Source organism: Corynebacterium sp., assembly GCF_022712275.1.
GTDB lineage: Bacteria > Actinomycetota > Actinomycetes > Mycobacteriales > Mycobacteriaceae > Corynebacterium.
The window spans coordinates 1-45,523 of sequence record NZ_JALAGU010000031.1; the positions used below are offsets into that span (position 1 = coordinate 1).

Sequence of the window (45,523 nt, forward strand, 5' to 3'; positions counted from 1 at the left end):
CCCCGCGCGAAGCACCCACCCCCCTCCCGGACCGTACGGTTTCGGGTGTGGCCACTACGCTGTGCTCATGGAACTGAACTGGGCGCAGCAGGCGATCCCCATCGAAGTGACCGAGCTACCGTCGACGGGGTGGTCGTCCGAGGCGGTCATCACACTCGTTATCTCAGGCGTGGCTATTGTGCTCTCCGCTTTCGCGCTTGTGTGGCAAGTAGTCTCCTGGAGGCGGAGTGGACCGCGAATCACCGTCCAAGCCGATTCAGGAATTTCTATTGGCCCTATGGGAACATTCGAGATCCTAACTTTCACTGTTTCCAACGAAGGGCGAGCTTCGACACAGGTCCGCACTGTGGACTTTGTACGTTCTGACGGCGAGGGCATGATAGCCATTTTCCCGGAGGCGTTTCTCGATAAGAAGCCACCACTGGACCTACAGCCGGGGTTTCAGGAGACATTGGTCCTCCGCCTCGACGCTATCGCGAAGACTCTCTCTGAGAAGGGGATTAGCCCACAGTCCCTGGTGCCGCGTGCGCGTTCGGGGCATGGCGATGTGACGGGGAAAAGCACGCCTCTCCTAGTGAAACAACTCGAGAAGCTCGTTGGAGATACAAAGTGATCGGGGCGGATGTGCTTAAGAGTTGTGCCTGTGCCCCATCTGTGCCCCATCGGACCACAACCGGGGTACATCACCAGCGATTATCCGCTATCGTGCGCAAACGACTGACCAGCATCGTTCCTGCTGAGCAGGGGCTTTCCAACGGTTTACACCCAGCAGGTCGGCGGTTCGAACCCGTCAGTGCGCACCATCGGTGACCAGCAGTTCCGTCCTCGCAGGAGGCTTCGGGCTGCTGGTCTTTCTGATACCTGGCTACATCTTGACTGCTGGTCGGGGTGGGTGAGTGCCTGTCGCCGCCCGCCGCCCGCCGCCACCGTGCGCTCTGCGCCCACTTGAACGCTGAATAACCCGTCCGGGGGTAGCGGAAAGGTTGATCATGGCCGACGAGGTGTGCGAAGTGTCACCGGAGCTTTGGGGTTTTCCGGATGCTCGACTAGCCTTGCCTAACTGAAGAATGCTGTTTCAGTAGAAGTTTTGCGCGTCCAGGAGAGTCACACATATGCCGTCCACCCGTTCACTCCGCCTGGCTTCGGCAGCGGCACTGACCGCCGCCCTGCCCCTCGTCGGTGTCGCCACCGTCCCCGCGACGGTTCTTCCCGCGGCCGTCGCCGACGACAACTCGCAGTGCCAGGCCGTCTCCTCCGCCACGATGGACTGGGGCATCAAACAGTCCTTCCGCAACTACCTCACCGGCCCGATCGCGGCCGGCGGCTGGGACCTCAACGGTGTGACCTACAACGGTTCCTCGGAGAACGCCGAGGACGGCGCCTTCCACTTCACCGCCGACGCGGCAAAGGCCGCTGTCCAGGGTGACGACGCCGACCTGCCACTCAAGGGCACCATGAAGCTGACCGGTCACGGCGGCATCATCAACGTCACCCTCTCCAACTTCACCCTCCAGGTCCGCGGCGACCGGGCCCAGCTGCTGGCCGATGCCAGCTACATCGGCGCCGATCCGGAAGCCATCGTCGGCTCCATCAGCGGCAAGCCGGCCTTCACGCAGAAGCCGGTCGCCACCTTCTCCCTGGAGAACACCCTGACCCAGGCCGGTTCCGGCGACGGTTCGGCCACGCTCACCGGTCAGAGCTGGATCCACGAGAACCTCAACAAGGCGCTCCTCGGCTCCTACGGGGAGGGAAAGAACGACGGCGACCCGGTGCGCATCACCGTCAAGACCTCCGGTGCCGGCGACTGTGCCGTCGACTCCTCCGCCGTCATGGCCACTTCCGCCGGTCAGACCGACGCGAAGCCCGCCGAGTCAACCCCGGCGTCCACCCCGGCGTCCCCGGCGCAGCGGACCACGCAGCCCAACACCCAGCAGGCCGCCCCTGCCGCCGGTGACGTGACCGACGGCACCACCTGTGACGCGGTCACCGGCGCCTCGGTCGGCTGGGGCCTGAAGCAGTCCTTCCGCAACTACCTCACCGGCCCGATCGCCATGGGCTCGTGGAATCTTGACGGGGTCGGTTTCTCCGGCTCCGAGGGCGGGGCAGACGGCCAGTTCCAGTTCACGGCCGACCCGTCCGCCATCAAGGTCTCCGGCACCGACGCCGACATCCCGCTGCGAGGCTCCATGAACCTCACCGGTCACTTCGGTGCTCTGGACATCACCTACTCCAACATGAAGGTGAAGGTCCGCGGCACCACCGCCCAGTTCATCGCCGACTACCGGTCGACCACGGTCTCCAGCTTCACCCCGGGCGCCACGGTCACCGGCGCGGACACCGGCACCCAGGTACCGATCGCCCAGTTCGAGCTCTCGTCGCCGATCACCGAGGACGCCGCGAACTCCGGCACCGTCAATCTCTCCGGCCCCGGTTACATCACCGAGGACGGAAACCAGTCCCTCGGTGGCAACTACGGCGAGGGCAACAACGAGGCCGACCCGATCAACGTCACCCTGAACACCTCCGGTGAGGGCTGCGGCATCGGCACCGGCGGCGGGCTCGAGGGCATCACCTCCGCCGGTCAGGCCACCTCCGGTGGCTCGGGCGCTGTCGCCGAGAGTACCGGCACCCCGGATCTCGGCGTCAGCCCGCGTGTCTCCAGCACCGCGTCCACCTCCGGTGCGAATTCCGCCGGCGAGTCCGACACCACCTGTACCGCCGAGGACGGTGACCGCAAGGTCGCCGAGACCCGCATGGGCTGGGGTATCAAGGACTCCTTCCGCTCCTACATCAAGGGCTCCATCGCCAAGGGGGACTGGACCACCACCGGTGGCGCAGTCTACAGCGAGGGCAACTTCGTCTTCAGCGGTTCCGAGGGCACGGTCACGACCGCCGACGGTGGTGTCTCCGAGGGCACCCTGAAGTTCGGTGGCTCGGTGCTCTTCACCGGTCACGAGGGTGTGCTGCGCACCGTCATCTCTGATCCGGAGATCCGGATCAACGGCTCCACCGGCACCCTGGTCGCCAACATCGAGTCCAATGACACTTCCGGCAACCCGAACGACTTCGGGCGTGTCGTCATCGCCGATCTGGCGATCACCGAGGCCTCCGTCGCCGACGGCATCCTCGACGGCAGTGCTTCCGCCACTCTGAGTGCCGAGGGGTCCGAAGCACTTGCAGGCTACTACGCCGCGGGCGAGTCCCTGGACCCGGTGAGCTTCCGTGCCGCCCTGTCCGACGACTGTGACAGCGACTCCGCCGCCACCCTCGGCGACAAGCCCGAGGACGAGTCCGACACCGACGACGACAAGGACGACGATCGTGGAAACGGCAAGGTGAACGTCACCGACGCCGCCGCCGGGTCTGACTCGGACGACGATGAGGACACCGGTCTGATGGCCTTCATCAAGGATCCGTCCTCCATGGTGCCGAGCGTTATCGCCATCATCGCCGCCGCTGTCGCCGGCGTCATGGCCGTGCGTCTCCGTCGGACCAACAAGCGGATCGACGAAGTCGCTGCCGCTGCCGGCGTCGAAGGTGGAAACCCCGGCTCTGACGACTAGACTGACAGCGTGTCCGACCGCGCTGACAGTACAACCTCATCCACCCCCGACCGCCGTCCCCGGCGTCGGGGGTGGCGTGCTTTCCTGACCCCCGGGTGGGTCATCACCACCGTGATCGCCGTCGTCTTCGCGTACTTCGCGTTCACGGTGCTGGCCCCGTGGCAGCTGGGGAAGAACTCGGACACCCGGGAATTCAACGGTCGGCTCGAGGACGCGATGGAGCACGATCCGGTGCCGGTCTCCTCGGTGCTGCCCGCCGACGGCACACCGGCCGATGAGAGTGAGTGGACCCGCGTGGAGTTGCAGGGCCGGTTCCTGCCGGAGTCCGAGGTGCTGCTGCGTAACCGTCCGGTGTCCGGCAGTCCCGCGTTCCAGGTGCTCACGCCGTTCCAGACCGATGACGGTCTGACGGTGCTGGTCAACCGCGGCTGGATCAAACCGACCGGTGGTGGCGCCGGAGTGCCGGAGATCACGGAGGCCCCTGAGACGGAGACGACGGTCACCGGTTATGTGCGCAAGTCCGAGACTGTGCCGGATTCGGCCCCTATCACCGACCAGGGGCGCCTGCAGGTCTACGGGATGAACACCACGCAGATATCCCGTATCACGGACCTCGACCTGGCGGGCAACTACGTCCAGCTCGACGAAGACTCCGTGGCCGGTCGCGCGGGTGAGGGGCTGACCGCCATCCCGCTGCCGAAGCTGGACTCGGGTCCGTACCTGTCCTACGGCATCCAGTGGATCGCCTTCGGCATCATGGTGCCGCTGGGGCTGGGCTACTTCCTGTGGGCCGAGATCCGTGAACGGCGTCGGCAGCGCGAGGAGGTCGCGGCGTCCGAGGCCGGGACATCAGATGCTGTGGAAGACACCCCGGAACCCGACGCGACTCCGGAGTCGGAGCGGGAGCCGGAGCCCACTCCCGGGAAGGACGCCGCCACGGTCACCCGGGAGCGCAAACTCGCCGAGCGTTACGGCCACAGCAGGAACAGCAGGGCCTGGTCAGACCGTAATTCCCGCGACGATGAACGGTTCTGACTGGCGCCTGAACACTGTTCAAGTTAGAGTATGTTCCATGACGGACATACTCACAACTGCGCGTACCCGCGTCCTGGACGGGGGACGCGGCCTCGACTACGCCGACCTCATCAGGGTCCTCGACCTTCCCGATGACCGGATCCCCGACCTGCTCGCCCTCGCCCACGAGGTGCGGGTGAAGTGGTGCGGCGAGGAGGTCGAGATGGAGGGCATCGTCAGCCTCAAGACCGGCGGCTGCCCCGAGGACTGCCACTTCTGCTCCCAGTCAGGACTCTTCGAATCCCCGGTGCGCTCCACGAAACTGGACATCGGCCAGCTCATTGAGCAGGCCCGCCAGACCGCCAAGACCGGTGCCAGCGAATTCTGCATCGTCGCCGCCGTCAAGGGCCCGGACGAAGCCCTCATGTCCCAGCTGGAGGACGCCGTCCAGCAGATCTACGCCAACGTCGAGGGGATCGATGTCGCCGTCTCCGTCGGCATCCTCACTCCGGAACAGGTCGCCCGGCTCAAGGCCGTGGGCGTCCACCGCTACAACCACAATCTCGAGACCGCCCGAAGCTACTTCCCGAAGGTCGTCACCACCCACACCTGGGAGGAGCGACGCGAGACCATGCTCATGATCAAGGACGCCGGCATCGAGGTCTGCTGTGGCGGCATCATCGGCATGGGGGAGACCCCGGAACAGCGTGCCGAGTTCGCCGTCCAGCTCGCCGAGCTCGACCCCCACGAGGTTCCGCTGAACTTCCTCGACCCCCGCCCGGGCACCCCGTTCGGCCACATGGAGGTCATGGACGGCAAGGACGCGCTGCGTGCCATCGGCATGTTCCGGCTCGCCATGCCCGCCACCACACTGCGTTTCGCCGGCGGCCGCGAACTCACCCTCGGTGACATGGGTGTGGAGCAGGGCCTGACCGGTGGCATCAACGGCATCATCGTCGGCAACTACCTCACCACGCTCGGCCGCCCGGCCGAGCAGGACATGGACATGATGGACCGAATGCGGCTGCCCATCAAGGTCCTCTCCCGGAGCGTGTGACGGTGGCCCGCAACAGAGGCACCGGCCCCTGGGACCCCTACACCGGAGCGGACCTGGGGGAAGGGGAGTGGATCGAGTACTCACCGGCCCAGAAGGCCGGGCTCGACACCCCCCGCTTCTGCCCGGAGTGCGGACGACGCCGCATCGTCCAGGTTACCCCGCACGGCTGGACCGCGGTCTGCTCCCGCCACGGAGAGACGGATTCCACGGTCGCCGACCTGCGCTAGAGCCGGTTCAGAAGTCGAGCACCCTCGCCCGGGCCCACTCGACGATCCCCGGCAGCGCCTCGGCGAGCTGGTGCTCGGCACGATCGAAGTCGGCATCCTCCCCGTAGTAGGGGTCGGCGACCTCTTTGTCACCGGCCACGCCGAAGGACCGGAACAACCGGATCTTCTCCGGATCGACCCCCGCCTTCTCCAGGGCCCTGCGGTTCGCCTCGTCCATGACGAGGAAGAGATCGGCGTCCCGGTGCTCGGGGCCGAACTCGGCCGCCGCATGTCCCGAGGCGTTGTAGCCGGCCTTCTCCAGGCAGGCCGCCGCCCGCGGATCGGCGGCTTCACCGACATGCCAGCCTGTGGTGCCGCAGGAGTTCAGTTTCACCTCGTCGAGGAGGCCGTCCTCCGCCAGTGCGTCCCGCAGCATGATCTCACCCATCGGGGACCGGCAGATGTTGCCGGTGCACACCACGCAGATCTGCGGGCGGGAGTCCGCCCAGTCCGCCACGACGCGGGCCAGCTCGTCGACGTCGGCCACCGACCAGTCCGAAGCATTGTGCTCGGCGCGGTCGCCGTAGCCCCAGTCCACCAGGACACTGCGCACACCGTAGGCGTGGGCGCCCTCGACGTCGTGGATACGGTCACCGATCATGAGGATGTTGCCGCGGTGCTCCGGGCCACCCTCGGCCACCGGGGTGGTGTCCAGGCTGAGCTGCTCCAGCGCGTATCCGATGACGTCGGCCTTCGCCCGACGCCCGCCACGCTCGGTGGAGGCTGTCGCCACCACATCGAAGAGATCCAGCAGGTCGAAGCGCTCCAGCATGAGCCGTGCGGTGGTCTCCACCTTCGAGGTCGCGGTGGCGAGCACATACCCGGCGTCCTTCCAGGTCCGGATGAGGTCACGCATCCCCGGGATGACCTCGACGGTGCGCCAGCTTCCACCGGAGTAGTTCTCGCGGTAGGCCCGGTAGGTGCGGTCCAGGATGTCTCCCTCCAGGCCCAGACCCCGGAGCGTGTCCTCCATCGGCGGGCCCGAGATCCGCGCCACCTGGTCATCCGGGGGTGCGGGGACCCCGTTGGCCGCCAGGGCGTGCAGGAAACTGTCCCGGATCCCGGGGAACGAATCCACCAGTGTCCCGTCGACGTCGACGAGAAGGATCCGAGTCTCCGGCCCCGGGGCCGACATGCTGTCCGATGAATCTGCCACAGGTCCTACAGTGCCAGAAACCGGGGCTCTCTGCCGCAGGACGCTATCGTTGACCACGTGAACAACTCCGCTCCCACCACCGCGCCGGCGACTGTCGGAGATGTCGTCGCGCTCATCGAACAGGCCTATCCGCCGGACCTTGCGGAATCCTGGGACGCCTGCGGACTCGTCTGCGGTGACCCCGTGGACACCGTCCGCACGGTCCGCGTCGCCCTCGACTGCACCGATGCCGTGGCGGACGCCGCGATCACAGACGGTGCCGACTTCCTGCTGGTCCACCACCCGCCTCTGCTGCGCGGGGTGACCGGCGTGCCCGTGACCCACCCCAAGGGCCGCATCATCCACCGGCTGATCAGGGCAGGGGTCGCCCTCTACGCCGCCCACACCAGCGCCGACGCCGCCCGCCCCGGCGTCAACGACCGGCTCGCCGAACTCCTCGGTGTCACCCCGGGTGCCCCGTTGACCCCGGTGGCCGACGGTGTCGACCCGCGCACCGCCACCGGCATCGGCCGGGTCGGGGAGCTCGACACCCCGATGACGCTGCGGGAGTTCACCGCCCGTGTCGCCGACCGGCTGCCCGCCACCGAGTGGGGGGTGCGCGCCGCCGGCGACCCCGACCGGATGATCCGACGCGTCGCCGTGGCGTCCGGGTCCGGCGACAGCTTCCTCGGCACCGTTCTCGGTCTCGACGTGGACTGCTTCGTCACCTCGGACCTGCGCCACCATCCCGTCGACGAGCACCTGCGTGCCGGCGGCTGTGCGGTGGTGGACACCGCGCACTGGGCCAGTGAGTTCCCCTGGTGCTCCCAGGCCGCCGACCTGCTCTGCGCCGACCCGCGGTTGAGTGCCTCGGTCATCGACCTGCGCACCGACCCCTGGACGCTGCACAGTCCCGCCACCACTGAGGGATCCGAGGGAAAGGACCACCCATGACTCTCTCACTCACCGGCACCGACCGGACGACCCTCACCGAACTCGTCGGAGTCGACGACCGGATCCGGCTGCTCACCGCCCGACTGGACGCCCTGCCCGAGACGGCCACCGTCGAACGCCTCGAGCAACAGGCCGAGGAAGTCCGACGCCACGCGCTGAGTACCCGGCGCATCACCCACGACATGACCGGCACCGTGCACCGGCTGCAGGCCGACGCCGCCCGGCTGCGGGCGCGCCGACGTGACGACCTCGCCGGACTGCGCGCCGACACTGACCGGGACCGGCGCCGAGACCTCCATCACGACCTCCGGGTCGCCGAGCGTCGGCTCGCCGAGATCGAATCCGACATCGACCGGGAGGAACGCACCCTGGCCACGTTCGGACGGATCGGGGAGGAGGAGACCCCCCACGGTGAGATCAACGAGGCACTCCACCGCGCCCGCGAGGAGGCGGCGGCGGTGTCCGGCGAGATCCGCGTCCAGCTCGACGGGCTGCACGAACGCTCCACGGCACTGCGGGACGCCCTCTCCCCGGAACTGCGGAAGATCTACGAGGAGGGCGAGGCGGAGCACGGCATGGGCGCCGCCGAACTCGCCGGTGCGACCTGCCGGTGCTGCTGCATCGAACTCGACCACTCCGCGGCACGACGCATCGCCAACACACCGCTGTCCCGGCCGGTCACCTGCCCGGAGTGCGGCGTCCTGCTGCTACGGACGGGGGAGTGACCCGTGGCTGGAACGGAAACCGGAAGCGCACGTCCGGACTGGTTCGGCTCCGGACAGGCGCCGCTGCGGCTGCTCCTGCTGCGCCACGGCCAGACACCCATGTCCGCCGCGGGCGTCTTCTCGGGACGCAGCGACCCCGCACTGACCGACCTGGGCAACGCCCAGGTGGTGCGGGCAGCGTCCTGGCTGCGGACCCGGCAGGACCAGGGGGAGGGGATCGACACGATCTACAGTTCCCCGTTGCTGCGGGCACGGCAGACCGCCGAGTCCGCGGCCGAGGCCCTCGACCTGGACGTCACCGCGGCCGAGGACCTCATCGAGACAGACTTCGGTGCCTGGGAGGGCCTCGGGTTCGACGAGGTCCACCGTCGTTGGCCGACCGAGCATGCCGAGTGGGTCGCCGATTCCTCGGTGCCGACCGTCGGCGGGGAGTCGATGGACGCCGTGGCGTCCCGGTGCGACCGTCTGGTCGGTGACCTGCTGGCAGACGGCGGAGGACGCACCGTCCTGCTCGTCAGTCACGTCTCACCGATCAAGGCGATCCTGCGCTCGGCGATGAAGGCACCGGCGACGGTGTACTCGACGCTGCACCTGGATCTCGCCGGTCTGTCCGTCGCCGAATTCTACCCGGAACGCTCCGTGGTCAGGGAGTTCAATGACACCCACTATCTGCGGGGGCTGTGAGGGCTTCGGGGCCGCGCACTGCTATCGTGAACGGCGTCGAGAGGGTCGGGTGATCGCGGCTCCCGGAACCGTTCCTGTCCCAGGAGCAGGCCGGGGTCGAGGAAAGTCCGGACTCCCCAGAGCACGGTGGTTGTTAACGGCAACCCGGGGTGACCCGCGGGCCAGTGCCACAGAAAATGACCGCCCGGTGTATGCCGGGTAAGGGTGAAAAGGTGCGGTAAGAGCGCACCAGTGCCCCGGGTGACCGGGGCAGCTGGGTAAACCCCACCGGGAGCAAGGTCACGTGCTCGCACCGTAACCCTCCGGGGCCGGTGGTGCGATGTGCCCCGACGGCTGCTCGTCGGACAAGGGGCAGGTAGACCGCTGCAGGCGGCCGGCAACGGTCGTCGTAGATGGATGATCACCACCTCCGGTGGCGCCTCCGGGTGTCACCGGGTGGAACAGAATCCGGCTCACAGACCCTCTCGACCCTTCTTTTCTCTCTGACCCATAGACTGGACACCGTGACTGCACAGCGTGACACGGACAGGGAGTCCGACAACAGGTCGGTCATGTCGCGGTGGTTCTTCCCCGACGGTGAGGAACCTGACCCGCGTTTCACACTCGCCAATGAGCGGACCTTCCTGGCCTGGATGCGCACCGCTCTCTCTTTCGTCGCCGGCGGCGTGGGCATCGAGGCCCTGCCGGCCTCGGTCCTGGAACCCGGGATCCGGACGGCGGCGGCACTGTGCGCCATCGGGGTGGGGATCCTCCTCGCGGCGGGGTCCGCGGTCCGCTGGCTGCGCATCGAGCGGGCCATGCGTCACGATGAACCGCTGCCCGCCCCCTCGATCGTCCCGGTGCTGTCCGCCGGTGCCATTCTCGCTGCGGTACTGCTGGGACTGATGGTCCTCACATGAGACCGTCACGGGACCCCGGGCTGCAGCCGGAGCGGACCAGCCTGTCCTGGAGCAGGACGGCCATGCGTCTGATTCTCACGGCGACCGCCATGCTCGGCTGGGTCTCCTCCTACGGTCGCCCGGTGATCCTGGTGACCGGACTGCTCGGATTCGCCGGACTCTGGATCTACTCCACCCAGCGCACCCGCTACGACAAGGATGTCGACGGAGTGGCTCGCGGCGGTCTGGATCCGGCGACCGGCGCGGTGGCGGGGATTGCGGTGTGTGCGGTGATCCTCGGGGTGGTCGCCGTAGGCGTCATCCTCGGCGACCTCCTGTGACCGCTGCACGGGTTACACTCGGCCACATGAGGGACAGCAGTGACAGCGACCAGAAGTGGTACTTCGACACCTCCACCGGTGAGGTCACCCGCGGCAAGAAGCACGGGTGGGACACCCGTATGGGCCCCTACGACACCGAGGACGCCGCCCGCCGTGCCCTGGAGACCGCCAGAGCACGCTCCCAGGCCGCCGACGAGTGGGACGAGGACTGACCCCCCGGCTCAGAAGCAGTGCTCGGTGGCGGGGAAGGTGCCTTCGGCGACCTCACGCTTGTAGGACGCCGCGGCGGCGGTGAGGTCTGCGCCGACCTGCGCCCACTGCTTGGCGAACTTCGGCCGGTGACCGTCCGCCGGGAAGGCGGCCATGTCGTGCCACACCAGCACCTGGGCGTCCGTGTCCGGGCCGGCACCGATACCGATCGTGGAGATCTCCACCTCGGCGGTGGCTTTAGCGGCGACATCGGCCGGGACCATCTCGAGCACGACCATCTCGGCACCGGCTTCGGCGACGGCGCGGACATCGGCCAGGAGCTGCTCGGCGGAATCGCCACGGCCCTGGACCTTGAAGCCGGACAGGGCGTTGACCGACTGCGGCGTGAAACCGACGTGGGCGCACACCGGGATGCCCGCGTTGACCAGGGCACGGATGCGCGGGGCGATGCGCACGCCGCCCTCGATCTTCACCATCGCGGTACCGGAGCGGCGCATCATCTCCGAGGCGGAGAGCACCGCCTGCTCGTCGGAGGCCTCGTAGGTGCCGAAGGGGAGGTCGGCGACGACGAGGGCGTTGCCCGCACCGCGGACGACGGCCGCGGCGATGTAGATCATCTCGTCGAGGCTGATCTGCTGTGTCTGGTTGTACCCGAAGACCACGTTCGCGGCGGAGTCACCGACGAGCAGGCACTCCACGCCACCGTCGGCCAGGGCGCGGGCGGTGGAGTAGTCGTAGGCGGTGAGCATGGCCCACTTCTCGCCGGCGGCCTTCTTCTTGCGGAGATCCCCGATACGGACCTGGCGGGTGGGGGCGAGGTAACCGACGGAGGGTGCAGTTGTGGAGTCAGACATGTGACAGCATTGTGCCACTATCGGCGGTGCAGTGTTAACGACTTGTAACATCACGTGCGCGGAAAGGGGGACCCCGACACCGGGGGTCGATCCGTGGATACGATGGGCGCCATGAGTCGTCAACAGGAATTCGTTCTCCGGACCCTTGAGGAACGGGACATCCGCTTCGTCCGCCTCTGGTTCACGGACATCCAGGGATATCTCAAGTCCGTGGCTGTCGCGCCGGCTGAACTCGAGGGCGCTTTCGAGGAGGGCATCGGCTTCGACGGCTCCTCGATCGAGGGCTTCTCCCGTGTGGTGGAGTCCGACACGATCGCCCGTCCCGACCCGTCCACCTTCCAGATCCTGCCGCTGGACAATTCCGACGGGTCCACGAATCTCACCGCCCGCATGTTCTGCGATATCGCGATGCCTGACGGCGAGCCCAGCTGGGCCGACCCGCGCCAGGTACTGCGTCGTCAGATGAACATCGCCGCGGACCAGGGGTTCAACTGCTACATCCACCCCGAGGTCGAGTTCTTCCTCCTCAAGGAGCAGGACGGTCCCGACGGGCGTCCCGTGCCCGCCGACACCGGCGGGTACTTCGACCAGGCTGTCACCGATGCCGCCCCGCAGTTCCGGCAGGACGCCATCACCGCCCTGGAGTCAATGGGTATCTCCGTGGAGTTCTCCCACCACGAAGCGTCCCCGGGGCAGCAGGAGATCGACCTGCGCTTCGCCGACGCCCTGTCGATGGCGGACAACATCATGAGCTTCCGCTACATCATCAAGCAGATCGCCAAGCGCAACGGTGTGCGTGCGACCTTCATGCCGAAGCCCTTCCACGATCTCACCGGCTCGGCGATGCACACCCACATGTCCCTGTTCGAGGGTGAGACCAACGCCTTCCACGACCCGGACGACGAGTACTTCCTCTCCGGGACGGCGAAGTCCTTCATCGCCGGCATCCTGGAGCACGCCCCGGAGATCTCCGCGGTGACCAACCAGTGGGTCAACTCCTACAAGCGGGTCACCAGCGGCGCCGAGGCCCCGACCGCCGCCACCTGGGGTGCGGCGAACCGTTCGGCGATGATCCGTGTCCCGATGTACACGGTGAACAAACCGGCCTCCCGTCGTGTCGAGGTGCGCAGCCCCGATTCCGCGGCGAACCCGTACCTCACCTACGCGGTGCTGCTCGCCGCAGGCCTCAAGGGTATCCGCGAGGGCTACGAGCTGATGCCTCCGGCCGAGGAGGACATCGCCCACATGACCCGTCGCGAGCGGATGGCGATGGGCTACAAGGACCTTCCGACCGACCTCGATCTCGCCCTGCACGAGATGGAGAAGTCCGAGTTGGTCGCCGATGCACTCGGCGAGCACGTCTTCGAGTTCTTCCTGCGCAACAAGTGGCGTGAGTGGAAGTCCTACCAGTCCCAGGTGACTCCCTGGGAGCTGAAGCACAACCTGGAGTTCTAGGACAGGTTCCAGGACCGCTGCGTCCCGCCGGTGGGCGGCGTTCACTACGATGGTGGGGGAGATCATCGACGTCGCCGACCTGACACCCAGGATCCGGCGGGACTAGGACGGAACCCGGTGAACCAACCACGCACCTCTCGATCGCGTATCCCTTCGGCAGCGTCACTGGGGCTGAGCCGCCCACATGCCGCCGCTGACCTCGCGGCCCTGGGGTGGGACACCGAGAAGCGTCTCGATCTGCTCTGGACGCTGGCCGCGACCGGTGACCCGGACCAGGCGCTGAACAATATCGTCCGCCTCATGCAGGCCACCGACGATCCCGGGGGGCTGCAGGACCGGCTGGACACCGACCATGTGTTCCGGGTCCGGCTGCTCGGCCTGTTCGGGGCGTCCACCCTGCTCGGCGACCATGTCGTCGCGAACCCGGAGATCTGGCCGTTGTTCGGCGAGGACCTGCCCGGTGGTCGCTCGATGCTCGCGACCATGTTGGACTCGGTCGGTGCCGAGGAGGTCGAGGGCGTCGACGAGGACGGTAACCCGCTGCACGCCGACGACTCGCTGCTGCGGCGCGCCACGGTCACCGGGGCAGAGGCCGACCGCGCGATGCGTACCGCCTACCGCACCATCCTCGCCCGCGTCGCCGCCATCGACCTGGCGGGCACTTTCGTGCCCCGGCGTGGTGAGGCGCCCACGCCGAAGGGGAGGGCCGGGTACCCCGACTTCGTCCCCTTCGAGGTCATCGCCGACCGCCTGGCGGACGCCGCGGACGCCGCCCTCACCGCCGCCCTGTCCGTCGCCGTCGCCAAGGTCTTCCCGACCGGGCCCGTCCCGGTGAAGATCGCCGTGCTGGCGATGGGCAAGTGCGGGGCGCTGGAACTGAACTACATCTCTGACGTGGACGTCATCTTCGTCGCCGAACCCGCCGACGCCAGCACCACCCGGCTGGCCGGTGAGTTCATCAACATCGGTTGCCGGTGTTTCTTCGAGGTGGACGCCGCGCTGCGTCCCGAGGGCAAGCACGGCGCCCTGGTCCGTACCCTGGATTCCCACCTGACCTACTACCGCAGGTGGGCATCCACCTGGGAGTTCCAGGCGTTGCTCAAAGCGCGTCCCATGACCGGCGATCTCGACCTGGGGCGGGCCTACGTCGACGAGCTCGCGCCGATGGTGTGGACCGCCTCGCAGCGTGAGGACTTCGTCCCGGACGTCCAGGCGATGCGTCGCCGCGTCATCGAGAACGTGCCTGAGGAGCTGAAGTCCCGTGAGCTCAAACTGGGGTCCGGCGGGCTGCGGGACGTGGAGTTCGCGGTCCAGCTACTGCAGCTGGTCCACGGCCGCGCCGATGAGTCACTGCGCGTCCTGTCCACTGTCGAGGCGCTCAACGCGCTCGTCGCCGGCGGCTACGTCGGACGCGAGGACGGCCGGACGCTCATCGCCTGCTACAGCTTCATGCGCCTGCTGGAGCACCGGATGCAGCTCAGTCACCTCAAGCGCACCCATCTGCTGCCCGAGGTGTCCGACCGGGCCTCACGGACCCGGCTGGCGCGTACCTCGGGCCTGGTCGCCGAAGGCACCCGGACCCTCGCCGAGGAACTGGAGGCGAGGGTCCGCGCCACCGGCCGGCAGATCCGCCAGCTGCACAACAAGCTCTTCTACCGTCCGCTGCTGACATCCGTGGTCGAGATGAGCGTCGACGAGCTGCGGCTCACCCCGGAGGCCGCACAACGTCAGCTCGCTGCGCTGGGTTACCGCTACCCGGACCGGGCGATGGACCACCTCGCCGCGCTGGCGTCCGGCGGCACCCGCCGCGCGCGGGTCCAGGCGGTCATCCTGCCGTCGCTCATGGAGTGGCTCTCGGAGACCGTCGACCCGGACGCCGGCCTGCTGGCGTACCGGAAGCTGTCGGAGGCGGCGTCCGACCGGTCGTGGTTCCTGCGGCTGCTGCGCGACGAGAACATCGTCGGTCAACGCCTCATGAAGATCCTCGGCACCTCGCCGTACGTCTCCGATCTCTTCCTCGCTGCCCCGGATGCGGTGAAGCTGCTGTCCGACGGTGCGACGAAGCCGAAGCTCATGGAGAAGGACGCCTCGGTCATCAGCCATTCGTTGGTCGCCGCGGCCGGCCGCTACACCGACCCCGACAAGGCCATTGCCGTGGCCCGTTCGCTGCGCCGCACTGAACTGGCCCGGGTCGCCGCCGCCGACCTGCTCGGCATGATGGAACTGCCGGAGGTGGCGCGCTCCCTGTCGTGGGTGTGGGACGCGGTGCTAGAGGCCGCCCTGTCGGCGGAGATCCGGGCCTGGGAGGACGCCAACCACCGCAACGCCCCGGCGGTCATCTCGGTGATCGGCATGGGGCGTCTCGGTGGTGCCGAGCTGAGCTACCGCTCCGACGCCGACGTGCTCTTCGTCTGCGAACCGGCCGGGAACGCCGGGGACGCTGCAGGCCATGACGAGGACGGTGACGGCGAGGCCGGCACCACCAATGATGCCGTGACCTGGTCGATCGGTATCGTCGACCGGCTGCGCGCCCGGCTGGCCAAGCCGTCGCTCGACCCGCCGCTGGAGGTCGACCTGGACCTGCGTCCGGAGGGACGCAGCGGTGCCTCGGTCCGCACCCTGGAGTCATACCGTGCCTACTACGAGCGCTGGGGTGAGACCTGGGAATACCAGGCGTTGCTGCGTGCGACGTGGGTCGCCGGCGACAAGGACCTGGGTATCCGGTTCCTGCGCACCATCGACCCCTTCCGCTACCCGGAGGGCGGCGCCGACCAGAAGACCGTCCAGGAGGTCCGTCGGATGAAGGCGCGGGTCGACGGTGAACGCCTGCCGCGTGGGGCGAACCGGGCGACCCACACCAAGCTGGGCCGTGGTGGCCTCGCCGACGTCGAATGGACGGTGCAGCTGCTCACCCTGCAGCACTGCCACCGGATCCCTACGCTGCACAACACATCCACCCTGGAGGTGCTCGAGGAGATCCGCATCGCCGGGCTGCTCTCCGAGTTCGATGTCGTGACACTGCAGGACGCGTGGATCACCGCCAGTCACGCCCGCAACGCCCTGGTGCTGTCCAAGGCGAAGATCCCCGATCAGCTGCCGCCGCCCGGTGCCCAGCTGGTGCACGTCGCAGCCGCGGCGGGGTGGGATCCGGCGGACTCGCAGGGGTTCCTCGACAATTACCTCAAGAAGACCCGCCGGGCCCGCCGCGTCGTAGACCGCGTGTTCTGGGGCGAGGAAGTCGTGGACGCCCAGTACGACGAATGATTTCGGGCAGGGCCCGGGTGCTGGGGTAGGCTCACCTTCCGTGAAAATGCTTGCGGACCACCGGGCGATACTCGAACACCGGAAGGCGGTGCGGTGGACCACCCTGGGCATCCTCGTCGCTCTTCTGGTGGTCGCTGTGGTGGTGAATCTCGTTCTAGGCCAGTACACACTGTCACCCGGTGAGGTGGTCAAGGCACTGGCTGCCGGACCGGACGACAATTCGGTGACGGGGGCGAACGTACTGTGGCACATCCGGCTGCCACGTATCGTCCTGTGTCTGCTCGTCGGGGCGGCCCTGGCCGTGGCCGGCACCCTGCTGCAGGGACTCTTCGGCAATCCGCTGACCGAGCCCAGCGTCATCGGTGTGACCTCCGGTGCCGGGGTGGGTGCCGCGGTGGGCATCGTGTTCAACCTGGCCTTCCTCGGCTCGGCGACGACGCCGCTGCTGGCCTTCATCGCCGGTGTGCTGACCACCGTGGTGATCTACAAGCTGTCCTCGATGAACGGCGAGGTCAAGGTCCTCACCCTCGTGCTCACCGGTATCGCGGTGAACGCGGTGGCCGGCGCGATCATCTCCTTCATGGTCTTCCTCGCCCCGACGTCCTCGCGTGAGCAGATCATCTTCTGGCAGATGGGGTCGCTCAACGGTGCGATGTGGAACCAGGTCGGCGTGGTCGTCGTGCCGCTGGTGCTCTGCATCATCGCGTCCTGCGTCATCGCCGGGAAGATGGACCTGCTGAGCCTGGGGGAGCGGGCCGCCGGTCACGCCGGTGTGAACGTCGCCGCCATGCGCGTGGCGATCATCGGACTGTCGACCGCCTTGGCGGCTCTGGCGGTGAGCTACGCCGGCATCATCGGCTTCGTCGGTCTCATCGTCCCGCACATCCTGCGTCAGGTCATCGGTGCGTCCAACCGCTGGCTGGTCCCGCTCAGCGCGGTCGGCGGTGCGGTCCTGCTGCTCATCGCCGATGTCGCGGCGCGCACCCTCATCGCCTACGCAGACCTGCCGATCGGCATCTTCACCGCGCTGGTCGGTGGCCCGACGTTCTTCATTCTCCTGCGGCGCATGCTGAAGAAAGGTGGTGTCGCATGACCGGCACTCAGGACACGGCACTTCTCGTCGCCGACTCGGTGACCGCGGAACTCGGTGGACGTGAGATCCTGCACGGACTCGACCTCACCCTGCACTCCGGGGAGGTCCTCGGACTCATCGGCCCGAACGGTGCCGGCAAGTCGACTCTGCTCGCCGTGTTGGCGGGGGACACCCACCCCACCACCGGTACCGTGACACTGCTCGACCGTGACTACCACGACTACACACCGCGTGACGCCGCCCGCGCCCGCGCGGTCATGCTGCAGGACTCGACGGTCTCCTTCGCCCATCTGGTCCGCGATGTCGTGGAGATGGGCCGGGCGGCCTGGCCGAAGGACCCGGGCCGGGACGCCGGGATCGTGGACGCCTGCCTCGCCGAGGTCGGTATGGACCACATGCAGCACCGGGAGATCACCACCCTGTCCGGTGGTGAGCGGGCCCGCGTCGCCCTGGCCCGGGTGATGGCGCAGCAGGCCCGCTGCGTCATGCTCGACGAACCGACCGCGGCGATGGACATCGGCCACCAGGAGCGCACCATGCACAGTGCGCGCCGGGTGGCGGAGCGTCCCGGCGACGACGGCGAGAGCAGGGGAGTGATCGTGGTACTCCACGACCTCAACCTCGCCGCCCGCTACTGCGACCGGCTCGCCCTGCTGTGTGACGGCCGGATCGTCGTCGCGGGGACGCCGCGGGAGGTGTGCACCTCCGAGCGGCTCTCAGAGGTCTACCAGTGGCCGGTCAGCGTCAGTGAGGTGGACGGCCAGCTGTGGATCCGTCCGACCCCGGGAGCAGGGCTTCCGGGTGGTCAACCGGACAATCAACCTTTCGGATGATGTGAGGTCAGGTCACCCTTGGTTACCCTCGTGGAGCACGATGCACGAGGACCGTACATGACCGTACATACGGAGGAACCGATCATGACCACTGCTCTCCCCGCTCTGAGCCTGTCGGAGCGTCTGCGTGGGGAAACCCGCCAGGCGCACGACAAGGCCGAGCACTCGTCCTTCATGGAGGAGCTGCTCGGCGGAGAGCTGGATGCCGCCGCTTTCATCGCCCTGCAGGAACAGGCTCTCCTGTTCTACACGGCGCTGGAAGAGGCGGTCGAGGCCTGCGCGGGTGACTCCCGCCTGGCCGATATCGCCGACCGGCAGCTCGACCGCCGGTCCGCGTTGGTCGCCGATCTCACCGTCCTCGGTGGCACCGTGAATGCAGAGCCGCTCCCTGAAACGGCCGCGTATGTCGCCGAACTGCAGCGCATCGGCCGGGACGGCGACGTCCCGGCACTGATCGCCCACCACTACACCCGCTACCTGGGTGACCTGGCGGGTGGCCAGGTGATCGGCCGTCTGATGGGACGCCACTACGGCGTCGCCTCCGAGGGCCTCACCTTCTATGATTTCCCGCACATCCCGAAGCCGAAGGTCTACCGGGACGGCTACCGCGCCGCCCTGGACGCCCTGCAGCTCACCGAGGAGGAGCAGCAGCACCTCCTCGACGCCTCCTCGGACGCGTTCGCGTTCAACTCGGGCGTCTTCGAGGGACTGGAGCGGGCCCGGGGGTGACTCCCCACCCAAGATAGGCTAGGCTCACGGAAGAAAGGTGGTGGACGTGAACGCACAGCATGCATTCCCGGCAGACTCCGGGGACAGAACAGATGTGGTTGCGTCCGCCGCTGAGCTGGTGGACACCGTCACCGGGGCCGTGACGGAGTGCCTCGGCCGGTCGGCCGTGGTCCGGCGGCTGTCCGAAGGCTCGTTGCCTTTCGCCGGGCGTGTCGCCTGGCTGGAGCAGCACTGGGAGGGACTGCGCATCCTGGGGGACTGCGCCCTCCTTCCCGCTGGCGTGCGGACGGAACTCACCGCCACGACCGGTTCCCTCAACCGGGCCCTTGACCGGGCCCACGCGAGCGCCCGGTGGCGCGACCGGCACGTGACGATGCCGTCGATGTTCACCTTCCGCCGCCACGTCACCGACCTCAGGGACAACGGTGACCTGCTCGGGCTGACCGCCCAGGCGTACGTGCGTCTCCTGGCGGCCGGGGTCGGCTCCGGTCTGACCAGTGCCGTGGACGGCGTCGGCTCCGGTGAGGGGCTCAACCGGCTGCTGTGCCCGATGGTCTCCGGGGACGAAGACCTCGAGCGGCTGTCCGAGGAACTCAGTGCCGGCCTGCTCATGGTCATGCAGCACGGATCGGACGTGTGCCGTGCCTACCAGGGGGCGGTCACCGACGCCTCCTGTGCGGTGACCGTCTCGACGATCCGTCACGCCCTGCGGTGAGCGCGGAGATCCGCGTCAGTGCCGTCGCTTTCCTGCGTCCCGACGCTGAGCACCGCACCGAAGTCCTGACCGTGCGCAAGCGCGGCACGGACCTGTACCAGTTCCCCGGAGGCAAGCCTGAACCGGGGGAGAGCCCGGTTCAGGCAGCCGTCCGTGAGGTCCACGAGGAGACCGGCGTCCTGTTGTCCGCCGCGTCCCTCCGTCCGGTGGGTCGCTACCGCGCGCCGGCCGCGAACGAGGACGGACACACCGTCGTCGCCGACGTCTTCACCACGGTGTGGACCGGTGGCACGCCCACGCCGGCCGCAGAGATCGCCGAGAACCGGTGGGCACCGTTGGGAACACCGGAGGACACCCCGGAGGACCCCGCGCACCCGCTGGCCCCGCTGATGTTCCGGGTGTTCCCGGCTATCGCGGCAGGGCTTCCCGACGCGCGGTGAGTGCCCACCAGGCTGTGGTGCACAGGATCCCCAGGATCCCGATATTGCGCAGCGCGAGGAACAGTACACCCTCCTTCGACGGCGGGGCAGACATCAACCAGTCGTAGTAGACCGGGTAGACGGCCGTCGTCAGTACGGCGGTGACCAGCACCTCCAGTGCCAGGACAACCACGATCCGGCGTCGACTCACCAGCAGTGCCACGGCCACCAGCGGGGTCAGCCAGGTGATGTACTGCGGGGAGAAGACCTTGTTCGTCGCGATGATCAGTGCGACCAGGAAGACACTGAAGGCCAGGGCCTGCATTGACGACCAGTCGTCGCGTACCAGCCGGGTGACCGCCCACCCGACGGCGATGAGCACCATGGCCACGGTCGCCACCGAGGCTACGCCCGTCATGATTCCGGCGCCGGGCCCGGTGATCTCGAAACTCTTCGACGCCGCGTAGCCGATGTGCCAGCGGTCGTCCCCGGCGGCGGCGAAGGCCGCGGCCACCATCACCGGGGTGGCGAAGACCGACTCGATCTGCAGCCCGCGGTCGGACTGGTAGTCCAGTGGTGAGGTCAGTCCGTCGGTGCCGGAGATCACGAGCACCACGACGCAGAGAACGGCGAGGGAGGCGAAGAACCAGAGCACCCGGGCCCAGGTGGAGCGTCGTCGCCATCCCCCGACCAGCGCCGCCCCCAGCACACCGGGCCACAGTTTCATCATCGTCGCCAGGGCCAGAGCGACGGTCGCGAGGCGGCGTCCCACCCGGGATCGGGCGAACAGCAGTGCGGCGAAGGCGGCGACCGTCAGCGCAGGGAAGATGTCGAGTCGGGTCAGCACGATCGGCCCGGACAGGGCAATGAACAACGACCAGAACCATGCGGCCCGGTGCCCGGGGTCGCGGTCGACGTGGATCAGCCAGGCGGTGAAGGCCGCGGAGGTGAGGACGCAGAGTGCGACGAACCAGCGGATGTAGGCGTCCTCCCCGCCGGGAAGGATGTTGACCAGCCGGGCGGGAAGCGTCCCGAACACCGGGTACTCGGTCATGGCGCCGGGCACGTAGTTGTTGACGCCGACGAAGTAGTAGTGGACGTCACCGGTGGAGGTGGCGAAGCGGTCGATCCAGATCACCGGGATCAGATGGGCGACCAGCCAGCCGAGCCAGACCACGGCGCGGGAGTGGTGAACCGGGGTCTGTGCGGCGACGGGGGGAGGAGGAGTCACACGTCAAGATGGTATAGGGCGGCGGCTACAGTGTGGGGAATGACCCCCGTCCTCCTCGTTTTCGTCACGATCCTCATCGGCTCCTGCATGCAGCGCGTGTCCGGTATGGGCGTCGGGATTCTCGGGGCGCCGGTGCTGTCACTGGCGATGGGGCCGGTCGAGGGCGTGATGGTCATCAATGTCATCGCCGCGGTCAACGCCAGCCTGTCCACGTGGACGCAACGACGCACTGTCGACTGGCGGAAGTTCGCCCTCATCGGGTCGGTCATGGTGGTCGGTGCGGTGCCGGGGGCCTGGCTGATCACCGTCGTCAGCCCGGCGGTGCTGCAGATCATCGTCGGTGTGCTCATCCTTCTGGCGTTGGCTGTCACCACCGTCGGCAGGCGGTACGTCCCCGATGCGACGGGGAAGGCACCGGCCCTGGTCGCCGGTACCGTCGGCGGCTTCACGAACACGCTCGCCGGTGTCGCCGGCCCGGTGATCACCGTCTACGCCCAGGCGTCCCACTGGGACCAGCGCACCTTCGCCGCCACGCTCCAGCCGCTGTTCATCGTCTCGGGGACGCTGAGCTTCATCATCAAGTGGCTCTCCGGTGCCGGTGACATCGGGTCGGAGCCGTGGGGTATCTGGCCGGCCGCGTTGGTGGCCATCGTCCTCGGCATTGCCGTGGGCACCCGGATCGCACGGCGTATCGACCGCGCGACCGCACACCGGCTCGCGCTGTTCCTCGCCGCCGCCGGCGCGGCCACTGTGCTGGTGCGCGGTGCGGCGTCTCTGTGAGGGTGACTGCGTTCCGTGTGATCGGACCACAGGTCTAGGGTGGGGAAACGTGCCTGTTACGCCTACCCCCCCGACACCGGCCGACCGTCCCTCTGACCGGCTCAGCGCCCGCGCCCTCACGGTGTGGGGCGCGGGCATCCTCGCCTACATCCTGGCGATCACGGGACGTACCTCCCTGGGCGTCGCCGGTGTGGAGGCGATGGACCACTTCGACATCTCGGCCTCACGCCTGGCGGTGTTCTCCTCGGTCCAGGTCGGCGTCTACGCGTGCGCGCAGATCCCGATGGGCATGCTCATCGACCGGTTCGGTCCGCGACGGATGCTCGTCGTGGGTGCCCTGATGATGGGACTGGGGCAGGTCCTGCTGGGAGCCACCGGTTCCTATCCGGTGGCGATCCTGGCCCGCGTCATCATCGGTTCGGCGGACGCCACGGCGTTCCTGTCGGTGATGCGCATCCTGCCGGCCTGGATCCCGATGCGGAAGACCCCGTTGTTCACCCAGCTCACCGGCGGTCTGGGCTATGTCGGCCAGTTCATCTCCGCAGTGCCGTTCACCGCTCTGCTGCATGCCCAGGGCTGGGAGACGTCCTTCGTGAGCCTCGGCGCGTCCAGTGTCCTCGTGGCGATCCTGGTGTGGGTCGCGGTGCGGGACACCCCGGACCCGACTCCGGCCGCAGCAGAGACCACCGCCCGGGAGAAGCCGGGTATCGGCCGCATCCTCGCCTTCGTGGTACGGCACCCCGCCTGCTGGATGGGCTTCTTCATCCACTTCACGCTCATGAGCCAGGTCGTGTTCACCCTGCTGTGGGGCAAGCCGCTGATGACACTCGGTATGGGGCTGTCCGACGGGCAGGCCTCCACCGTGCTCGTGGTGAACATGGTGGTCAGCGTCCTCGTCGGACCACTGGCGGGCATCATCTCCGCGCGCGCCGGGCGGGGACGTCCACTGGTGGCCCTGGGGGCGACCGTCCTTGTCGCGGTGAGCTGGGTCGTGTTCTTCCTGCCGGACGCCCCGCGTGGCTACGCCGCGATCATCATCATGAACATCGTGCTGCCCGGCCTGGCCCCGGTCGCGAACTTCGGCTTCGACACGGTGCGTGAGGAGGTCGACCGTCGCTTCACTGCGACGGCCACCGGTCTGGCGAACATGGGCGGGTTCACCGCCGCGATGGTCGCCTCCCAGGTGGTCGGCTTCATTCTGGACGCTTCGGCTGACGGCGCCGAGTACGCCTGGGGCGATTTCCGGCTCGCCTGGTTCTTCGCCGTCGGCGTGGTGTGGATCCTCGGTGTGGTCGGGCTCGTCATCAGCCGGGCCGCGATGGCGCGGTGGCGCACCCGCCAGGTGACTCAGTAGGTCGGCAGGTCCGGGTGCAGGTCCTGCACCCAGGCCAGGACGCCGCCGTCGAGGTGGGAGGCGTTCTCCTCACGCGCGGCGAAGTAGGGTGAGACCGCGTCGAGCGCCTGCTCGGAGCGGCTGCCGGCCTTGCAGTGGAAGACCACGTCACGGCCACGGGCGGCGTCCGGCAGGGCTTCGGCACCGTGGGCCTGCAGCTCGGCCAGGGGGACGGACAGCGCACCGGGGACGGACACGATCTCACGTTCCCAGGGCTCACGCACATCGACGAGGACCGCACCGGTATCCAGCCGTGACTGGAGCTCCGTCGGGCTGACGGTGGGGTAGGAGGGCACGGCACAGGTCTCGGAGACACTGTTGTCCACGGCGGTGACCAGCGGGGCGTCCGGATCCGGGAGGATCTTCAGCTCACGGAAGGTCATCGCCATGCCGTCGTGGATGAGCAGCCGCCCGAACAGCGGCCTACCGGTACCGGTGATGAGTTTGACGGCCTCGGTGACCATGAGCGATCCGATGGTGCCAGGCAGGGCCCCGATGACGCCACCGGCGGCGCAACTGGGAACCTCACCGGGCGCGGGGGCGTCCGGGTGAAGGTCACGGTAGCTGATGCCGTCATGGTCCGGGCCGTTCCAGAACACTGAGATCCGGCCGTCGAAGCGCAGGATCGATCCCCAGACACACGGGGTGTCCGTCAGAGTGCAGGCGTCCGAGACGACATAGCGGGTCGCGAAGTTGTCTGCGCCGTCCATGACCAGGTCGTAGCCACCGATGATGTCCACGGCGTTGTCCGCGGTGAGGCGGGTGCGGTGCTGCTCCACGGTGACCGTCGGGTTGATCCGGGCCACGGCGTCCGCGGCGGACTCCACCTTCGGCCGCCCGACATCATCCATGCCGTGGACAACCTGACGCTGCAGGTTGGAGACATCCACCACGTCATCGTCGATGATGCCGATGGTGCCCACACCCGCCGCGGCGAGGTAGAGCAGGGCAGGCGAGCCCAGGCCGCCGGCTCCGGTGACGAGCACCCTGGCATTCCGCAGTCGACGCTGACCCTCCGGTCCGATCTGGTCCAGGGTCAGATGCCGGGCGTAACGCATCAGGTCATCGCGGGTGAGCTCGTCGACCGGGTCGACCAGCGGGGCGAACGGGAGAGCCTTCGCGGCGGTCACAGCGACTCGCTTTCCCGGCTGGTGCCTGCGACGATGCGTCCCTCCATCGGAGAGGACGCCAACGCGCCCTCGGCCAGGGTGCGCTTCGGGATGCGTCCCGCCCGTCGGGCCAGGTAACCGGCCTCGACGGCCGCCTTCATGGCCGTGGCCATGAGCGCCGGATCCTGGGCGCGGGTGACGGCACTGGCGAGCAGTACACCGTCGCAGCCCAGCTCCATGGCCAGGGCGGCGTCCGAGGCGGTGCCGACCCCGGCGTCGAGGATCACCGGGACCGTCGCCCGGGAGCAGATCAGCTCGATGTTGTGCGGGTTGAGGATGCCCAGGCCGGTGCCGATCGGCGCGCCCAGCGGCATGACCGCGGCCGCACCGGCGGACTCCAGGGACCGGGCCACCGCCGGGTCATCGGAGGTGTAGGCGTAGACCTCGAAACCGTCATCGGTGAGCTGCTCGGTGGCGTCCACCAGTTCGACGACATCGGGCAGCAGGGTCTCGTCGTCGGCGAGGATCTCCAGCTTCACCCGGTCGGTCCCCAGGGCCTCCCGGCCGAGCCGGGCGGTGAGCAGGGCGTCACGGGAGGTGTAGCAGCCGGCGGTGTTCGGCAGGACCTCGATGCCCAGCCTGTTGAGCAGGCCGAACAGCGAGGTGCCGGTCGTCGGGTTGAAGCGGCGCAGGGCGACGGTGGTGAGCTGTGTGCCGGAGGCGACGAGGGCGTCCTCCAGGACGGTCATCGCCGTCGCGCCGCCGGTTCCCATGATCAGGCGGGAGTCCACGGTGGTGGATCCGATGGTGAGTGACATGACTAGCCTCCCTGCATGGCGGTGATGATCTCGATCTCGGCGTCCTCAGGTACCGGGGTGGACGCCCAGCGGCTGCGTGGGACGACGGTCGCGTCGAGTGCCACGGCGACACCGAGCTGGTCGTCGTCGTGGACGTGGCCGGTGATGTCGAGGATGATGTCGGCGACGGTGGCCCCGTCGGCGTAGTCGTGGGGCTTACCGTTGACGGTGACGGTCATACTGTTGCTCCTGAGGTGTGTGGGGATGTCCGCTGAGGGTCGGTGGCGGCGAGCATTGCGGCGTCCTCCGCTGTGCTGTCGGCACCGAGGACGAGGCCTGCGGCGAGGTGTCCGCCCAACGGGGCGAGCAGGATGCCGTGGCGTGAGTAGCCGGTGGAGACGACCAGTCCGTCGACGCCGTCGAGGCGTCCGATGTAGGGCAGGTCGTCGGGGGTGCCGGGGCGGGCGCGGGCGAGGATCTCGGTGAGCTCCAGGCCCCCGGCACCGGGGACGAGCGTCTGGGCGTCCCGCAACAGCTGGTAGGCACCCTCGAGGACGACGCCGTCGAACCCGTCCTCCCGCTCGGTCGCGCCGATGACGATCTCGCCGTCGGTGCGGGGGACGAGGTAGACGGGGCGGCCGTCGACCATGCCGCGCACGGTGCGGTCGAGCAACGGTGGCTGGCCGGGGCGTAGCCGGGCGCGCAGGATGTCGCCGTGGACCGGGCGGAGTTTCACGCACTCGGCCTCGGGCAGGTTGCCGATGCCGTCGAGGGAGACTCCGGGGCAGAGCAGCGTGGTGCCGGCGTGGAGTTCGGTGCCGTCGTCGAGGGTGATTCCGGTGACCGCGCCGGTGTCGCCGCCGTCGCGGAGGACTGCGGTGACGCGCCGTTGGACCAGCCTGAAGCCGGGATCCCGCTCAAGCGCCTCGATAAGGGCGGGGACGAGCTTGCGGGGGTTGATCTGGTGGTCCCCGGCGACGAGGAACGCCCCCGAGATCGCAGGGGACAGCGCCGGCTCCAGTGTCCGGGCCTGACGGGTGGTGATCCGCTCGACGGTCATGCCCGCGGCACGTTGGACCTCAGCGAGGTCGGCGAACCAGTCGCGGTCGGCCGGGTGCGCACCGATGTCGAGGGTCTCCGTGCCCCGGTAGCCGACGCCGTGACCGAGGATTTCGGTGAGCTCGGTGACGAGTGGGGGATAGAGGGCGGCCGAGGTCGTCATCAGGGAGCGCATCGTGTGGTGCTGGTACATCACCTCGCTGACCGCGGCGATCATGCCGGCGGCGGCGCGGCTGGCGCCCATTCCCGGGGTGGGGTCGACGACGGTGACACGCTGCCCGGCCTTGTGCAGGTTCCAGGCGGCGGTCAGCCCGGCGACGCCGGCACCGACAATGACGGTATCTGGCGGGCGTGTGTTCATGCGTTCCTTTCCTCCGGCGGCATGATCCGCGTCAGGTGTGGACGGTCGACCGGTGCTCCGGTCCTCTCAGCCCCTGCAGGGGCTCCCGTAGTTCGCCTACGGCTACCATTCCACCACATGAGCCTTTCCCGTTTCAGTGCCACCCCCGACCGTGACCTGCGTGTCCGACGTCTCGATCAGCTTCAGGACGCCTCGTTGTACCTGTGCACCCCGGCCAGGGCCGAACAGGGCGATCTGCGGGATTTCCTCCACGCCGCCTACGAGGGAGGGGTGGACATCATTCAGTTGCGCGACAAGTCCATCGACACCTGCGACGAGATCGCGGCGCTGGAGGTCCTGGCCTCGGTGGCGGAGGAACACGGGAAGCTGTTCGCGGTCAACGACCGGGCGGACATCGCCGCACTGGTGGGCGCGGACGTCTTCCACGTCGGCCAGGACGATCTGACCATCCCCCAGGTGCGGTCCCTGCTGGGCCCGGACGTGGTGGTGGGACTGTCCACTCACTCGCTGTCGCAGGCACGCGCCGCGATGGAGGACGCCGACCTCGACTATTTCTGCACCGGGCCGCTCTGGGAGACCCCGACGAAACCGGGACGCGCGGCAACGGGACTGTCGCTGGTGACGGAGACCGCGTCAATGCTGGTCTCGGCCCCTGAGCAGTGGCAACGTGAGAAGGTGTGGTTCACGATCGGTGGGGTGAACGCGTCCACCCTGCCGGAGGTGCAGGCGGCGGCCGGTGAGGGGTCGGAGGGGTACCCGGTGCGTGCCGTGGTGGTGCGTCCGTTGACCGAGACGGATGATCCCCGGGCCGCGGCGGCGGAGCTGAAGGCTGTGTTGGGGGGCCGAGCTGGACAAGGACTGACCTCCTGTACCCGCTGACGCCGAAGTCCAATGCAGTTACCAGTACCGGTAGCTGTATGGGCATGGGCGGGACAGGACCGGCACAGATGACGTCGACAATTCGGCGGTTGGAGCGGGTGATCCGGAGCTCGGGACCGGTCGGCTGAATGCGGCGAGAACGAGTTAGGTGACGCCGTTATGCCCACCTGCTGGGACGGGGTGTCTCACCCCTGCCGACCAGCAGGAACACCGGTATCATGCGGTTATGAACACCATCACAGACGCCACATCTGCCACAGTTCCCACCGGACAAGGGTTCCCGGTCATCCGTCCCGAGCGTATCGACGGTTCAGACATCGGAGCCATCCGCGCTCTGACCAACGACGCATTCGCCAAGGTCGAACACGCCTCCGGCACCGAGTCGAAGATCATCGACGCCCTCCGCGACGCCGGTGAACTCCGGTACTCGCTCGTCGCCGTCCACGCAGGACGCATCGTCGGACATGTCGCAGCATCCCCCGTGACCCTCGACCCACCGGACGGGGGTTGGTGGTACGGCATCGGACCGATATCGGTACATCCGGATTTCCAGGGCCAGGGAACCGGCTCCGGGCTGATGCGGGCCCTGCTCGACCTGCTCGTCATCTACGGGGCGACCGGTGCGGTCCTGCTCGGCGAGCCTTCGCTCTACGCCCGGTTCGGCTTCGCTCACCGTGAGGGTCTCACGATGGCTGGGCTGGCGCCGGAGCAGGTGTCCTACTTCCAGGCCCTGCGTCTCGACCGCAAGGGTGACTACCCCGAGGCTACCGTCACCTACAGCGCTGCGTTCGACGTCCAGTAGTTGTCAGGCAGTTTCCCTAGATCTCACTGGCGGGGAGGTAGCCGTCGACGAACTCGACTGTCCGGTCACCGGGAAGAGAGTTGCGGTCTGCGAAGACCGTGATGATCTCGGCGACGAGTTCGCGGGAGGTGTGGGAGTCCTCCGGCGGCAGATTTGTGGTCGGAGTCGCGTACCCGACAGCGGACTCCAGGGTGAGTGCGGACGGTCCGAGGATCAGGTACTCCAGGCCCTCGGTGCTGTTGAGTCGGTCGTCGACGGTCTTCTTCGCGTCCGCATAAGGGTAGAAGGAGTCGCCTTCGGGGACCCGGTGGTGGGTGGCGCCGAGGTAGGAGACATTGATGAACCGGGGAGTCTTTCCGGCGTCGCGCAACCGCTCCAGGGAATTGATGACCGCGAGGGCGGCATCACGGTCGACGGCGTAGGTGCGCTCCGGAGTTCCTCCACCGGCGCCGGCGGACCAGACGATGACGTCGAACCCGGCGAGCAGAGTGTCCCACCCGTCCGCTGTCACCCGGGTGATGTCGAGGACCAGGGGAGTGGCGCCCGTGGCCTCGATGTCGGCGGACTGTCCAGCGTCGCGGATCACCGAGGTCACGGAGAAACCGAGATCGCCGAGCATCGGTGCAGTAAGCAGGGCGACCCTGCCGTGGCCGCCGATGATGAGAGCTGAGGGCACGTCTCAGCCGATCTCACTGACCGGGGTCGGCCCGTCGATGAACTCGACGGTCCGGTCCGCCGGCAGGGTCTCACGGGCGGCGAGTTCGGCGATGACGTCCGCCACGAGCTCGCGGGAGGTCTCGGTCGACCATTCCGGATTATCGGCGGCGGCGTCCACCGGTGCCCAGCCGGTGGACGGCTCCAGAGTGAGTGCCGCCGGACCGAGGATCGCGTAGTCCAGACCGGTGGTGCTGTTCAGCCGGTCATCGACGATCTTCTTCGCATCTGCATAGGGGAAGAAGGAGTCGTCCTCCGGCACGGAGTGCTTCGTCGCCCCGACATAGGAGACGTTGAGGTAGCGCGGTGCCTTGCCGGCGTCCCGCAGTCGCTCGAGGGAGTCGATGACCGCGAGAGCGGCGTCCCGGTCGACGGCGTAGGTGCGCTCAGCGGCGCCACCTCCGGCACCGGCGGACCAGATGACCACGTCGAACCGGCCGAGCAGGGCATCCCAAGCGTCCGGGGTGATCCGGGTGAGATCGAGCACCAGGGGAGTGGCACCGAGCGCCTCGATGTCCTCAGACTGTTCCGGCTTCCGGATCACCGAGGTGACCGCGAAACCGCGGTCGATGAGCTTAGGGGTTGCGAGCAGGGCCACTTTGCCGTGGCCGCCGATGATGAGTGCGTCAGACATACCCCGTGTCTACGCGCCGTTGTCGCGCTTCGCCAGTTCCCGCAGGCCCGGTGCGACCGAGGCGATCTGGCTGAGCAGCCGGTTGAGGTCCTGGCCATCGCCGACGAGGGTGAGGTTCGCCGATCCGAGTGCCTCGGACAGCGAGTCGATCATCTCCGGCATCTGGTCGACCATCTGCTTGTCGATGATGACGCCACGGTTGGACGCCACCGCATCGGACGTGGTGCGCAGGGCCTGTGCCTCGGCTTCGGCTTCGATGCGCCGACGCTGCGCCTCAGCCTCGGCGGGCTTGACGACCTCGGCGATCAGCTCCTGCTCACGCAGCAGCGCCTGCTCGGCGGCGAGCTCGGACTGCTTGGCGACGACCTGACGTTCTGCCTCGGCCTTGGCCAGCGGGCCGGACGCCTCGGCCTCCGCCTTCGCCTGCGCGGTCTGCTTGATGTTCTCGCTGGTGAGCAGGTCGGTGTCGCGCTGGTACTCGGACTTCAGGCGGTTGGCCTTCTGTCGCTCGTTCTCGATCTCGGCGTCCCGGCGGGCCTCGGCGACGGCTGCCTCACGCTCGACACGGGCGAGCTCCGGGGCGGAGAGGGAGCGGATGTAGTTGTTGTCGTCGGTGATGGAGCTGATCTGGAAGGAGTCGATTCCCCAGCCCAGTTCCGCCATCTTCGGCTCGGCGTTGGTCAGGACGTCGGACGCCAGGCGCATGCGGTCGGAGATCATCTCCTCCACGGTCATCTGGCCGATCATCGCACGGGTCTCGCCACCGAAGATGTCGTAGGCGGCGCGTAGCACCTCCTTGCGGTCGCTGCCCTCGAAGCGGGACGCGGCACGGGTGATGTGGTTCTTGTCCGGCCGGACGCGGAAGACGACAGTGGCCTCGACGGCGACCTCGACGTTCTGGGCGGACGGGGCGGCGACACGGACCTGGACGGTGTTCGCTCCGATGTAGAACCGCTGGACCCGGTGGAGGATGGGGACCGACCACGCGCCGCCGCCGACGACGATGCGGTAGGGACTGTCCGGACTACGGTGGCCGAAGCCTCCGCTGATCAGGATCGCTTCGGTGGGTTTCGGCACGTCGTAGAGCATGTCAGGTCCTTTCCAGGTGCCGGCACAGAACAGGTGCCGGGGCGCGTAAGGACAGGCTATCAGTTTCGGGTGCGGTCGAAACCGGGTTCCACACGGGGGTAACTGAAACATAATTCATGGGACGTGGTGTCGGTCGGAGAGTGGGCCGGGTATGGTCACCAACTATCGCCCCGTGGCAGTGATCTGAACCACCGCCGCCCGACAACGTGAGGAGTAACACGGATGAATCTGGAGCTCACAGCGGAGGAGATCGCTTTCCGCGATGACCTGCGCGCCATCTTCCGGGAAGTCCCTGAGGAGATCCGCAACCGTTACCGTGCCGGACAGGCCACCCGCCAGGACATCATCGATTCCCAGCAGGTGCTCAACAAGCACGGTGTGGCCGTTCCCCACTGGCCCGTCGCGTACGGCGGACAGGACTGGACCCCCACCCAGGCGCATATCTACACCAATGAGCTCCAGCGGGCCGGCATCCCTGAGCCCCTGCCGTTCAACACCGGCATGGTCGGGCCCGTCATCGCGAACTTCGGCAGCGACGAGCTCAAGGACCGCTTCCTCGCCAAGACCGCCAACCTCGACATCTGGTGGTCACAGGGCTTCTCCGAGCCCGGTGCCGGTTCCGACCTTGCAGGTCTGAAGACCACCGCGGTCCGCGACGGTGACCACTACGTCGTCAACGGTCAGAAGACCTGGACCACCCTCGGCCAGCACGGTGAGTGGATGTTCCTCCTGGTCCGCACCGACCCGACCGCCGACAAGCCGCAGAAGGGCATCTCCTTCCTGCTCGTCGACATGACCACCCCGGGCATCGAGCGCCGCCCGATCCGGCTGATCGACGGCTCGGTCGAGGTCAACGAGTTCTTCTTCACCGACGTCCGGATTCCGGCCGAGAACCTCGTCGGCGAGGAGAACAAGGGCTGGACCTACGCCAAGTTCCTCCTCGGCAACGAGCGCAACGGCATGGCCCAGGTCGGTACCAGCCAGCGCATGTACACTGCCCTGGTCTCCGAGGCCGCGGACCGTGAGGTCGCCGGCCACAAGGTCATCGAGGACCCGGAGTTCCGCAGCCGCCTTTACGGCATCAAGCTGCGTCTCACCGCCCTCGAGGCCACGATGCTGCGCGTCACCGCCGCCAGTGAGGGGGGCAAGCCCTCCCCGCTGTCCTCTCTGCTGAAGATCGAGGGCAGCCGCATCCTCCAGGAGCTCAATGATCTGGCGGTCACCGCCCTCGGGTCCGACGCCGTGGAGATCACCGGGGCCGCGGCCACCGCTGAGGACCACGACGGCGACCCGGTCGTCGAGTACCTCAACAACCGCAAGGTCTCCATCTACGGCGGCACCAACGAAGTGCAGGCCGGCGTCATCGCCAAGGCAATTCTCGGACTCTAGGAGGTCAGAACAATGGATCTTTCACTCAACGACGAACAGCAGATGCTCGCTGACAGTGTCCGCGACATCTTCTCCTCCGCCGACGGCGATCCCACCGCCGGTGGCGAGGCCCCCGAGGTCGCCCTCGAGTTCCGCCGCGACGTGTGGACGCAGGCCGCCGAGATGGGGCTGACGGCCCTCCCGGTCGCCGAGGACTACAACGGCGCCGGCGCCGGTATCGCCGAGGTCTGGGCCACCACCAACACCCTGGGCACCCTGGGTTCCCCGGAGCCGCTCACCGATGCCGCCTATGTCCCCTCCTGGATCATCTCGGACCTCGGTTCCGCGGACCAGAAGAAGGAGTGGCTCGGCCGCATCTCCACCGGTGAGGTCATCGTCCCGCTCGCCCACGCCGAAGCCGGCACCGGCTGGGACGCTGCCCGTACCGCCACGGTCACCGGGGGTGCTCTCTCCGGCACCAAGCGCGCCGTGGTCCTCGCCGACAACGCAGACGCCTACCTGGTCACCGCCGTCGCTGACGGTACCCCGGGTGTCTTCCTCGTCGCCGCGGACGCCGACGGTGTCTCCGTCGGGATCCACCGCGACGCCGAGTGGGTCCGTACCGGCACCGTCACCTTCGACGGCGCCGCCGCCGAGCGTCTCGGTGACGCCGGTGCCGAGACCGTCGAGGCGTCCCTGCGCCGTGCTGTGGCCCTGGGCCGTATCGCCCATGGAGGACGCGCCGTCGGCCTCATGGAAACCGCACTGAAGACCACCGTGGAGTACCTCAAGGTGCGCAAGCAGTTCGGTGTCACCCTGAACCGCTTCCAGGTGCTGGTCCACCGTGCCGCGCAGATGTACTCCGACGTCGAACTGGCCCGTTCCACCTCACTGTGGGCGACCGCCGTCGCCGAGGCCTTCCCCGGCACCGTCGACACCCTCTCCGCCGAGGACCTCGATGAGCTGACCCGTACCGCCCTGGACTCCCACAACTTCCTGCTGGGCCAGGCGCGCACCATCGCCGAAGAGGCCGTGCAGCTGCACGGTGGCATCGGCGTGACCTACGAGGCCGCCATCAGCCACTACGCTGCGGCTCTCACCGGCTTCCGCCAGGTCTACGGCGGCGAGCTGGGAGCACGCAGCGAGGGCATCGCGTCCTCCTCCCCGGAGAACGCCCCCAGCGCCCTGCTGGACAACGCCCTGATCCCCTGATCACGGCTTACTGTCACCCCCCCTGACCCGGATACGCGACGACTGACGGAGTGGCGTGTGCCATGATGGACAGGCACAGATCGTCGACATCCGGAGCAGGAATGACAAGAGGCAGGTACTCACACAGGATCGTGGCAGGAGTGGCGTTGACGCTGCTTCTCGGCGTGGGGACGGGCCTCACCGCCTGCTCCGATGACTCCTCGGACGACTCGGAGACGACGACCGCGAGTTCGTCGACCGCCGGATCCTCGAGCGCAGCTCCGTCGAGCTCCGGGACCCCGGATTCCCCGGCTCCCGAGGACGCACCGGAGGGTGGCGCCCCCGCACCCCAGGGTGACGACGCGGACGCCGACCAGGGGTCCACCCCGGTGGATCCCGCCACCGCGATCCTCGGTGCCGGTGACGCCCCCGCCGGGTTCACCGTCACCGACCCGCAGCAGGCTCAGCAGACGGATATCGCAGGGACCCAGCAGATGCTGGACGCCATGACCGTCACCCCGCCGGAATGCAAGGCTGTTCTGCAGGAGCAGCTGGCGGCCGGCGATGCCGCCGCCGCAGGCGTGTCCACCGTCACCTACAGTGACGGCGGCGAGCAGTTCATCCTCGGCGCTGTCGGTCCCGCCGGCAGCAACCAGACCGACAACGGGTGTTCCAACCTCACCGCCAAGGGCGACATGAACGGTGTGCCCGTGAGCATCACCTCCACGTCAGAGGACGTCGCCGTCAACCTCAACGGTGTGGAGAACGCGCGGGGCGTCCGGTCCAACGTCGCCATGGATGTCGGGGGCCAGCAGATCACGATCGTCCAGACCACGATCTCCGGTACCGTCAACGGCAACGACTTCAGCGTCACGGGCAGCGAGGGCGTGAGCCAGGACGTTCTCGTCGGACTGGCCCGGACCCAGGCCGACCGGCTGCGGGGCTGAACAGGGTCAGCCTCAGATCGTCGCCGCGTCGATGACGAAGCGGTAGCGCACGTCAGAGCGGACCGCCCGGTCGTAGGCCTCGTTGACGTCTGCGGCGTCGATGAGTTCGATCTCGGCTGTCACCCCGTGGTCCGCACAGAAGTCGAGCATGTCCTGGGTCTCGGCGATGCCGCCGACCAGTGAACCCGCCAGGGACCGCCGCTGACCGGTGAGCATACGCACCGGGACGTTCAGCGGCTGCTCCGGCAGCCCGATCTGCACCATCACGCCGTCGAAGGCCAGCGTGGCCATGTAGGACGCCGTGTCCAGGTCCACGCTCACCGTGTTGAGGATGAGATCGAAGCGGCGGGAGCAGGACTCCGCGAAACTGCCGTCAGCGGTCGAGACAAGGTCCACGGCACCGAATCCGAGCGCCTCCTCCCGCTTGGTCTCCGAGTGGGAGAGCACCGTGACCTCCGCACCCATCGCCACCGCGATCTTCACGGCGACATGCCCCACCCCGCCCATCCCGAGGACTGCGACGCGGCGTCCGGGGCCGGCGCCCCAGTGCTTGAGCGGGGCATAGGCTGTGATCCCGGCGCAGAGCAGGGGAGCGGCCGCCGCCGGATCGAGCGAGTCCGGCACCCGCAGGACAAAAGTGTCCCGGGTGACGATCTCGGTGGCGTAGCCGCCCTGCGTCACCTCTCCGTCGGTGTACCGGTTCTCACTGGCGTAGGTCATCACCGTGCCGTTCTCGCAGTAGCCCTCCTCGTCGGCCAGACAGGCGTCACAGTGACCGCAGGAGTCAGAGAAGCACCCCACCCCGACCCGGTCACCGACCGAGAAGCGGGAGACCTCTGAGCCGATTCCGACGACGGTTCCGACGATCTCGTGGCCGGGCACCAGGGGCAGGGGTCTGGGGCCGAAGTCACCCCGGACATTGTGGATGTCGGAGTGGCAGATGCCGGAGTAGTCGACGCGGATCCGGACGTCGTCGTCACGCAGGGGCCGCCGGGTGATCTGCAGGCGTTCCAGGGGAGCACCGAGGGAGGTGACTCCCCAGGCGTCCACCGTGCGGGTGGTGTTGTCGTCGGTACGGTCTGCGGCTGTGGTCATGTGTCGCGTCCTTTCCGTGAAAGCGGGCACCCCCGCCCTGGCCGGAGCCGGAAGCGGGGGTGGGCAGTGACTGCAGGAATGGTGTCTAGCAGTTGAAGTACATCTCGAACTCCTGCGGGGTCGGGCGCAGGCGGACGGGGGCGATCTCGTTGTCGTACTTGTAGGAGATGTAGGTGTCGAGCAGGTCGTCGGTGAAGACGCCGCCCTCGGTGAGGAACTCGTTGTCCTCCTCCAGAGCCTTCAGCGCGGCCTCGAGGGAGGTCGGCGCGGTCGGGATGGACGCGGCTTCCTCCGGCGGGAGCTCGTAGAGGTCCTTGTCGACCGGGGCGTGCGGCTCGATGCGGTTCTTGATGCCGTCGAGGCCGGCGAGCATCATGGCGGCCATACCGAAGTAGGGGTTACCCGACGGGTCCGGAGCGCGGAACTCGAGGCGCTTGGCCTTCGGGTTGGAGCCGGTGATCGGGATACGCACGGCCGCGGAGCGGTTGCGCTGCGAGTAGACCAGGTTGATCGGGGCCTCGAAGCCCGGGACCAGACGGTGGTAGGAGTTCAGCGTCGGGTTGGTGAAGGCCAGGACCGAACCGGCGTGGTGCAGGATGCCGCCGATGTAGTAGCGGGCCAGGTCGGACAGGCCGGCGTAGCCGTTCTCGTCGAAGAACAGCGGCTTGCCGTCCTTCCACAGGGACTGGTGGGCGTGCATTCCTGAGCCGTTGTCACCGGCGAGCGGCTTCGGCATGAAGGTGGCGGACTTGCCGAACTGGCCGGCGGTGCCTTTGATGATGTACTTGAAGGACTGCAGGTCATCTGCAGCGTGCAGCAGGGTGTTGAACTTGTAGTTGATCTCCTGCTGTCCACCGGTGCCGACCTCGTGGTGGAAGCGCTCGAGCTCGTACTCGGCGGCGATGAGGTTCTTCACCATCGCATCGCGGACCTCACCGGTCTGGTCGATCGGCGGGACCGGGAAGTAACCGCCCTTGACGGGGGTCTTGTGGCCGAGGTTCGGGGTGCCGTCGAGGTTGGTGTCCTTACCCCGGTTCCACCATCCCTCGTCCGAATCAACCTCGTAGAAGGAGTTGTTGATGTCGGTGGAGTACTTCACCTTGTCGAAGAGGTAGAACTCCGCCTCCAGGCCGAAGTTACAGGTGTCGGCGATGCCGGTGGACGCGAGGTACTCCTCTGCCTTGCGGGCGACATTGCGCGGATCGCGGGAGAAAGGCTCGCGGGTGAAGGGGTCATGGACGAAGAACTTGATGTTCAGGGTCTTCGTCTTCCGGAACGGATCGACCTTCGCGGTCGCCAGGTCCGGGAGAAGGTTCATGTCGGACTCATCGATGGTGGTGAACCCGCGGACGGAGGAACCGTCGAAGGCCAGACCGTCGGTGACAGCGTCCTCGTCGAACGCGGCGGCGGGGATGGTGAAGTGCTGTTCCACACCCGGGACGTCGGTGAACCGGACGTCAACGAACTCGATGTCCTCGTCCTTGATGAACTTCGTGACCTCTTCGGCCGTCTTGAATGCCACAGTGGGACTCCTTGCAGTCATGGTCGGCACAGCCTCGGTTTCGCGCGGCGGTCCGCCGCGGTGGCTGAGTCTGGGAACAAGCTTATGTTCGGGATGTTGCCCGGTCGTCAATCCAGTGTTACCGACATGTAACACTCGCCGCGACCCCTTGGGAGGGTCTGCACCAAGCCTACGGTACGGGTTGGGCCACCGCTACGCCGCCCCGGTAGGCTGGCACCCATGGCAAAGCGGCAGAGCAAGGGCAGTAACACGGGTGGGAAGAGCGGTGGGAAAAAGACCACCCAGGGGAGGACCTCCAAGGAGTACCAGCAGAAGCAGCGTCGCGAGCGGAGAACCGAGCGCGCCGCCCAGCCGGTGTGGCTTGAAGGCCCTCAGGTTCCGGGCCAGTACGAGGACCCGACAGACCTCAGCCCGTACCCCGGCAAGCTCCTGGGCCTGCCTAAAGACGGTCCCGGGTCCGTCGCCCCGCTGTTCCCCCGTCTCATCGCGCTGCTCATTGACTGGCTCATCTGCTGGGGTATCGCCGCACTGATCTGCACCATGACTGATGCTCTCGGTGGCGTGTCGACGGTGACGATGATGGTGTGGATCCTGTGGCGCGTCATCACCGTCTGGCTCTTCGCCCAGTCCCCGGGCCACGCGATCATGGGCATCGGTGTCGCCCGTGTCGATGACACCGAGAAGCGGGTCGGCCTGCTCCGGTCGATCTTCCGGACGATCCTCACCGTGTTCCTCTTCCCGCCGATCATCCAGGACACTGACAGCCGCGGTATGCACGACCGCGCGACCGGCACCGCGGTGATCCGCACACGCTAGGGGAGACACCGTCGGCACAGAAAAAGCACAGAGAAACCGCCGTTCCCTCAATGAGGGGAGCGGCGGTTTCTCTGTGCTTTTTCTGTGCTTCAGTGTCAGCGGCGGGATCAGCCCCGCTTGTTGCGCTCCGAAGCGCGACGGGCACGACGGTTCATGCCGGACATGTTCGCCTGACGCGGCATCGGGCCCTTCGGCAGTGACGCCTCACGGGAGTTGAGCCGGGAGATGGACTCGATGCGGCTGTTGAGCGCGTCCACCTCGTTCTTCTTGACGTTGCGGGGCAGCTTCATCAACGCGGACTGGATCTTGCGGACCTCCACCTCGCCTTCACCGTCGCCGATGTACATGTCGTAGATCGGGGTGTTGCCGAGGATGCGGGCCAGACGGCGACGCTCCTGCGCCATCAGCGGCTTGAGGCGGGACCGGTTGCCCTCACCGACCAGGACGACGCCGGGCGTGCCGACGACGCGGTGGACGGCGTCCATGTGCGTGTTGGACGCGACACCGGTCTCGGTGATCCACTTCATGCCCACGCCGGAACGCAGGTTGTCCAGGGCCCATGCTGCGGCACCGGGCTGCCCCTCGATCTGGTCGTACACACCGGACTGGAGACGGCGCGAGAAGATGATCATCGCGGCGACCGCGCCGATCAGCAGGCCGATGACGAGGTTGAACCACCATGCGCCGAACACCATGCTGAGCAGCAGCATGAGGGCCACCGGGACCAGAAGACCCAGCAGCATGTAGGGGACGAGTTTCTTGTCCCGCTTGCGCTGCAGCTGGAACGCCTGCCACATCTGGCCGCGGGTCTGCTTCCGCCGCGCCTTCTTGGCGGCCTTCTCAAGCCGCTTGTTTTCCTTCTCCCGGGGGTCTTTCGCCATGGGACCCAGTCTAGAGCATCACTGCCGTGCCGAGGTGACCGGAGTCTCCTTGGAGGCGCCGTACTTCTCCAGCAGCGTGCTCGCTTCCTGGCTCGTGGAGGACCCCAGGTTGTCACCGAGGTGTGCGAGGTTCTCCGGCAGTGCCTCACCGCGTGCGGCCTTCGCCTCGGCGTAGAGGCGACCGGAACGGTAGGAGGAACGCACCAGCGGACCGGACATCACGGCACCGAAACCGAGTTCCTTGGCGAACTCGGAGTGCTCCATGAACTCCTCCGGCTTCACCCACCGCTCGATGGGGTGGTGCATGTTCGTCGGACGTAGGTACTGCGTGATGGTGATGATGTCGCAGCCGGCGTCCTTCAGGTCGGTGAGGGAGGACTGCACCTCCTCGGCGGTTTCACCCATGCCGAGGATCAGGTTGGACTTGGTCACCAGACCGAAGTCACGGGCGGCACGGATGACCTCCAGCGAGCGGTCGTAGCGGAAGGCCGGACGGATGCGTTTGAAGATGCGCGGCACGGTCTCCAGGTTGTGCGCGAAGACCTCCGGACGCGCCTCGAAGACCTCGGCGAGCAGGTCGGGCTTCGCCGAGAAGTCGGGGGTGAGGTTCTCGACTCCGGTGTTCGGGTTGAGCTCGTGGACCTTGCGCACGATCTCTGCGTAGAGCCAGGCGCCCTCGTCGTCGAGGTCGTCGCGGGTCACGCCGGTGATGGTGGCGTAGCGCAGATCCATCTCGCGGATGTTCTCGGCGACTCGCCGCGGCTCGTCACGGTCGAGAGGGGAGGGCTTGCCGGACTTGATCTGGCAGAAGTCACACCGGCGGGAGCAGGTGTCGCCACCGATGAGGAAGGACGCCTCGCGGTCCTCCCAGCACTCGTGGATGTTGGGGCAGCCCGCCTCCTGACACACGGTGTGGAGTCCTGCGCCGGAGACCCGGTTCTTCATGTCCCGGTACTCCGGGCCCATTTTCGCGGTGGTCCGGATCCAGCGGGGCTTCTGCTCGATGGGGGTCTGCGCATTCTTTGCTTCGATGCGCAGAAGTCGTCGGCCGTCTGCAGCGATAGTCACAGGCCCCACCCTACGCTGCAGGTGTCGACACGTCGAAGTGGCTCACGGTGATCACAGTGCATCGGAGACGTCCTTCACCGGGCCGTGCGCGAGTTCCTCGGGTACATCGGTGTCCGTGGTCGGCAGGGTGCCGTCCAGGGCGTCGAGGAGGTGCCGGGTGAGCAGCGGGGTGGCGTCCGCCACGGTGATGTCGCGGCCCAGTTCGGCGCTGAGAGTGGTGACCCCGGTGTCCGGCAGACCACAGGGCACGATGTGGTTGTAGTAGTCCAGGGTGTTGTCGCAGTTCAGGGCGACGCCGTGCATGGTGACGCCGCGGGTGACGCGGATCCCGATGGCAGCCACCTTGCGGGCGGGGAGGAGCTGACCGTTGAGGATGCCGGCGGGGAGCCAGACCCCCGAGCGCCCCGCCACGCGCCCCACCGCATCGAGTCCGAGGTCGTGGCAGGTGGCGATGACCGCCTCCTCGATACGCCGGACGTAGTCGACGACGTCGATCGGGTCATCCAGTTTGATGATCGGGTAGGCGACGAGCTGGCCGGGGCCGTGCCAGGTGATCCGGCCGCCACGGTCGACGTCGACGACGGGCAGGCCGTTGGTCGGCAGGTCCTCCGGCTGGGTGCGCTTGCCGGCGGTGTATGTCGGCGGGTGCTGGAGCAGCAGGAGGGTGTCGGGGGTCTTGTCGGCGGCACGCCTGCCTGCCAGGTCGGCCTGGTGTCGCCAGGCCTCGAGATAGTCGACAGTGCGCAGGTCGACCACATCGACCGGGTCGGAGGTGTTGCGGATAGATCCGTGCTGGAAGCCCATGGATGCCGATCCTACCCCCGACAAGAGGAACCGCCCCGGCCCCTCCCGTTGACGGGGAGGATCCGGGGCGGTGGGCCACCGGTGACTTACCGGGCGAGAACGCCTAGAGGGCGAGGTCGCCGGTGAAGTCGTAGTTCTCCAGGCGGTCCTTGATGCTGGTCAGGAAGCGACCGGCATCGGCACCGTCGATGATCTGGTGGTCGTAGGTCATCGGGAGGAAGACCATCTGGCGGATGCTGATGGCGTCCTGTCCGTCCTCGGAGATGACCACCGGGCGCTTGACGATGGCACCGGTACCGAGCATCGCGGCCTGCGGCGGCACGAGGATCGGGGTGTCCGTCAGGGCGCCTTCGGAACCGATGTTGGTGATGGTGAAGGTGCCGCCCATGATGTCGTTCGGCTTGAGCTTCTTGTTCCGGGCACGGTCCGCGATGTCGACGATGGCCTTGGCAAGCTCCGGCAGGGACAGGTCCTGGGCGTTGTGGACGACCGGGGAGATGAGACCCTCCGGGGTGTCCACGGCGAAGCTCAGGTTGACCGAGTCGTGGTAGGTCATCTCCTGGGTTTCGGCGTTGTAGGACGCGTTGACGTTCGGGTGGGCCAGGAGGGCCTCGACGACAGCCTTGGCGAAGAAGGGCAGGTAGGTGAGGTTGACACCGTACTTGTCCTGGAACGCGGCCTTGGAGGACTTGCGCAGGTCGGCGACGCGGGTCATGTCGACCTCGTGGACCTGGGTGAGCTGCGCGGCACCGTGGAGGGACTCCAGGGTGGTCTTCGCGGTGATCGCACGGATCCGGTTCACTTTCGCGGTGGTACCACGCAGGGAGGCCTTGGCCGGATCGGAGCCCTTGAGCACGACGGCGGCCGGGGCTGCGTCGGTCTCGGTGGAGCGACCCTCAGCGGCGGCGAGGACATCCTGCTTGCGGATACGGCCGCCGACACCGGAACCGGTGACCGTCGACAGGTCCACGCCGTGCTTCTCGGCGAGCTTGCGCACCAGCGGAGTGACGTAGGGCAGGTTTCCGGCGGCGGGCTCAGACTTCGGCTCAGACTTCGGCTCGGGCTTCGGCTCGGCCTTGGGCTTCTCCTCCTTCGGCTCTTCCTTCGGCTCTTCCTTCGGCTCGGCCTTCTTCTCGGCCGGGGCTGCGGCGGCGGAGCCGTCGCCGATGCGGGCGATGACGGCGCCGACGTCGACGGTGTCGTCCTCGTCAGCGAGGATCTCGACTATGGTGCCGCCGACGGGGGAGGGGACCTCGGTGTCGACCTTGTCGGTGGAGACCTCGAGCAGCGGCTCGTCGACCTCGACGGTGTCGCCGACCTTCTTGAGCCAGTTGGTGACGGTGCCCTCGGTGACGGATTCACCGAGTTCCGGCATCTTCACGTCGGTGGCGTCGCCGGAAGCGGCCGGGGCAGGCTCCTCCGGCTCCTCAGCCTTCTCCTCGGTGGCGGGAGCCTCTTCCGTGGGCTCTTCGGCCGGGACTTCGGCTGCGGAAGATCCGGTGTCCCCGGCGCTCTCGCCCTCCTCGCCGATCACGGCGATGACGGCACCCACATCGACGGTGTCGTCCTCCTCCGCCTTGATCTCCAGCAGCACACCGGCGGCCGGGGAGGGGATCTCGGTGTCGACCTTGTCGGTGGAGACCTCGAGCAGCGGCTCATCCACGGCGACAGTGTCACCGACCTTCTTCAGCCACTGGGTCACAGTGCCTTCGGTCACGGACTCGCCCAGTTCGGGCATTTCGACGGAGTACGCCATGGTGTTGAAGCTCCTATAATGACGAAAAATAACAGATGTGGTCTCTGCCTGAATAGTACATAGGGTAGTCCGCCTCGGCCTGTTACGCCCGCAGGGGGTCGACCCAGGGGATCAGTCGGACGCCGCGACATCCTCGAGGAAAGCGATGAGGGTGCGGACCGGCGCCCCGGTACCCCTCTTCGGGGTGTATCCGTGGGCGCTGCCGGTGTTGTAGGCAGGCCCGGCGATATCCAGGTGCGCCCAGTCCAGTCCCTCGGGGATGACGTGGGCGAGATACTGGCCTGCCGCGGCCATCCCACCCCAGCGGGAAGTGCCGGTGTTCCTTACATCGGCGACGTCCGAGCGGATGTCCTCGGCGATCTCGGCGGGCAACGGCATCGGCCAGGCGTCCTCCCCGGTCTGCCGGCCGTGTGCGACGATGCGGTCGCGGAGCGACGGCGTCCCCATCACGGCGGTGATGCGGTCACCGAGGGTGGCGACCTGGGCACCGGTCAATGTCGCCGCCTCGACCAGCAGATCCGGGGCGTCCTCAGCGGCGCGGGCGAGGGCATCGGCGAGGATGAGCCGGCCCTCGGCGTCCGTGTTGAGGATCTCCGAGGTGCTGCCGCCGTAGTGCCGGATGATGTCGCCGGGACGCAGTGCGTCGCCGTCCGGCATGTTCTCCACCAGCGGGATCGTCGCGGTGACCTCCACCGGCAGTTCCAGCTCCGCGGCGGCGAGGACTGTCGCGACCATCGCCGCGGACCCGCCCATGTCGGAGATCATCGCGTCCATCCCGGGGGCCTTCTTCAGAGAGACACCGCCGGTGTCGAATGTCACACCCTTGCCGACCAGAGCCACGTGCGGGCGGTCCGTCACCTCGGGCCGGTAGTGCATACGCACCAGTCGGGGCGGGCGGGCGGAACCACGTCCCACCGCCAGGAGCCCACCGAAGCCCTGCTCGGCCAGATCATCCTCGTCGAGGCTCCCGACCTCCACGCCGGAGCGTCCTGCGAGATCGGCGATGATCTGTGCGTAGGTGTCCGGGGTGAGTTCTGAGGCGGGTGCATTGACCAGGTCACGGGCACAGGTCACCGCCTCAACGACCGTGCAGGCGTGGGCGAAGACCTCGGGGGTCTCCGGAGTGTCCGGTGCGATGACCGTCACCGCACGCAGATGGCCCTCGCCGGTGGGACGCCGCCGGCCGGAGTAGCGGTATCCGCCGAGGGCATGGCCTTCCACTGCGGCGGCGGTACAGTCACCGACACCGGTGAGATCGCCGAGCAGGCTGACGGCGGTGAGCCCGGCGTCCATGTTCTCGACGGCGAGGCTTTCCAGCGCCCGGGACGCCGCTCCTGCCGCCCGGCGCACCATCTCTGCGTCGGGTCGGTGGATTCCTTCATCTCTGTCTGCCGGTCCGAGGCCGACAGTGACCACCCGGGTCGCGGTGACGCCGTCGGGCACCGGCAGCAGCCCGGTCTCCCCGGCGGCACCGGCGACCCCGGTCTCCACGGCAGCCTTCCACAGCTCCACCTGGACTGCCTCCCCGAGCCGGTGGGCAACCGGAAGCTCAGGTCCGGACGCCCCGGCGATCACGGGCACGACCAGCACATCCGCCGGGGGAAGAGCGTTGTCGGTGCTCAGCTGGAGCGCCGGGACAGCGCCGTGGGTGATGGTGGGGGCAATCGACTGGATTCCGGATGTCATATGGCTTCTCCGCTGCTGGTCGGCGAGGGTGCGGGGGTGGTTCCGCCGCAGGTCCTTTCCGGGTCTAGGATACAGGGCATGGCAGCTTCCCCTGAGTTCACCCGCAACCTCACCACCACCCCGACTCCGGCGGAGAAGATCGAGCAGATCCTCGTCAACCCGGGCTTCGGCAACTACTTCACCGACCACATGGTCGTCATCGACTGGAACGAGGCCGAAGGCTGGCACGACGCCCGCGTCGTCCCCTACGGCCCGATCCGCATGGATCCGGCGTCCTCCGTCCTTCACTACGGGCAGGCCATCTTCGAAGGGCTGAAGGCCTACCGTCACGAGGACGGTTCCGTGGTCACCTTCCGCCCGGAGAAGAACGCCGCACGGTTCCAGGCCTCCGCCGAGCGACTGGCCATGCCGGAGCTCCCCGAGGACCTGTTCCTGGAGTCCCTGCGTCAGATCGTCCAGGTCGACGAGGCCTGGGTCCCTGCCGCCGGTGGTGAGGAGGCGCTGTACCTTCGTCCCTTCATGATCTCCCGTGAGGTCGGGCTGGGCGTGCACCCCGCCTCCAGCTACTCCTACTACGTCATCGCCTCGCCGGCCGGCGCCTACTTCAAGGGCGGCATTACGCCGGTCAGCGTGTGGCTGTCCACCGAGTACGTCCGCGCCGCCCCGGGCGGTACAGGTGCTGCGAAGTTCGCCGGCAACTACGCCGGTTCGCTCGCCGCTCAGGCCCATGCCGAGGAGCAGGGCTGCGACCAGGTCGTCTGGCTCGACGCCATCGAGCGCACCTACATCGAGGAGATGGGCGGCATGAACCTCGCGTTCATCTTCGGAACCGGTGACGACGCCGAGCTCGTCACTCCGGCACTGTCCGGTTCACTGCTCGCGGGTGTCACCCGTGACTCCCTGCTCACCGTGGCCGCCGACGAGGGGATCAAGGTCACCGAGAAGAAGTTCAGTGTCCAGGACTGGAAGGACGCCGCGGCATCCGGTGCGATGTCCGAGGCCTTCGCCTGCGGTACCGCTGCAGTGATCACCCCGGTCGGCACCGTCAAAGACAAGTCCGGTGAGTTCCAGGTCAACGGCGGGGTCTCCGGTGAGATCACCATGAAACTGCGTGAACACCTCACCGGCATCCAGCGCGGCACCGTCGAGGACGTGCACGGCTGGAATTACGACCTGATCCCGGCGAAGTAGCGGGAACCGGTCAGAAGTAGTCGGCGGCGATGCGCACCAGGGGAAGCGTCGCCAGGCCGGCACCGGTGTCGAGTCCGAGGTCGCGGTCGAACACCGGCGACAGGCGCAGGCGGTCGACGGTGAATCCGACCGTGGGGGAGACGGGGCGGTGGGGGCCCAGC

Annotated in this window: 44 protein-coding genes, 1 other RNA gene and 1 riboswitch; of the genes, 28 read left to right on the forward strand and 17 right to left on the reverse strand. The window is 67.8% G+C overall.

Annotation, left to right across the window (positions count from 1 at the left end):
- Nucleotides 1-67 precede the first annotated feature (67 nt).
- From Q0A27_RS06690 to Q0A27_RS06710, 5 genes are all read left to right on the forward strand, one after another.
- Nucleotides 68-613 carry a hypothetical protein gene (locus tag Q0A27_RS06690; RefSeq protein ID WP_291474285.1) on the forward strand — a complete coding sequence of 182 codons (546 nt, stop codon included), beginning with the start codon at nucleotides 68-70 and terminating at the stop codon, nucleotides 611-613.
- Nucleotides 614-1,112: 499 nt separating this feature from the next.
- Nucleotides 1,113-3,563, forward strand: a complete 2,451-nt coding sequence (locus Q0A27_RS06695) for an HtaA domain-containing protein (RefSeq protein WP_291474286.1) — start codon at nucleotides 1,113-1,115, stop codon at nucleotides 3,561-3,563.
- 9 nt (nucleotides 3,564-3,572) lie between these two features.
- Nucleotides 3,573-4,598 (forward strand): SURF1 family protein, encoded by a 1,026-nt coding sequence (locus Q0A27_RS06700; RefSeq protein ID WP_291474287.1) that lies wholly within the window; start codon nucleotides 3,573-3,575, stop codon nucleotides 4,596-4,598.
- A 37-nt stretch (nucleotides 4,599-4,635) separates the two neighbouring features.
- Entirely contained in the window at nucleotides 4,636-5,634 is a 999-nt protein-coding gene (gene bioB / locus Q0A27_RS06705) for a biotin synthase BioB (protein WP_291474288.1), read from the forward strand.
- 2 nt (nucleotides 5,635-5,636) lie between these two features.
- Entirely contained in the window at nucleotides 5,637-5,861 is a 225-nt protein-coding gene (locus Q0A27_RS06710; protein WP_291474289.1) for a hypothetical protein, read from the forward strand.
- Between the two features lie 7 nt (nucleotides 5,862-5,868).
- Here Q0A27_RS06710 and Q0A27_RS06715 read toward each other — a convergent pair whose 3' ends face one another.
- On the reverse strand, nucleotides 5,869-7,056 hold the full coding sequence (locus Q0A27_RS06715) for an HAD hydrolase-like protein (protein WP_291474290.1): 1,188 nt from the start codon (nucleotides 7,054-7,056) through the stop codon (nucleotides 5,869-5,871).
- 57 nt (nucleotides 7,057-7,113) lie between these two features.
- Between Q0A27_RS06715 and Q0A27_RS06720 the strand changes: the two genes are divergently transcribed.
- The 7 genes from Q0A27_RS06720 (at nucleotide 7,114) to Q0A27_RS06750 (ending at nucleotide 10,829) form a co-directional block, all read left to right on the forward strand.
- Complete coding sequence (locus tag Q0A27_RS06720) at nucleotides 7,114-7,989, forward strand: Nif3-like dinuclear metal center hexameric protein (RefSeq protein WP_291474291.1); 876 nt, start codon at nucleotides 7,114-7,116, stop codon at nucleotides 7,987-7,989.
- A complete protein-coding gene (locus Q0A27_RS06725) occupies nucleotides 7,986-8,714 on the forward strand; it encodes a hypothetical protein (RefSeq protein ID WP_291474292.1) in 729 nt (242 codons plus the stop codon). Before Q0A27_RS06720 ends, Q0A27_RS06725 begins: the two co-directional genes overlap by 4 nt.
- A 3-nt stretch (nucleotides 8,715-8,717) precedes the next feature.
- On the forward strand, nucleotides 8,718-9,398 hold the full coding sequence (locus Q0A27_RS06730) for a histidine phosphatase family protein (protein ID WP_291474293.1): 681 nt from the start codon (nucleotides 8,718-8,720) through the stop codon (nucleotides 9,396-9,398).
- A 37-nt stretch (nucleotides 9,399-9,435) separates the two neighbouring features.
- Nucleotides 9,436-9,869, forward strand: an RNA gene (gene rnpB / locus Q0A27_RS06735) — RNase P RNA component class A.
- An 80-nt stretch (nucleotides 9,870-9,949) separates the two neighbouring features.
- The gene (locus Q0A27_RS06740) at nucleotides 9,950-10,297 is read left to right on the forward strand and encodes a DUF202 domain-containing protein (protein ID WP_291474327.1); all 348 of its coding nucleotides are present in this window, start codon (nucleotides 9,950-9,952) and stop codon (nucleotides 10,295-10,297) included.
- Nucleotides 10,294-10,617: a DUF202 domain-containing protein gene (locus Q0A27_RS06745; RefSeq protein WP_291474294.1), complete on the forward strand. Its 324-nt coding sequence runs from the start codon at nucleotides 10,294-10,296 to the stop codon at nucleotides 10,615-10,617. Before Q0A27_RS06740 ends, Q0A27_RS06745 begins: the two co-directional genes overlap by 4 nt.
- A gap of 26 nt (nucleotides 10,618-10,643) precedes the next feature.
- Nucleotides 10,644-10,829: an SPOR domain-containing protein gene (locus Q0A27_RS06750; RefSeq protein ID WP_291474295.1), complete on the forward strand. Its 186-nt coding sequence runs from the start codon at nucleotides 10,644-10,646 to the stop codon at nucleotides 10,827-10,829.
- A gap of 9 nt (nucleotides 10,830-10,838) precedes the next feature.
- Here Q0A27_RS06750 and panB read toward each other — a convergent pair whose 3' ends face one another.
- Nucleotides 10,839-11,681 carry a 3-methyl-2-oxobutanoate hydroxymethyltransferase gene (panB, locus tag Q0A27_RS06755; protein ID WP_291474296.1) on the reverse strand — a complete coding sequence of 281 codons (843 nt, stop codon included), beginning with the start codon at nucleotides 11,679-11,681 and terminating at the stop codon, nucleotides 10,839-10,841.
- A gap of 111 nt (nucleotides 11,682-11,792) precedes the next feature.
- Here panB and glnA (Q0A27_RS06760) point away from each other — a divergent pair, with 111 nt between their 5' ends.
- The 7 genes from glnA (Q0A27_RS06760) (at nucleotide 11,793) to Q0A27_RS06790 (ending at nucleotide 20,210) form a co-directional block, all read left to right on the forward strand.
- The gene (gene glnA, locus Q0A27_RS06760; RefSeq protein ID WP_291474297.1) at nucleotides 11,793-13,136 is read left to right on the forward strand and encodes a type I glutamate--ammonia ligase; all 1,344 of its coding nucleotides are present in this window, start codon (nucleotides 11,793-11,795) and stop codon (nucleotides 13,134-13,136) included.
- 117 nt (nucleotides 13,137-13,253) lie between these two features.
- Nucleotides 13,254-16,400, forward strand: coding sequence for a bifunctional [glutamine synthetase] adenylyltransferase/[glutamine synthetase]-adenylyl-L-tyrosine phosphorylase (locus Q0A27_RS06765; protein WP_291474298.1), 3,147 nt, complete (start codon nucleotides 13,254-13,256; stop codon nucleotides 16,398-16,400).
- 46 nt (nucleotides 16,401-16,446) lie between these two features.
- Nucleotides 16,447-17,493, forward strand: coding sequence for an iron ABC transporter permease (locus tag Q0A27_RS06770; protein WP_291474328.1), 1,047 nt, complete (start codon nucleotides 16,447-16,449; stop codon nucleotides 17,491-17,493).
- Nucleotides 17,490-18,326 carry a heme ABC transporter ATP-binding protein gene (locus Q0A27_RS06775; protein WP_291474299.1) on the forward strand — a complete coding sequence of 279 codons (837 nt, stop codon included), beginning with the start codon at nucleotides 17,490-17,492 and terminating at the stop codon, nucleotides 18,324-18,326. Before Q0A27_RS06770 ends, Q0A27_RS06775 begins: the two co-directional genes overlap by 4 nt.
- Before the next feature lie 84 nt (nucleotides 18,327-18,410).
- Nucleotides 18,411-19,055: a heme oxygenase (biliverdin-producing) gene (locus Q0A27_RS06780; RefSeq protein WP_291474300.1), complete on the forward strand. Its 645-nt coding sequence runs from the start codon at nucleotides 18,411-18,413 to the stop codon at nucleotides 19,053-19,055.
- A gap of 46 nt (nucleotides 19,056-19,101) precedes the next feature.
- A complete protein-coding gene (locus Q0A27_RS06785; protein WP_291474301.1) occupies nucleotides 19,102-19,770 on the forward strand; it encodes a hypothetical protein in 669 nt (222 codons plus the stop codon).
- Nucleotides 19,767-20,210, forward strand: coding sequence for an NUDIX domain-containing protein (locus Q0A27_RS06790; protein ID WP_291474302.1), 444 nt, complete (start codon nucleotides 19,767-19,769; stop codon nucleotides 20,208-20,210). Before Q0A27_RS06785 ends, Q0A27_RS06790 begins: the two co-directional genes overlap by 4 nt.
- Here the strand turns inward: Q0A27_RS06790 and Q0A27_RS06795 are convergent.
- Nucleotides 20,179-21,420, reverse strand: a complete 1,242-nt coding sequence (locus Q0A27_RS06795) for a glycosyltransferase 87 family protein (protein WP_291474303.1) — start codon at nucleotides 21,418-21,420, stop codon at nucleotides 20,179-20,181. The two genes, Q0A27_RS06790 and Q0A27_RS06795, sit on opposite strands and share 32 nt — an antisense overlap.
- Nucleotides 21,421-21,459: 39 nt before the next feature.
- Between Q0A27_RS06795 and Q0A27_RS06800 the strand changes: the two genes are divergently transcribed.
- Nucleotides 21,460-22,200, forward strand: a complete 741-nt coding sequence (locus Q0A27_RS06800) for a sulfite exporter TauE/SafE family protein (protein ID WP_291474304.1) — start codon at nucleotides 21,460-21,462, stop codon at nucleotides 22,198-22,200.
- Nucleotides 22,201-22,249: 49 nt separating this feature from the next.
- A complete protein-coding gene (locus tag Q0A27_RS06805) occupies nucleotides 22,250-23,554 on the forward strand; it encodes a nitrate/nitrite transporter (RefSeq protein WP_291474305.1) in 1,305 nt (434 codons plus the stop codon).
- On the opposite strand, the gene moeB is transcribed toward Q0A27_RS06805, so the two are convergent.
- From moeB to thiO, 4 genes are all read right to left on the reverse strand, one after another.
- Nucleotides 23,548-24,723: a molybdopterin-synthase adenylyltransferase MoeB gene (gene moeB / locus Q0A27_RS06810; RefSeq protein ID WP_291474306.1), complete on the reverse strand. Its 1,176-nt coding sequence runs from the start codon at nucleotides 24,721-24,723 to the stop codon at nucleotides 23,548-23,550. The genes Q0A27_RS06805 and moeB overlap by 7 nt on opposite strands.
- Nucleotides 24,720-25,520 carry a thiazole synthase gene (locus Q0A27_RS06815; protein WP_291474307.1) on the reverse strand — a complete coding sequence of 267 codons (801 nt, stop codon included), beginning with the start codon at nucleotides 25,518-25,520 and terminating at the stop codon, nucleotides 24,720-24,722. Before Q0A27_RS06815 ends, moeB begins: the two co-directional genes overlap by 4 nt.
- A gap of 2 nt (nucleotides 25,521-25,522) precedes the next feature.
- Nucleotides 25,523-25,738, reverse strand: coding sequence for a sulfur carrier protein ThiS (thiS, locus tag Q0A27_RS06820; RefSeq protein ID WP_291474308.1), 216 nt, complete (start codon nucleotides 25,736-25,738; stop codon nucleotides 25,523-25,525).
- Nucleotides 25,735-26,919 carry a glycine oxidase ThiO gene (gene thiO, locus Q0A27_RS06825; RefSeq protein ID WP_291474309.1) on the reverse strand — a complete coding sequence of 395 codons (1,185 nt, stop codon included), beginning with the start codon at nucleotides 26,917-26,919 and terminating at the stop codon, nucleotides 25,735-25,737. Before thiO ends, thiS begins: the two co-directional genes overlap by 4 nt.
- Nucleotides 26,910-27,018: riboswitch (TPP riboswitch) on the reverse strand. Its footprint overlaps the gene before it by 10 nt.
- Nucleotides 27,019-27,036: 18 nt before the next feature.
- Here thiO and thiE point away from each other — a divergent pair.
- Nucleotides 27,037-27,798: a thiamine phosphate synthase gene (gene thiE, locus Q0A27_RS06830; protein WP_291474310.1), complete on the forward strand. Its 762-nt coding sequence runs from the start codon at nucleotides 27,037-27,039 to the stop codon at nucleotides 27,796-27,798.
- A 226-nt stretch (nucleotides 27,799-28,024) separates the two neighbouring features.
- Complete coding sequence (locus Q0A27_RS06835) at nucleotides 28,025-28,600, forward strand: GNAT family N-acetyltransferase (RefSeq protein WP_291474311.1); 576 nt, start codon at nucleotides 28,025-28,027, stop codon at nucleotides 28,598-28,600.
- Nucleotides 28,601-28,616: 16 nt separating this feature from the next.
- On the opposite strand, the gene Q0A27_RS06840 is transcribed toward Q0A27_RS06835, so the two are convergent.
- From Q0A27_RS06840 to Q0A27_RS06850, 3 genes are read right to left on the reverse strand one after another with little or no spacing between them, the layout of a single operon-like run.
- Complete coding sequence (locus tag Q0A27_RS06840; protein ID WP_291474312.1) at nucleotides 28,617-29,276, reverse strand: NAD(P)H-binding protein; 660 nt, start codon at nucleotides 29,274-29,276, stop codon at nucleotides 28,617-28,619.
- Between the two features lie 3 nt (nucleotides 29,277-29,279).
- Nucleotides 29,280-29,948: an NAD(P)H-binding protein gene (locus Q0A27_RS06845; RefSeq protein WP_291474313.1), complete on the reverse strand. Its 669-nt coding sequence runs from the start codon at nucleotides 29,946-29,948 to the stop codon at nucleotides 29,280-29,282.
- A 9-nt stretch (nucleotides 29,949-29,957) separates the two neighbouring features.
- Nucleotides 29,958-31,037, reverse strand: a complete 1,080-nt coding sequence (locus tag Q0A27_RS06850; protein WP_291474314.1) for a flotillin family protein — start codon at nucleotides 31,035-31,037, stop codon at nucleotides 29,958-29,960.
- Between the two features lie 222 nt (nucleotides 31,038-31,259).
- On the opposite strand from Q0A27_RS06850, the gene Q0A27_RS06855 reads away from it, so the two are divergent.
- The 3 genes from Q0A27_RS06855 to Q0A27_RS06865 all read left to right on the forward strand — a co-directional run bounded on the left by Q0A27_RS06855 (nucleotide 31,260) and on the right by Q0A27_RS06865 (nucleotide 34,543).
- On the forward strand, nucleotides 31,260-32,426 hold the full coding sequence (locus Q0A27_RS06855) for an acyl-CoA dehydrogenase family protein (protein ID WP_291474315.1): 1,167 nt from the start codon (nucleotides 31,260-31,262) through the stop codon (nucleotides 32,424-32,426).
- A 12-nt stretch (nucleotides 32,427-32,438) separates the two neighbouring features.
- Nucleotides 32,439-33,617 carry an acyl-CoA dehydrogenase family protein gene (locus Q0A27_RS06860; RefSeq protein ID WP_291474316.1) on the forward strand — a complete coding sequence of 393 codons (1,179 nt, stop codon included), beginning with the start codon at nucleotides 32,439-32,441 and terminating at the stop codon, nucleotides 33,615-33,617.
- A 140-nt stretch (nucleotides 33,618-33,757) separates the two neighbouring features.
- Nucleotides 33,758-34,543 (forward strand): hypothetical protein, encoded by a 786-nt coding sequence (locus tag Q0A27_RS06865; RefSeq protein WP_291474317.1) that lies wholly within the window; start codon nucleotides 33,758-33,760, stop codon nucleotides 34,541-34,543.
- Nucleotides 34,544-34,555: 12 nt separating this feature from the next.
- Here the strand turns inward: Q0A27_RS06865 and Q0A27_RS06870 are convergent, their stop codons facing one another.
- Entirely contained in the window at nucleotides 34,556-35,638 is a 1,083-nt protein-coding gene (locus Q0A27_RS06870) for an NAD(P)-dependent alcohol dehydrogenase (RefSeq protein WP_291474318.1), read from the reverse strand.
- An 85-nt stretch (nucleotides 35,639-35,723) separates the two neighbouring features.
- Complete coding sequence (glnA, locus tag Q0A27_RS06875) at nucleotides 35,724-37,160, reverse strand: type I glutamate--ammonia ligase (protein ID WP_291474319.1); 1,437 nt, start codon at nucleotides 37,158-37,160, stop codon at nucleotides 35,724-35,726.
- Nucleotides 37,161-37,379: 219 nt separating this feature from the next.
- On the opposite strand from glnA (Q0A27_RS06875), the gene Q0A27_RS06880 reads away from it, so the two are divergent.
- Nucleotides 37,380-37,976, forward strand: coding sequence for an RDD family protein (locus Q0A27_RS06880; RefSeq protein ID WP_291474320.1), 597 nt, complete (start codon nucleotides 37,380-37,382; stop codon nucleotides 37,974-37,976).
- Between the two features lie 107 nt (nucleotides 37,977-38,083).
- On the opposite strand, the gene Q0A27_RS06885 is transcribed toward Q0A27_RS06880, so the two are convergent.
- The 5 genes from Q0A27_RS06885 to Q0A27_RS06905 all read right to left on the reverse strand — a co-directional run bounded on the left by Q0A27_RS06885 (nucleotide 38,084) and on the right by Q0A27_RS06905 (nucleotide 44,171).
- Nucleotides 38,084-38,857, reverse strand: a complete 774-nt coding sequence (locus tag Q0A27_RS06885; protein ID WP_291474321.1) for a DUF4191 domain-containing protein — start codon at nucleotides 38,855-38,857, stop codon at nucleotides 38,084-38,086.
- An 18-nt stretch (nucleotides 38,858-38,875) separates the two neighbouring features.
- Complete coding sequence (gene lipA, locus Q0A27_RS06890; RefSeq protein WP_291474322.1) at nucleotides 38,876-39,925, reverse strand: lipoyl synthase; 1,050 nt, start codon at nucleotides 39,923-39,925, stop codon at nucleotides 38,876-38,878.
- 51 nt (nucleotides 39,926-39,976) lie between these two features.
- Nucleotides 39,977-40,729: a lipoyl(octanoyl) transferase LipB gene (gene lipB, locus Q0A27_RS06895; protein ID WP_291474323.1), complete on the reverse strand. Its 753-nt coding sequence runs from the start codon at nucleotides 40,727-40,729 to the stop codon at nucleotides 39,977-39,979.
- Nucleotides 40,730-40,832: 103 nt separating this feature from the next.
- Complete coding sequence (gene sucB / locus Q0A27_RS06900; RefSeq protein WP_291474324.1) at nucleotides 40,833-42,485, reverse strand: 2-oxoglutarate dehydrogenase, E2 component, dihydrolipoamide succinyltransferase; 1,653 nt, start codon at nucleotides 42,483-42,485, stop codon at nucleotides 40,833-40,835.
- A 111-nt stretch (nucleotides 42,486-42,596) separates the two neighbouring features.
- Nucleotides 42,597-44,171 (reverse strand): leucyl aminopeptidase, encoded by a 1,575-nt coding sequence (locus Q0A27_RS06905; RefSeq protein ID WP_291474325.1) that lies wholly within the window; start codon nucleotides 44,169-44,171, stop codon nucleotides 42,597-42,599.
- A 78-nt stretch (nucleotides 44,172-44,249) separates the two neighbouring features.
- On the opposite strand from Q0A27_RS06905, the gene Q0A27_RS06910 reads away from it, so the two are divergent.
- On the forward strand, nucleotides 44,250-45,362 hold the full coding sequence (locus Q0A27_RS06910; RefSeq protein ID WP_291474326.1) for a branched-chain amino acid aminotransferase: 1,113 nt from the start codon (nucleotides 44,250-44,252) through the stop codon (nucleotides 45,360-45,362).
- Nucleotides 45,363-45,523 lie beyond the last annotated feature (161 nt).

What these genes read in the sequence shown, in the direction of transcription:
- Q0A27_RS06690 (WP_291474285.1), top strand. Translation starts at nt 68, where the DNA reads ATGGAACTGAACTGGGCGCAGCAGGCGATCCCCATCGAAGTGACCGAG.
- Q0A27_RS06695 (WP_291474286.1), top strand. Translation starts at nt 1,113, where the DNA reads ATGCCGTCCACCCGTTCACTCCGCCTGGCTTCGGCAGCGGCACTGACC.
- bioB (WP_291474288.1), top strand. Translation starts at nt 4,636, where the DNA reads ATGACGGACATACTCACAACTGCGCGTACCCGCGTCCTGGACGGGGGA.
- Q0A27_RS06725 (WP_291474292.1), top strand. Translation starts at nt 7,986, where the DNA reads ATGACTCTCTCACTCACCGGCACCGACCGGACGACCCTCACCGAACTC.
- Q0A27_RS06740 (WP_291474327.1), top strand. Translation starts at nt 9,950, where the DNA reads ATGTCGCGGTGGTTCTTCCCCGACGGTGAGGAACCTGACCCGCGTTTC.
- Q0A27_RS06745 (WP_291474294.1), top strand. Translation starts at nt 10,294, where the DNA reads ATGAGACCGTCACGGGACCCCGGGCTGCAGCCGGAGCGGACCAGCCTG.
- Q0A27_RS06750 (WP_291474295.1), top strand. Translation starts at nt 10,644, where the DNA reads ATGAGGGACAGCAGTGACAGCGACCAGAAGTGGTACTTCGACACCTCC.
- panB (WP_291474296.1), bottom strand. Translation starts at nt 11,681, where the DNA reads ATGTCTGACTCCACAACTGCACCCTCCGTCGGTTACCTCGCCCCCACC.
- glnA (WP_291474297.1), top strand. Translation starts at nt 11,793, where the DNA reads ATGAGTCGTCAACAGGAATTCGTTCTCCGGACCCTTGAGGAACGGGAC.
- Q0A27_RS06770 (WP_291474328.1), top strand. Translation starts at nt 16,447, where the DNA reads ATGCTTGCGGACCACCGGGCGATACTCGAACACCGGAAGGCGGTGCGG.
- Q0A27_RS06775 (WP_291474299.1), top strand. Translation starts at nt 17,490, where the DNA reads ATGACCGGCACTCAGGACACGGCACTTCTCGTCGCCGACTCGGTGACC.
- Q0A27_RS06780 (WP_291474300.1), top strand. Translation starts at nt 18,411, where the DNA reads ATGACCACTGCTCTCCCCGCTCTGAGCCTGTCGGAGCGTCTGCGTGGG.
- Q0A27_RS06800 (WP_291474304.1), top strand. Translation starts at nt 21,460, where the DNA reads ATGACCCCCGTCCTCCTCGTTTTCGTCACGATCCTCATCGGCTCCTGC.
- Q0A27_RS06815 (WP_291474307.1), bottom strand. Translation starts at nt 25,520, where the DNA reads ATGTCACTCACCATCGGATCCACCACCGTGGACTCCCGCCTGATCATG.
- thiS (WP_291474308.1), bottom strand. Translation starts at nt 25,738, where the DNA reads ATGACCGTCACCGTCAACGGTAAGCCCCACGACTACGCCGACGGGGCC.
- thiO (WP_291474309.1), bottom strand. Translation starts at nt 26,919, where the DNA reads ATGAACACACGCCCGCCAGATACCGTCATTGTCGGTGCCGGCGTCGCC.
- thiE (WP_291474310.1), top strand. Translation starts at nt 27,037, where the DNA reads ATGAGCCTTTCCCGTTTCAGTGCCACCCCCGACCGTGACCTGCGTGTC.
- Q0A27_RS06835 (WP_291474311.1), top strand. Translation starts at nt 28,025, where the DNA reads ATGAACACCATCACAGACGCCACATCTGCCACAGTTCCCACCGGACAA.
- Q0A27_RS06845 (WP_291474313.1), bottom strand. Translation starts at nt 29,948, where the DNA reads ATGTCTGACGCACTCATCATCGGCGGCCACGGCAAAGTGGCCCTGCTC.
- Q0A27_RS06850 (WP_291474314.1), bottom strand. Translation starts at nt 31,037, where the DNA reads ATGCTCTACGACGTGCCGAAACCCACCGAAGCGATCCTGATCAGCGGA.
- Q0A27_RS06855 (WP_291474315.1), top strand. Translation starts at nt 31,260, where the DNA reads ATGAATCTGGAGCTCACAGCGGAGGAGATCGCTTTCCGCGATGACCTG.
- Q0A27_RS06860 (WP_291474316.1), top strand. Translation starts at nt 32,439, where the DNA reads ATGGATCTTTCACTCAACGACGAACAGCAGATGCTCGCTGACAGTGTC.
- Q0A27_RS06870 (WP_291474318.1), bottom strand. Translation starts at nt 35,638, where the DNA reads ATGACCACAGCCGCAGACCGTACCGACGACAACACCACCCGCACGGTG.
- Q0A27_RS06880 (WP_291474320.1), top strand. Translation starts at nt 37,380, where the DNA reads ATGGCAAAGCGGCAGAGCAAGGGCAGTAACACGGGTGGGAAGAGCGGT.
- Q0A27_RS06885 (WP_291474321.1), bottom strand. Translation starts at nt 38,857, where the DNA reads ATGGCGAAAGACCCCCGGGAGAAGGAAAACAAGCGGCTTGAGAAGGCC.
- lipB (WP_291474323.1), bottom strand. Translation starts at nt 40,729, where the DNA reads ATGGGCTTCCAGCACGGATCTATCCGCAACACCTCCGACCCGGTCGAT.
- sucB (WP_291474324.1), bottom strand. Translation starts at nt 42,485, where the DNA reads ATGGCGTACTCCGTCGAAATGCCCGAACTGGGCGAGTCCGTGACCGAA.
- Q0A27_RS06905 (WP_291474325.1), bottom strand. Translation starts at nt 44,171, where the DNA reads ATGACATCCGGAATCCAGTCGATTGCCCCCACCATCACCCACGGCGCT.
- Q0A27_RS06910 (WP_291474326.1), top strand. Translation starts at nt 44,250, where the DNA reads ATGGCAGCTTCCCCTGAGTTCACCCGCAACCTCACCACCACCCCGACT.